Source organism: Streptomyces sp. NRRL S-646, from assembly GCF_000720765.1.
In the GTDB taxonomy this organism is placed as follows: domain Bacteria; phylum Actinomycetota; class Actinomycetes; order Streptomycetales; family Streptomycetaceae; genus Streptomyces.
Genome location: NZ_JODC01000003.1, coordinates 1 through 57671, shown reverse-complemented (window position 1 = coordinate 57671; position 57671 = coordinate 1). Strand labels below are relative to the sequence as shown.

Sequence of the window (57671 nt, the reverse complement as noted above, 5' to 3'; positions counted from 1 at the left end):
CGAGGCCGCCGTCATGGACTTCGAGCGTGCCCGCGACCTCTACCAGTCGCTGAATTATGGGAGCCGGGAGGCCAGGACGCTGGTCTGGCTCGCGGAAGCGCTCTGTGGTGCCGGTCGGCCTCGGGAGGCTGAGGAGGCGATCGAGCGGGCTCAGGTCCTGCTGGGAGAACTGGGTGAGAGCGACCTCGACACGGCTGTCGAGCAGTTGAGGTGCCTGCCGTGACAGCGAGTCCCCAAGGGAGGATCACGGTCCGGACAAGCCGAGCCGGTATGGGGCCGTTGGGTCGGGTCGCGTGGCCTTCGGGGACGCGAGGGAGTCAGACTTGGGCAGCATTGGCCGTAGATAGCCCAACACCTCGGCCACGCCGCTCGGCCGCTCGTGCGGATCGACGGAGACCATGGCGAGCGCGAGACTCCGGAGTGCTTCCGGCATCTCGGCACGGAAGTCGTTTGGGAAGGCGGGGGTCGTGCCGTCGGGCGGACTGTCCCGGCCGCTGTACGGCAACTCTGACACGGTCATCGCGAACAACATGGCGCCGAGGGAGAAGACGTCGGCCTGCGGGGTGAGCACCGAGGTTGGGTCGTACTGCTCCGGGGCGGCGTATCCGGGAGTGCCGCGAGGATCGGCGTTCTCCTCTCCGATCGGGACAGAGATGCCCACATCCAGCAGCCGGACCCGGCCGTCGGGTTGCATCATGACGTTGTTCGGTGTGACGTCCCGATGGACATATCTCTCGGCGTGCACGCCATTCAGAATCTCGCAGAGCTGTGCGACAACCGACATGGCTGCAGCGGCAGGAACGGGATGGTGCTCGTTGATCCACGACGCGACCGTGATGCCCTCGATGAGTTCCATCACGATGTACCGGCGTTCGCTCCATCCATAGCGACCGTCCCCCAACACCTCCGGGATCCCCCGCACGTTCGACATGAATCGAAGTCGTTCGAGCTCCCTTTCTAGATGTTGGCCGAAATAGGAATAGTCGGCTGTCGACTCGAAGGTCCGGTGAAACTGCGATTTGACCGCCACGTCCTTGCGGAGGTGCTCGTCCCGGGCAACGAAGATCTCGCCTTCGCCGCCGTGACCGAGCGGTCGCAAAACTCGGTAACGGCCGTTCAGAAGAGTTCCAGGAAGCAAGGCGCACGCTCCGTACCCGAAAGAAAATTTCCCGGCCGGCTCGATCGCATGCCCCGGGGTGCAGAGAAGTGAGGACATTATGACAGCGAGTTGGCCACCCGACGGCCTGGTTGGGGATTCCGGCGTCATTGAGGTACGCCTGGGCATGTTCGGTCCAGAGCGGTACCGATGCCCGGCGTCCGATGCGCTGAAGGCTCGCGGACTGCGGCCGCGCGAGCGGGCCGCTTGGAAGCCCGAGGTGCTGAACCCGTTTCCGAACGGCCCCTTCATGGACGAGGCTGACAAACTCGAATGGCCGGTGGACGAGCTTCCGCCGAGCGTGTCTCGCGGCGGTCGGCGGCGTCCGCTGCATGACGGCGTTCGGCAGTGGACCGAGCATGCGCTCCGGATGTACCAGGAGGCGTTCTCTGCGGATCTGGACCTCCGACTCACCCGTCGGCCTTGGGTATACAGGCACCACCGCCCAAGCAGCGAAGGGCGGGACACTGTGGAGTATCGGATCACAGCGTGGGGACTGTGCTTCGAGTCCGACGACGGCCGCTTGCGTGAGCTACGCCTACCGGTCAACCGGCTTCGTAAGCGCAGCGCGGCGGAGCGCGCCGTGGCCGCCCTGGTTGTGGCGGAGGGGAATCTCGATCCCCGGCTCGAATGGGTCAGGGTTGTCCAGTTCGCGCTGTCCGACGGTCGAACGGACACGATCTTCGATGGCAATCGGGACGAGGCATTGGCCTTGTACCGGGCCGACGGGGCGCCCGCTGTCCGCGCACTGCTCGACAGCCAGGAGTACCGGCCCGGTACTGCCTGTACTTCGTGTGCTGTTGCGCCGGTCTGTCCGGCGCTTCCGCGGGCTGAGGGGCTTCTCGGGATAGCCGATCGGAGTCGGCCGCGGCGCAGTTGGTCCTCGACCACCGGGCGGGGGCACCGGAGCTGTCCGGCCCGCGGCTATCTGCGCGGCCTTCGGCTCCCAGCCGATGACACCGTGGAGCGGGGGGCAGCCGTCGAGCGTGGTCGGGCGGTCCACGCGTTCCTCGCTGAGCGGCATGGCCAGTGGTCGGGTACGCCGTGTACCCCCGAGATCCCAGCGAACTGGGTGCCTGAGGACTACCGGCTCCCCGACGAGGAGCGGCAGCTCGGGGCCGAGTTATTGCGTCATCACGCCGAGGTGTGCCCACTCCGTACGGCTGAACCGCGATCGGAGATCCAGACTGAGCCCCGGCTGGTGTTCGACGACACCGCGGCCGACTTGCTGGTCTTGGCAGAGCCCGACCTGCTGTACCGGGAAGCGGGTTCCTGGATCTGGCGGGAGACCAAGACCTCCGCCAGTGACCGTCCGCGTCGCAACATACTGGCCACCTATCCTCAACTGGCCTTGGGCGTACGTGTCATTGCTGGTGGCGTGCTGCCCAGACCGCAGGCCGGAGGACGGGTCGAACTGGAACTGCTGCACCCCGGAGGCGTCGATCTGCGGATCCTCGACCCGTTTGCTCCGGAGACCCAGGCTGCCGCTGAGGCGGTACTGCGCGAGCAAGTTTCGGGCTGGCACGCGGAGACGCTCTTCGAGGCCGTCCCTGGCGCCGAGTGTGCCACCTGCGAGGTGGCCAGATGGTGCTCTGCCCGGCGGCCGCAGGGGCACGGAGCGGGGACAAGCCGGTGAGTGGGGATGAACGAACGGATGTTGACCTCCTCACGGAGGTGGCCCGGGGCGTGATTGAACTGATTTCAGTGGACCGATCGTCGACATTCCGGCTGCCTTATCCGTCGAGCCTCCAGTTGGCGCTGGACCGCGTGGTGCTGTTAGGGCTGATGCACGGTCAACCGGTGCCCGTCGGAGTGCCAGAGTTGCTGCTTTGGTGCAGGGAGCGCGGGCCTTCGGGATGGCCACTGGCGTTGCCAAGCGGTTTCCTGACCGACGATGCCCGCTTGATCGATCCCGCGGCGGGCGAACCGACCCGGACCTGCGCCGAACTGGCCTCCCTTGGCCCGCGTGGCGCGCTGGAGCAGGAGGCCGAGACCCGGCTCGCTGAACTTGCTGACGCCTGCGGCACCGTGGAGCGCTTCGCACTTTGCCGCGATTTCCTCATCCGGCGGCCCATCATCCTCCGGTTCGACCCGATGGAGATGCTCCAGCCGACTGTGGCTCAGACCTGGAAGCTGGTCAAAGACCTCTATGCCCCCGTGCCGGACCGCTTCACTGTCGACGGGCTGGTACACCGCTGCAAAAGCTGTCTGCTGCTTGCCAAACCCGTGACGACGGCCGGTCCCTGGTGCGAGGGCGGTTGTTTACCGGGGGACCGCGAATTCGAATCGTCGCACCAACTCGGGCACGCCCTGGCTCTGCCGTTCGGGCTCAGGCTCTTCCTCGCGCTCCCAGGCCGCACCGAATATACCGTCCGTTCTCGCCTCACGTCGCAGGCCCAGTTGCTCCCGCTGGGCCTGGGTGTCCACCGCGTCGTCGGCCACGACGGGACACTCCACACCTTTCAGGTCCACAACCGGGAACAGCCTGTTCCAGCCGCCCTGCGGGCAGCGGATGTCGCTGCCCGGCTCGGCGGACCTCTGGACGTCGTAGTCCCGGACGAGCTCGTGGCGTACGCCGGGTACCGGCAGGACTTCGACCGTGCGCTGCCCGCCGGCGCACGGGTGCGTCTGCTGTCCGCGAGCGAGTTCACCACACCGGAGCCAACCGTCCGAGCGAGGAGGAATCATGCGTAGCACCGCCCAGTCGCTGGGTGACGTGGTCAGCTGTCTGTTGAAAGCCGCACCGCAGATAAAGAGGGCCCGGTTGGTCTCCCTTTGTGAGATCGAGGTTGGTCTCGTCCTTCAGGAGCGATTTGCTGCCGGCGCGCCGGCAGCGGATGCCTGGACGCTTTTCAGTGGATACCCGTTCGCGTGGGCCTGGGAAGCCGTAGACGCGGCCGGGCAACGAACCCTCCGCACGGCCCGGCACACACTATGGACCTGGGGCCGTCGTCTGGCCTGGACCGAGGCGCTTGAGGAGTACCAGCGGCTTGACCGCCAGCTCCGTGCCTATGAGGTCGCCGATCCGGGTCTTCCGGCCGTCCGGCGCTCCTCGTTGTCGGTGGCACCGGACCGTTGGGAGACGTACGAGCTGCTGCTGCGCGAGGCGCCGATGTTCGCCGGACGCCCCTTGACGTTAGCGAAGGCCGGCCGGCATGCCTTCCCGATCGGTCGGCATCTGACCACCGTCCAGCTCCCTGAGCACACCCTGCCGCCACCGGTCGGCCACGACCTTGCGGCACCCCCGGCGAACGGGGGTGAGCCGCTGACCTTCCGATGGGACGACCTGGTGAAGACTGCGGAGTTCATGGACTCGGTCAAATCTGAGAATTGGACCGGACGGCTGGTTGCGATCCACCTTTTCACCCGCCAGGCCGGGAAGTTCAAATGTGCGGACACCTTCGAGGTAGGCGGGATCCAGCATCTGCTGGGCATCGTCGGCGCCGGCAAGAGCACTCTGCGGGACGTGCTGGCGGTACACCTGGCCAGGCGGGGCCTTCGGGCGACCGTTGTGGTTGGGGACGTCGCCGAGCAGCTCAAACTGGTTCAGTTGTACAACACGTACGTCCCCGGTTCGGCCGCACCGGTGCTCGGCGCGACGGGCCGTCAGCAGCACGCCGAACGGCTGCACCGGCGGCTGGTCGGCCGTGGCGCGCGCAATCTGCTTACCCACGACGATGCTGGATTCGCTTACCTGAGCACGTCCTGTGCCCTGAACGCGCTGCGGCACGCGGAGGGTCAACTCGCCGACGACCTGCTCGGTTTCGGCGAGGCACCGTGCACCAGGCTGCAACCGCCCGGCAGTCGCGGCGACTACGCGGACGACCTGTGGATACGGCGCCGGGTGGCCTGCCCGTTCTGGTCGGGCTGCCCCCGCCATCACGGTGCCCGCGAACTGGTCGATGCGGCTGTCTGGGTCGCCACACCGCCCAGCCTGATCGACTCGGCGGTGCCGCACCCGCAGAATCATGAGCGCATCCGCTACCTCGAACTCGCCTGTCGGCGCAGCGACCTGGTGATCGTCGACGAAGCAGACCGGGTCCAGATGCAACTCGACCGGATGTTCGCGCCCGGCATCCCACTGATCGGCGGCGGTCCCGACACTCGGTCTTTTCTTGACGATGTCAACCAGCATCGCATCCGTGAGTTGGCCGGTGCTGGGCGGATCCAGCTGTCGGACCGGGACGTCGAGAACTGGTCGGCTGCTGTCAACACCACGCAGACCGCAGCGGACCGTCTGGTCGCCATGTTGGTGAGTGACGTCGGCCTGCGCGATTGGGTCAGGACTGGTTATTTCAGCGCCTGGACGCTCCAGCTCCGCCTGTTGGAGGAGCGGTACCCGCTGCCGGAAGATCACGACGGCACTCAGGCTGAGGCGGCGGAGCCCGACGCCGAGCGTTCTCTTCGGGCGCCGCGGCGCCGACTGACCGAAATCCTTGACGGCTTCCGAGAGAATCCGTTCGGCGACCGGCGCCCGATCCCCGAGGACGGCGTTGCACTCACCGGCCTGCTGAGCGAACTACTACACACCAACTACCGCGAGAACACCCGCAGCCGGCTGGAGAAGGTGCTCCGCAACCTCTTCGACCTCGATCCCCTCCTGGACCCGAATAACGAGGGCCGGGAGCGTTACCAGGAGCTGCGTGCCCGCGCCAATGGTGAGTGGGGGCGGAAACCTGCGCAGCGTGCGGAGAGCCGCAGGAGGGCCAAGCGCCGGAGGAAGGACTGTCTGCCGGAGAATCCGGAACAGTGGCTGAGCCTACTGATGACCCGCTTTGAGTTCACCTTGCTGCTCAGCGCGCTGGAGCCCAAACTCGCCCTGATCAACGCCATGTGGCCGCGCGTCGCGGCGGCACTCAACCTGGGCTTCAACGAGATGTACCGCAGGCCGCTCGACTACGGCCCGATGGTGCCCGAGGCGCCAATGGGCAATGTGATCGGCTTTCAGTTCCTGATGGAAGGCCCGGACCTCGGCGGAGCGCGTACCGGAGAGTTGCGCTTCTTCCGCTGTAGCGGGCTCGGCCGGGAACTGCTCCGTGCGATGCCTGACCTGCCGACGGTGGACGGTCGACCCGGCACCAATGTCCTGCTGATGTCGGGCAGCAGTTGGGCCGGGAGCTCTAGCCGCTACCACATCCCGGTGCCTATCGGCGTGATCATTGAGCCGAATCCGAAGGAACTGAAACGGATCGTTGAACAGAGCGAGTTCCGCTTCGAGTTCGTCCGCGACGGCTGTCTGTGCCGTGTGGCTTGCGAGTGCCAGGTGCCTAATGAGGCAGAGCGGCTCTCGGGTGAGCCGCTCGACCAGCGAGCCGCCATCCTGCGCCGAATGGCCATCGCCCTTGGTAAGGACGACACCGGAATCAGCCGTCTCCAGGAGGAGCTGAGGCTCCTCCCGGAGAGCCGCCGCCACATCCTCCTGCTTGTCGGCAGTTATGAGGAAGCCAAGCTTGTGGCGGACACCTTGCACACCCTTAACAAGCGCTGGAGGGGCAGAGTCCGTCGGCTGGTGTCCGACGACGACCCCAACGCTGGCACATGGTCGGATGACGACGAACACCACGCCCCCGTTCTGCGCCGCGGCGACGTGGAGACGCTAGCCAACACCAATGCCGACATCTTGGTGGCGCCTCTGCTAGCAGTGGAACGCGGACACAACATCCTCGACCTCGACCGCCGGCACGCCGCAATCGGGTCGATCTACTTCCTCGCTCGGCCCAACCCACGTCCCGACGACCTCGGCCTGGCGGTGCATGCGATCAACGACTGGATCGTGCGGGCCATCGACGGTGGGGAGTTCACCGACTGGGTCAGGGGCGAGCTCACCTTGGGCCTGGGCGCCCGCAAGGTCAGGGACCTGGCCCGTTCTCAGTGGTACCGGGTATTGGCCAGGAGCATGGCCTGGAGCCGTCTGAGCGATGACGACCGGAAGCAGGTCACCTGGGATCTACTCGTGCTGATCTGGCAGGTGATCGGCCGCTCCGTGCGCGGCGCGGTACCCACCCGGGTCGCCTTCGTTGACGCCGCGTTCGCGCCCAACCTGGCCACCGGCCAGTCGCCAGGTCAGCCGGACACCCCGAAGACCAGTCTCCTGCACAGCATCCATGCCGTGCTCAGGCCCTACTTCACCCCGGACACTCCTGTGCCCGCGGCCGACCGGCACATCGTCCAGGCGCTCTACCGGCCGATGTGGACTGCCCTCGACCGCTGCCTCATCCAGTTCACCGACGAAGGGAACACCGCATGCACCGCCTGATCAGCACCACCGCCTATGAACCGGACCCGCAGGCCGGAGCCTGGACCGAGCAATATCGCGTGATCAGTTTTCCAGAGGAATGGCGGACCGAGTTCATGGACCTCTACCGGCGACGGTGGCGTCGCCGGGAACAACCGGTGGGCCTGCCGATCAGCAAGCTCAACGACCTACTTCGGGCCACAGCCCCGGGCCTGGTGGCCACTGGGCGGGGAGCCGGAAACAGTGCCGAGTCACCCTGGTTCTACGCGTCCGAGGAGATGCCGGCCGAACTGGTCGCCCCGTTGTTGGTCTCGTGGGTGATGACCCTGCCGCCCAGCACCGATTCCGATGCCGAGCGTGCGGCCGACCACCAAGCGGCCCTGGATCGGGCACTGGCTTTGATCGACCGGCACACCCCACAGTGGCGGCACGAGTCCTTGGACCTCACCGCAGCGGAGCCCTCCCCGGGAGGCACGGCCCAACCCGACCGGAGGCTCTACCACCTGCTGCCCGAGTGGATCGGCGCCAGGCTCGCTGCTCGCCCTCTCCACCTCAACGGCGTCGACCTCTCCTTCCGGCTGGTCATCCGCGACCAGGGCGTCGAGCTGGTCAGCTGGCCGCCACGGACATACACCCGAGGGAAAAGCACCTGGTACTACTCGGGTCTGGTGACCATCACCGTCCAGACAGTGCCGTTCGCCGCGAGATTCAGGGTGCACGTCTCCTACGGGATCCGCCGCTGGGCCACCGGATCGCCCGTCCGGCTGCCGGAGGGCCGAGGTGCGACTGCCCTGCTCGACGCACCTCTGCCCTGGTCTGGGGCCGACGGTTCGCGCCGACGGCTGACTGCCAACTCCCTGGCCTTCGACCGTGGCCTGGGCATGCTGTCCTGGAGCCGGCATAGCCTGGTCGACCTGCTGCCCGAACTCGACGTGCTTCGGGCCTACCCCAAGCCGACCGAGTTGATCACCGAACCGGTGGACTGGATCGAGGGCCGCGACGGAGTTGCCGCAGGCATCCTGCACAGCACGGCGATGGGCCGGCACGGCGTCGGCACCGGACTTATGCCACTCGAACGTTCGCTCCTCGATCAGTGGTTTGAGGAGAGTCTCCACCCAGTCCTGCGTCGAGTGCCCGACCTGGAACGCGCGCATCGGAAGGCCAAGCCCGCCCTGCTGCCCACCTCTGCGACGAAGGATCTGGAGAAGCAGGAGGTGCGCTCCCGACGGCGCGTGCAAGCCCGGCGCGACGCGGTGCGCGCGGCACTCGGCGGGCAGCCGCTGCTGATAGACGTGCTCTGGCAGACCGAGGAAACCCGCGACGAGTTGATCGCGATGCTTCGCGAGTGGTTGGGACTTCCGACCGGCTCTGGCGGAGTGGAAGGCGACTATGAGTGGCAGGACGGAGACCTGCACGTTGTGCTCCGTGCCCGGCCACTTGGTGCCCTGGGCGCCCCGTTGTTGGTCGTCCGGAAATCCGGCCGGTCGCGAGCCCAGGCACTGGCCGAGGCCGTGCGGGAGCGGGCCGCGCTGACAGCTGCCCAGCTTGGCCCTCGAACCAGTCCGGTGGGGCTGGCGATCGTAGAGACGCTGGGCCCCGATCGGTTCTCAGTACAGGACTCCGACCCCAAGTCGGCACTGCGGCACGGCTGCGCCGCAGCCCGGCGGGTCAGCCAGTTTATCGTCGTACCGGAGGACTCCGACGGAGCTGTGGCTCTGCGTGCCCGGTCCGCCCTGGCTGACGGGATGCGCCAGCTCGGGGCCGTGGTCCCGCCGGATCAGCGGCTGGACGAGGCAGTGGCAGACGACCTCCAATACCTTGCGCTCTGGCAGGTCCGGCGAAAGGCCAACGGACCGACGCGGCAGGCCGGACAGCGCCTGGTCGCTCTCCGGATCCGCCCACACGATCCGGTGCACCCCGTACGAGGGTGGGACGACGCCCGTAAGAAATGGGTACCTTACGCCCAACTGCTGCTCACCCTTGCCACCGATGGCGCCGTGGCGGATGCCACCGCAACGCGCACCCGATCAGGCCGATTTGCCTCGACTACCGAGGAGCGGCGCGACGAGGTCGAGCGCCAGATCAGGTCGCTGCTCTACCAGGTGCGCGACCGGCCGACCCTACTGCTGGCGAACAGCGGCAACCTGCGTGAGGCTTGGCCCGGCCTCAACAACGGCCAGTTGCGCAGAGACATGGTCACGTTCCATGGCGAGCCGCCCGCCCGGCTCGCGCTCTTCGGAAGGGACCTGCGGATGGTGCTGCTTCGGGACGCCAACAGCCGTGGCGAGACACCCCAGTGGTACGCACCTGCCGAGACCGATGAGGAGACGCCAGGGTTCTCCGCCGGTCTGTGGGCGGCACAGGGCGCGGGCCCGGACGATCGGGTGTTCATCAGTACCGTCGGCAAGCCGCCCACTGCGGGCACGGTGCGGAATGACCTGCGCAAGCTGGTGCCCCACAAGGATTGGCCACACGGCCCCGCAGCCACCGCCTGGAACCCGCAGGCTCTGGAACTCACCGTGCTCGGCTGCCTGTCCGAGTCGGCTCTGGCGGCCGCAGGGCGCGCCGGTATAGCCCCGGACCGGCCCGCCGTGGTTGCAGCGGCCGCCCATCAGCTGCGCTTCCATGATGAGTACCACCCGCTCTCCCGGCCCCTCCCGCTACACCTCGCGAAGCTGGCCGAGGAGTACTTCCTACCTCTTGCCGTGGCCCCGGCTCCGGTAGCCGAGCAGGACTCTCAATAGTCGTCTGCGACGCGATATAGGCAGTTCCGCGGTTGTCTCCAGCATGAGGCGGGAAAGCCTCTGGCCAGCAGGAGCTTTCCGCTGGTGCCGAGGAGCGCGGCGCTCCACTAGATCTGAAGCCCGTGAGGTACCCCGGTTTCAGCAGGCTCTGACCCCTCGGCTCAGGAAAGTGGAACGGCCTGCTCAGACGTCTGCCTTGTTCGCTTCCCTGGCCGCAAACATGCAGCTCACAAGCGGGTCGTGGCTCCAGGAACCCCGATTTAGACGCCTCCGTCCCGCGCATACCCCGCAGGGAGCGATGTCACGGGATCGGACAATTGGGATTTCGGTCGACCGGTGCGCCAAAATCCCAGGTCGGAATGCGTGGGCTCGTGAGTGCACATGGCTTACTTGGCCGTTGCTGTTTTGGCATGCACAAGAAAGGCCCTGACCGGCGTTTCCGCTGGTCAGGGCCTTGATTTCCGGTGCCCCCGGCAGGATTCGAACCTGCGCACACGGCTCCGGAGGCCGTTGCTCTATCCCCTGAGCTACGGGGGCGTGTCCGCTGCGCTGCGTGCGCGGCGACGGGTAGAACCCTACCAGCTGATCCAGGGTGTTCATGAACGGGTTTAGCGGCCCCCTCCCGGAGTACCGTCCCGCGCCGCACCGCCCAGTGGCGCCCGCTGTTGCCCTGCCGTCAACCCCGCCCCTGCCGCCGAAAGCCGCATCCGTCTGCATGGCCGGAAGTCCGTCCCCCCGCAAAGACCAGAGGTGCGGAGTCTCGTCCCCCGCAAGGGCCAGAAGCGTGGAGTCCCGCCCCCCGCAAGGGCCAGAAGCGTGGAGTCCCGTCCCCCGCAAGGACCAGAAGTGCGGAGCCCCGTCCCCCGCAAGGGCCAGAAGTAGGGAAAACCCGGACGCGGTGGCCGGTCCGGACCTACTCTCGAGTTGTGCCAGGCGCGTCGGGCCGGGTGCTTGTTGTGGACGACAACAAGGTCATCCGGCAGCTGATCAGGGTCAATCTCGAGCTGGAGGGTTTCGAGGTGGTGACCGCGGCTGACGGTGCCGAGTGTCTGGATGTCGTTCATCGGGTGCGGCCCGACGTCGTGACCCTTGATGTGGTCATGCCTCGACTCGACGGGCTGCGGACCGCCTCCCGGCTTCGTTCCGATCCGCTGACCCGTGACCTTCCCCTTGCCATCGTCAGCGCATGCACCTCGTACGAGGTCGAGACCGGGCTGGACGTGGGGGTCGACGCCTTTCTTGCCAAGCCCTTCGAGCCTGCCGAACTCGTGTGTCTCGTAAAGCAGTTGATCGAGCGAAGGAGGAGCGGGAGAGGCAGGGGAGAGGGCGGTGAGGCCGGGCTCGGGAGTGTTCTCGGGTTCGGTGAGGCCGAGCGGGCCGGGCGGGCCGGCGGCTGATCCGGGCGCACGCCCTCCCGTCCAAGCGCCCTGTCCACATCCCGGACCCCCGCCCAAACCGACTCGCCTACCCACCCCCCTCCTCCCATACGCTTGTGCCGTGACCCCCGTCGAGCTCTCCCGTACCGTGCTGCGCGCGGTGCGTCGTGCTGTCGACGAGGGGGAGCTGAGCGTGGCCGTGCCGCAACGGGCCGTTGTGGTGCCGCCCGGGCCGGGTGGCTGTGGCGACTACGCCACCAACATCGCCCTGCAGCTCGCACGGCCCGCCGGGCAGCCGCCCCGGCGTGTTGCCGAGATCCTGCAGCAGCACCTCGCCCGGACGGACGGCGTCGCGGACGTCGTCGTCACCGGGCCGGGGTTCATCAACATCAGCCTGCAGGGGGCAGGGGCGACCGCTGCGGCCCTGACGCGCGAGATTCTCCGGGACGGCACGGCGTACGGTCACAGTGACGCCCTCGCCGGGCAGGTCGTCGAGCTGCGTATCCCGTACGAGGTCCGGGCGGAAGTCGTCGCGGACGCCCTCGTGCGCATCGTCGCTTCCCAGGGCGGCCGCGTCGAGGTCGACCACGGCGAGCCGGTGAACCTCCGGCCCGTCCCGGCCCCCGACGACCCCGCCCTCCTCGGCCCCGATGCCGCTCGCTGGGCGCTTCTGCATCCCGCCGCCCACCACCGGCCCCGTATCACCGCCGATCATCTGGTCCAGCGCGAGAGCAACCCTCTCTTCCGTGTCCGTTACGCCCACGCCCGCACCCGGGCCCTCAGCCGTAACGCCGCCGACCTGGGCTTCACCCCCGAGCCCGGAGACGTAGAGCACGTACAAGAGGACGTGGGCGCCCTGCTCGCCGTCCTCGCCGATCACCCCCGCGTTCTCGCCCGCGCGGCTGCACAGCGCACGCCCGACAGCCTCGCCCGGCACCTCGTCACCCTCGCCGACGCCGTTCTCGCCGTCCTTCCCGTGGTGCTGCCGCGCGGCGACGAGAAACCCTCGGCCGCCCACCGTGCCCGGCTCGCGCTCGCCGAAGCCGCCGGGGCGGTGCTGGCCGGCGGCCTGTCCCTGCTCGGCATCGACGCACCCCAACACCTCTAGAGAGCCAGCAAAGAAGATGAGCCGTTCTGCACACCCCGCCGGGCCCCGTCACGCCGACGTCCTCCCCGAGGGCCACTACTCCGCCCCGCCCACCGACCTCAACGTCCTCGACCCCAAGGTCTGGGCCCAGACGGTCACCCGCGACGAGGACGGCGTGACCACTGTCGGCGGTATCGATGTGAAGACCATCGCCGAGCAGTACGGCACCCCCGCCTACATCCTCGACGAGGCCGACTTCCGGGCCCGGGCGCGGGCCTGGCGCAGTGCCTTCGGGGCCGACGCCGACGTCTTCTACGCCGGGAAGGCGTTCCTTTCGCGTGCCGTCGTTCGGTGGCTGCACGAGGAAGGGCTCAATCTGGACGTGTGCTCCGGCGGTGAGCTCGCCACCGCCCTGTCCGCCGGCATGCCTGCCGACCGCATTGCCTTCCACGGCAACAACAAGTCGGTCGACGAAATCACAAGGGCCATCGAGGCCGGTGTCGGGCGGATCGTCCTCGACTCCTTCCAGGAGATCGTCCGCGTCGCCCACATCGCGCGGGAACTCGGCAAGCGGCAGCGCGTGCAGATTCGTATCACCGTCGGCGTCGAGGCCCACACCCACGAGTTCATCGCCACCGCCCACGAGGACCAGAAGTTCGGGATTCCGCTGGCCGGAGGGCAGGCGGCGGAAGCGGTCCGCCGTGCGCTCCAGCTCGACTCGCTCGAACTCATCGGGATCCACAGCCACATCGGCTCGCAGATCTTCGACATGTCCGGTTTCGAGGTCGCCGCGCACCGGGTCGTCGGCCTGCTCAAGGACATCCGTGACGAGCACGGCGTCGAGCTGCCCGAGATCGACCTCGGGGGCGGGCTCGGGATCGCGTACACGAGCGACGACGACCCCCGTGAGCCGCACGAGATCGCCAAGGCGCTCACCGAGATCGTGACCCGGGAGTGCGAGTCGGCCAGGCTGCGCACCCCGCGCATCTCCGTCGAGCCCGGGCGAGCCATCGTCGGTCCGACGGCCTTCACGCTCTACGAGGTCGGCACCATCAAGCCCCTCGACAACCTCCGTACCTACGTCTCCGTCGACGGCGGTATGTCGGACAACATCCGCACCGCGCTCTATGACGCCGAGTACAGCGTCGCGCTCGTGTCGCGCACCTCCGACGCCGAGCCCATGCTCGCCCGTGTCGTCGGCAAGCACTGCGAGAGCGGCGACATCGTGGTGAAGGACGCGTTCCTGCCCTCCGACCTGGCACCGGGTGACCTCGTCGCCGTGCCCGCCACGGGTGCGTACTGCCGTTCCATGGCCAGCAACTACAACCACGTGCTCCGTCCGCCCGTCGTCGCCGTGAACGACGGCGAGGCCCGTGTCATCGTCCGCCGCGAGACGGAGGAGGACCTCCTGCGTCTCGACGTCGGCTAGCCCGGAGCCCCGCGGGGCGGAAGATCTCCTGTTTTCCGCCCCTGCACAAATGAAATAGATGTCTCACGATCCGGACATGGGGCAGAAACTCCCGTCCGGTGAGTGAGACTGGTCCAACCGTAGACGGTATGAGGAAACGAGGTCGGATGATGCGTACGCGTCCGCTGAAGGTGGCGCTGCTGGGCTGTGGGGTTGTCGGCTCAGAGGTGGCGCGCATCATGACGACGCACGCCGACGACCTCGCCGCCAGGATCGGGGCGCCCGTCGAACTGGCGGGCGTGGCCGTGCGCCGGCCCGACCGGGTCCGTGAGGGCATCGACCCGAGCCTCGTCACCACCGACGCCACCGCGCTCGTCAAACGTGGCGACATCGACGTCGTGGTCGAGGTCATCGGCGGCATCGAGCCCGCCCGCTCCCTCATCACCACCGCCTTCGAGCACGGCGCGTCCGTCGTCTCCGCCAACAAGGCGCTGCTCGCCCAGGACGGCGCCGCTCTGCACGCCGCCGCCGAGGAGCACGCCAAGGACCTCTACTACGAGGCCGCCGTCGCCGGCGCCATCCCGCTGATCCGCCCGCTGCGCGAGTCCCTCGCCGGCGACAAGGTCAACCGGGTGCTGGGGATCGTCAACGGGACGACCAACTTCATCCTCGACAAGATGGACTCCACGGGCGCCGGGTACCAGGAGGCGCTCGACGAGGCCACCGCGCTCGGGTACGCCGAGGCCGACCCCACCGCCGACGTCGAGGGCTTCGACGCCGCCGCCAAGGCCGCCATCCTCGCCGGCATCGCCTTCCACTCGCGGGTGCGTCTCGACGACGTCTACCGCGAGGGGATGACCGAGGTCACCGCGGCCGACTTCGCCTCGGCGAAGAACATGGGCTGCACCATCAAGCTGCTCGCCATCTGCGAGCGGGCCCAGGACGGCGGCTCGGTCACCGCGCGCGTGCACCCCGCCATGATTCCGCTGAGCCATCCCCTCGCCTCCGTGCGCGGCGCGTACAACGCCGTGTTCGTCGAGTCCGACGCGAGCGGGCAGCTCATGTTCTACGGGCCCGGTGCCGGCGGTGCGCCCACCGCGTCCGCCGTGCTCGGCGACCTCGTCGCCGTCTGCCGCAACCGGCTCAGCGGGGCAACGGGGCCCGGCGAGTCGGCGTATGCCGCGCTGCCCGTGTCGGGCATGGGTGACGTCGTCACCCGCTACCACATCAGCCTCGACGTGGCGGACAAACCGGGTGTTCTCGCCCAGGTGGCGACCGTCTTCGCGGAGCACGGTGTGTCCATCGATACGGTTCGTCAGCAAGGCCGGCCAGAAGGCGACGGCGACGCATCGCTCGTCGTCGTCACCCACCGCGCGTCCGACGCCTCCCTGACCGGGACCGTCGAGGCGCTGCGCAAGCTCGACACCGTGCGGGGTGTCGCCAGCATCATGCGGGTTGAAGGAGAGTAACCAGCAATGACCCACCAGTGGCGCGGAATCATCGAGGAGTACCGGGACAGGCTGCCGGTATCCGACACCACGCCGGTCGTGACGCTCCGCGAGGGCGGCACGCCCCTCGTGCCCGCGCAGGTGCTCTCCGAGCGCACGGGCTGCGAGGTCCACCTCAAGGTGGAGGGTGCGAACCCCACCGGGTCCTTCAAGGACCGCGGCATGACCATGGCCATCACCAGGGCCAAGGAGGAGGGCGCGAAGGCCGTCATCTGCGCCTCCACCGGCAACACGTCCGCCTCCGCCGCCGCGTACGCCGTGCGGGCCGGCATGGTTTCGGCCGTTCTCGTCCCGCAGGGCAAGATCGCGCTCGGCAAGATGGGCCAGGCGCTCGTGCACGGCGCCAAGATCCTCCAGGTCGACGGAAACTTCGACGACTGCCTCACCCTGGCCCGCGCGCTGAGCGACAACTACCCCGTGGCGCTGGTGAATTCGGTCAACCCGGTGCGCATCGAGGGCCAGAAGACGGCCTCCTTCGAGATCGTCGACATGCTCGGCGACGCCCCGGACATCCACGTCCTCCCGGTCGGCAACGCGGGCAACATCACCGCGTACTGGAAGGGCTACAAGGAGTACGCCGCCGACGGCGTCGCCACGCACACCCCGCGCATGTGGGGCTTCCAGGCCTCCGGCTCCGCGCCCATCGTGCGCGGCGAGATCGTCAAGGACCCGTCGACCATCGCCACCGCGATCCGCATCGGCAACCCGGCGTCGTGGCAGTACGCGCTCGCCGCGCGGGACGAGTCCGGCGGTTTCATCGACGAGGTGACGGACCGTGAGATCCTGCGCGCCTACCGGCTGTTGGCCGCGCAGGAGGGCGTTTTCGTCGAGCCGGCGTCCGCCGCGTCCGTCGCCGGTCTGCTGAAGGCCGCCGAGCAGGGCAAGGTCGACCCGGGCCAGAAGATCGTGTGCACGGTCACCGGAAACGGCCTGAAGGACCCCGACTGGGCCGTCGCCGGCGCCCCGCAGCCCGTCACCGTCCCGGTCGACGCGGTGACGGCGGCCGAGCGCCTCGGTCTGGCCTGACGTCCGGCCTGACAGGGAACTCCCTCCGAGGGGTGCACAGGGGGCTTACGGCACGCATCGTGCGCCTCCTGTGCGCCCTATGTCGCCACAGAAGCATCCTTCGATAGGCTGTACCGAACCCGCCCGCCGCATATGCCTCCGCCCATGGAGCGTCTGGACGGTGCCGCGCCGTCTCCGCGGCCTGAGGGTCTCCCCGTACGTAGCCGATGTCGTATCGAATGTTTTCGACCATCACGCAGCTCAAGGAGAGTCATCGAGAGATGGCCGGTCCCGCCTTCCGCGCCGCCGCCGTAAGGGTGCGCGTCCCCGCCACCAGCGCCAACCTCGGCCCGGGCTTCGACGCCCTGGGTCTGTCGCTGGGGCTCTACGACGACGTCGTCGTCAGGGTGGCCGACTCCGGGCTGCACATCGACATCGCGGGCGAGGGCAGCGAAACGCTGCCGCGTGACGAGAAACACCTCCTCGTACGCTCCCTGCGCACCGCCTTCGACCTCCTCGGCGGACAGCCGCGCGGCCTCGAGATCGTCTGTGCCAACCGCATCCCGCACGGCCGCGGTCTCGGCTCCTCCTCGGCCGCCATCTGCGCCGGCATCGTCGCCGCGCGCGCCGTGACCATAGGCGGGGAGTCGAAGCTCGACGACACGGCCCTGCTCGAGCTCGCGACCGAGATCGAGGGCCACCCCGACAACGTGGCGGCCTGTCTGCTCGGCGGTTTCACGCTGTCCTGGATGGAGGCGGGCGCCGCCCGCGCGATCAGGATGGATGCCGCCGATTCCATCGTTCCGGTGGTTTTCGTGCCCGGAAAGCCGGTCCTCACCGAGACCGCGCGCGGCCTGCTCCCGCGCACCGTGCCGCACGTCGACGCCGCCACCAACGCGGGCCGTGCCGCTCTGCTCGTCGAGGCCCTGACCAGGCGCCCCGAGCTGCTGCTGCCCGCCACCGAGGACCGTCTCCACCAGGAGTACCGCGCGCCCGCCATGCCGGAGAGCGCCGCGCTGGTGGAGCGGCTGCGGGCCGACGGAGTCCCGGCAGTCATCTCGGGTGCAGGACCCACTGTGCTGGCGCTGGCCGACGCCGACAGCGCCGACAAGGTCGCCCATCTGGCAGGCGAAGGGTGGGCCGCGAACCGGCTCGACCTCGACGCCCAGGGAGCGAGCGTGCTGCCGCTTGCGACCTGACACACGGTTGCCGGATTTCGAGAGGGGGAATGTTTGTTGGATCCGGTAGTGTTAATCTCAAGTCTGCACCCGACCCCACCATGGCGAGGTGCTTCGTGTCCCCGTCCGGGACAGACATTCTTCCGGGAGCCTCCCAAGCCGCACTGTGTTCCGTACGACGTACGCGGGCAGTACCTCGTACGCGGGCACTGAGCGACTTGCCGGGCACGCTCCGGAATCGGTGCGACCAAGCCACGTGACACCGACACTCGGTGCCACGGCCACGGCTTTGGGAAGCGCCATCCCAGATATCGCCTCCGCCACCTTTGGCGGACCACCGCCCCGGCACGGTCCACACAGCAAGGACCGAAGCCGGAAGCACAACCGGTCGCCGAGCCAGACAGGCCGACGTCCGCTCCAGGGAAGGACCCTTCGTGAGCGACACCACCGATCTGATGGGCGCACGTGTCGAGGAGACCGCTGCCGCGCCCGCCACGGACGCCTCCGCGCCTGCCACCGGTGCAGGCTCCCGGCGGCGCCGCGGTACCGGCCTTGAGGGCATGGTGCTGGCCGAGCTGCAGCAGGTCGCATCCGGCCTCGGTATCAGGGGCACGGCGCGCATGCGCAAGAGCCAGCTGATCGAGGTCATCAAGGAGGCGCAGGCTGGGGGTGCCCCCTCTGGGGGAGGCGGTGCTGCCCCGGCGAAGGCCGAGGCCGCCGCCGAGACCAAGCCCAAGCGCCGCGCCACCTCCAAGGCTCGTACGGGCGAGGACGCCGCTCCCGCCGCCGAGAAGAAGGCGGCCGCCTCGGCCGAGAAGGCCGTGGCCCAGCAGCAGATCGAGATCCCCGGCCAGCCGGCCAGCGAGGACGCCGCTCCCGCGGAGCGTCGCCGTCGTCGTGCCACCGCCGAGGCGGGCAGCCCCGAGACGGTTGCCGCCGAGGCGAAGAGCGAGCCGAAGGCCGAGACGCCCGCCCCGCAGGCGCAGGGCGAGGCCGCTGACGGTGACGGCCGTCAGGGCCGCCGTGACCGCCGTGACCGGGGTGACCGCGACCGCGGAGGCCGTGACCGCGACCGCCGCGGCAACAAGGGCGACGAGCAGCAGGGCGGCCAGGGCGGTGGCCAGCAGCGCCAGGACCGTCAGGACCGCCAGCAGGGCGGCGCCCGCCAGGACCGTCAGGACCGCCAGCAGCGTGACAACGGCCCGCAGGACGACGACGACTTCGAGGGCGGCCGCCGCGGCCGTCGGGGCCGTTACCGGGACCGCCGTGGCCGCCGTGGCCGTGACGAGATGGGCGGCGCCGAGCCGCAGCTCAACGAGGACGACGTCCTGATCCCCGTCGCGGGCATCCTGGACATCCTCGACAACTACGCCTTCATCCGTACGTCGGGCTACCTGCCGGGTCCCAACGACGTCTACGTCTCCCTCGCCCAGGTCCGCAAGAACGGCCTGCGCAAGGGCGACCACGTCACCGGCGCGGTCCGTCAGCCCAAGGAAGGCGAGCGGCGCGAGAAGTTCAACGCGCTGGTCCGTCTCGACTCCGTCAACGGCATGGCGCCCGAACACGGCCGTGGCCGCCCGGAGTTCAACAAGCTGACGCCTCTCTACCCGCAGGACCGGCTCCGCCTGGAGACCGACCCGGGTGTGCTGACGACCCGCATCATCGACCTCGTCGCGCCCATCGGTAAGGGCCAGCGCGGTCTGATCGTGGCTCCGCCGAAGACCGGCAAGACCATGATCATGCAGGCGATCGCCAACGCGATCACGCACAACAACCCCGAGTGCCACCTGATGGTCGTCCTGGTCGACGAGCGTCCGGAAGAGGTCACCGACATGCAGCGGTCGGTCAAGGGCGAGGTCATCTCCTCGACCTTCGACCGCCCCGCCGAGGACCACACCACGGTCGCCGAACTCGCCATCGAGCGCGCCAAGCGGCTGGTGGAGCTGGGCCACGACGTCGTCGTGCTGCTCGACTCCATCACGCGTCTGGGCCGTGCGTACAACCTCGCCGCGCCCGCCTCCGGCCGCATCCTGTCCGGTGGTGTCGACTCGACGGCGCTGTACCCGCCGAAGCGCTTCTTCGGTGCGGCGCGGAACATCGAGGACGGTGGCTCGCTCACCATCCTCGCCACCGCCCTGGTGGACACCGGGTCCCGCATGGACGAGGTGATCTTCGAGGAGTTCAAGGGCACCGGTAACGCCGAGCTCAAGCTCGACCGGAAGCTTGCGGACAAGCGGATCTTCCCGGCGGTGGACGTCGATGCGTCCGGTACGCGTAAGGAAGAGATTCTGCTCGGCAGCGACGAACTTGCCATCGTCTGGAAGCTGCGGCGGGTGCTGCACGCGCTGGATCAGCAGCAGGCGATCGAGCTGCTGCTGGACAAGATGAAGCAGACGAAGTCGAATGCGGAGTTCTTGCTGCAGATTCAGAAGACGACGCCGATGCCCGGCAACGGCGACTGAGGCACAGCCTTCACTCAGGCCGCCCCCCGTTACTCCGGTAACGGGGGGCGGCCTTTTGACGCAGAGAGGGAGGGGCGCAGCGTGCGCCCCTCCCAAACTCATGTCTCTGTGGGGGGGACTTCCTTGACCACACCCATGTCCGGCAGCGGTCGTCACAGACGCCGGATACGCATCGCCCTGCCCGTCGTCGCGACGGGCGTCGCCGCGGCGGTGGCCGCCGCGCTGTTCATGTCTTCCGCGAACGCCGCGACCGCGTCGGCGGATCCGACCGTCAAGCCCAGCACCAGCGCCGCCCCGCTGTCCGAGCTGACGGCCCGTGTCACGGGCGCGCTCGCCACCGACAAGGACTTCAGGAAGGGGTCGAAGACCAAGGACGCCAAGACGGACAAGTCGAGCACGTCGTCCACCTCCTCGTCCGGGTCCTCGTCCACCTCCACGGTCAGCCCGATGATCATCGGCGGCACCTCGACGAGCATCACCTCGGCGCCGTGGATGGCACAGCTCTGGTACTACGACGACAAGGGCACCAGCGACACCGGTGACGACCTCGGCTTCTTCTGCGGCGGTACCGTCGTGGCGCCGACGAAGATCCTCACCGCCTCGCACTGCGTCAAGGGCTTCAACTGGCACGCGTACGGGGCGATCGTCACCGGCACCGACCAGCTGCCCACCACCGACAGCTCCGGCAACACCGACCTGCACGGTGGCACCGTCTCCGGCATCTGGCAGCAGTGGAACCACCCGTCGTACAACTCGACGACCGTCGACAACGACGTCGCCGTCCTGACGCTGCCGAACCCGATCACCGCCACCCCGATCCGCATGACGACCTCCAGTGACACGGCGTCGTACGCGGCCGGGACCAGCGCCAAGGTCTACGGCTGGGGTCGTACCAGCTCCACCAGCGACGACATCTCGCAGACCCTGCAGTCGGCGCCGCTGCCCGTGCAGTCCGACAGCACCTGCTCCGGCTACTACGGCAGCGACTTCATCGCGGGCCACATGGTCTGCGCCGGCACCCCGGCGACCGGCAGCGACTCCGGCACCACCACGGCCTGCAACGGCGACTCCGGCGGTCCGCTGATCGTCAACAACCGGATCGTCGGCATCGTGTCGTGGGGCGTGCAGGACTGCGTGGCCAAGGGCGCGTACAGCGTGTTCACCAAGGTGAAGGCGTACGTCGGGGCGGCCTACCCCCGCATCGACGACACCAACCTGAGCGGTGACCTCAAGGCCGACATGTTCGTGCGCGAGCACTCCACGAGCACCGGCTACGAGAAGGACTCCAAGGGCACCTCGTTCGCGTCCCGCATCTCCTGGGGCAGCTTCAGCGGCTACAACACGATCCTGCAGACGGACCTCAACCGGGACGGCTACCAGGACTTCGTCCTGCGCCGCAGCAGCGACGGGGCGGTCTTCTGGCTGCACTACATCCCGTCCACCCAGAGCTGGAGCAGGACCCAGATCTTCAGCAACTGGTCCACCCGCAAGTTCACCGTCGCCCCCGGTGACGTCACCGGCGACTATCTGCCCGACCTGCTCTCGGTCGACTCCTCGGGCAACCTGTGGATCTACCCGGGCAAGGGCAACGGAACCTTCGCCGGCGCGGTGAAGGTCGGCTCCGGCTGGGGCCAGTACAACTCGCTGCGCGCCCACGGTGACCTCACCGGCGACGGCAGGGCCGACCTGATCGCCCGTCAGAGCAGCACCGGCGACGTGTACCTGTACAAGGGCAACGGCACCTCCGGCTCCGGCGCCTTCGCCGGCCGTATCAAGGTCCGCAGCGCCTGGACCGGCTACAACGCCTTCGACGCGGTCGGCGACATCACCGGCGACGGCAAGGCCGACTTCCTGGCCCGGACGTCCGGAGGCACGCTCTACCTGTACCCGGGCACCGGTAAGGCGACGAGCGAGATCTTTGCCACAAGGATCTCTGTCGGTACCGGCTTCCAGGCGTACGACATCTGGGGCTGACGCCGCAGGTGAGAGGGGTACGACCCGAATAACCCGTTACGCACTGTGCCCGACTTTCCACAAGTCGGGCACAGTGCGTTGTGCAACCCTTTCCCGAGTTCTCCCGTCTGACCAGCCGGGGTGAACATGGTGCGGTACGGGCGAATCGACGAAGCCTGTTCCCGACAGCAGGGGGTAACCGACCGGACGAGAACGAGGAGCACATGTCCGCCGAGAGCACGCCGGAACCCGGCATACCGGGAGAGCCCGGCACCAACGGCACGCGCGGCCGCGCCAAGGGCCGCCGTCGCAAGCCCCGCAGCACGCGCCGCAAAGGCCTGCTGATCACGGCGTGGACCGCCGCGGGCATCGTCGTGCTGGGCGGCACCGGAGCCGGATACCTGTACTTCAAGCTCAACGGCAACATCAAGAGCGTCGACATCGACTCGGCCCTGGGCACGGACCGGCCGACGAAGGTCGACAACGGCTCCGAGAACATCCTGGTCCTCGGTTCGGACAGCCGCTCGGGCAGCAACAAGAAGCTCGGCGGCGGCACGGACGACGGCAGCGCCCGATCCGACACGGCGATGATCGTGCACGTCTACAAGGGCCACAAGAAGGCCAGCGTGGTCTCCATGCCGCGTGACACCCTCATCGACCGCCCCGAGTGCACCGACACCCACGGCAAGACGCATCCCGCCGCGTCCGGCGTCATGTTCAACACCGCGTACTCCACCGGCGGCGCCGCCTGCGCCGTGAAGACCGTGGAGTCGATCAGCGGGCTGCGCATGGACCACTACCTCGAGGTCGACTTCAGCGGCTTCGAGAAGCTCATCGACGAGCTCGGAGGCGTCCCGGTCACCACGACCAAGGACATCAAGGACTCCCAGAGCCATCTGAACCTCAAGGCCGGCACACACAAGCTCGACGGTGAGCAGGCCCTCGGCCTGGTCCGCACCCGGCACGGCGTCGGCGACGGCTCCGACCTCGGCCGCATCCAGCTCCAGCAGGCCTTCATCAAGGCCCTGGTCGAGCAGGTCAAGCACGTCGGCATCTTCACCAGCCCGAAGAAGCTCTACGACCTCGCCGACACCGCCACCAAGGCCGTGACGACCGACTCCGACCTCGGCTCGGTCAACTCCCTGATGTCCTTCGCCAACGGCCTCAAGAGCATCAGCTCCAGCAACATGCACATGATCACGATGCCGGTCCAGTACGACCCGTCCAATCCCAACCGCGTGATCGTGGAGAAGACGAAGGCCCAGCAGGTCTGGACGGCCCTGAAGAACGACCAGGCGATCCCGGCGAGCGCCACGAAGGGCACGGCGACGGGCGAAGCCAAGGGCGTGGTCACCGCCAGTCACTAGGGGCGCGGGGCTGTGTCGATCTGCGGCTCCGCCGCGGGGCGCGACAAGCCCCCACCGGCCTGCAGGGAACAATCTGCAGTCGCCCCCGGTTTTGGGGGATGGCCCCAGTCCTGGCAGACTGGTACGTCGGCCCCGGTTCACGCCCCTGCACCCCGCGGGAGCGACCCGGCGCCCTCCCGAAACTAGGAGACACCTTGAAGCGCGACATCCACCCCGAGTACGTCGAGACGCAGGTCAGCTGCACCTGTGGCGCGTCGTTCACCACCCGCAGCACGATCTCCAGCGGCACCATCCGCGCCGAGGTCTGCTCCGAGTGCCACCCGTTCTACACGGGCAAGCAGAAGATCCTCGACACCGGTGGCCGTGTGGCCCGCTTCGAGGCCCGCTTCGGCAAGGCTGCTGCCGGCTCCAAGAAGTAGCTGGCTCCAATCCGCCGGTCCACGGCCGCGCCCTGAAACAGGCGTGCCGGGACCGGCGTTTTTGGTCGCCCGCCTTCCGCCCTTTTCCACGCAGTACAGGAGCCCAAGATGTTCGAGGCCGTCGAGGAACTCGTCGGTGAGCACGCCGACCTGGAGACGAAGCTCGCCGACCCGTCGGTCCACGCCGACCAGGCCAACGCGCGCAAGCTGAACAAGCGCTACGCCGAGCTCACCCCGATCGTCGCCACGTACCGCTCCTGGAAGCAGACCGGCGACGACATCGAGACGGCGAAGGAATTCGCCGCCGACGACCCGGACTTCGTCGCCGAGGTCAAGGAGCTGGAGAAGCAGCGCGAGGAACTCACCGAGAAGCTGCGCCTGCTGCTCGTGCCCCGGGACCCGTCCGACGACAAGGACGTGATCCTCGAGATCAAGGCCGGCGCCGGCGGCGACGAGTCCGCGCTCTTCGCCGGTGACCTCCTGCGCATGTACCTCCGGTACGCGGAGCGCGTCGGCTGGAAGACCGAGATCATCGACGCCACCGAGTCGGAGCTCGGCGGCTACAAGGACGTCCAGGTCGCCGTGAAGACCAAGGGCGGCCAGGGCGCCACGGAGCCCGGGCAGGGCGTCTGGGCGCGGATGAAGTACGAGGGCGGTGTGCACCGCGTGCAGCGCGTGCCGGCCACCGAGTCCCAGGGCCGTATCCACACGTCCGCCGCCGGTGTGCTCGTCACGCCCGAGGCGGAGGAGGTCGACGTCGAGATCAACCCGAACGACCTCCGCATCGACGTCTACCGCTCCTCCGGACCCGGCGGCCAGTCCGTCAACACCACCGACTCCGCGGTGCGCATCACGCACATCCCGACCGGAGTCGTCGCCTCCTGCCAGAACGAGAAGAGCCAGCTGCAGAACAAGGAGCAGGCGATGCGTATCCTGCGCTCCAGGCTGCTCGCAGCGGCGCAGGAGGAGGCGGAGAAGGAAGCCGCCGACGCCCGCCGCAGCCAGGTCCGCACCGTCGACCGCTCCGAGAAGATCCGCACGTACAACTTCCCGGAGAATCGCATCTCGGACCACCGCGTCGGCTTCAAGGCCTACAACCTGGACCAGGTCCTGGACGGCGACCTCGACGCGGTGATCCAGGCCTGCGTCGACGCGGACTCGGCAGCGAAGCTGGCGGCTGCATAAAGGCATCTGCGCACGACCCAGTACGACACGGAGGAATGCGTGAACCTGCTGCTCGCAGAGGTGGCACAGGCCACCCAGCGGCTGGCCGACGCCGGCGTGCCCTCGCCGCGCACCGACGCGGAGGAGCTCGCCGCGTTCGTGCACGGCGTGAAGCGCAGCCAACTGCACTCCGTGAAGGACTCGGACTTCGACGCCCGGTACTGGGAGGTCATCGCCCGGCGCGAACAGCGCGAGCCGCTGCAGCACATCACCGGGCGGGCCTACTTCCGCTACCTCGAACTCCAGGTGGGGCCGGGCGTGTTCGTGCCGCGGCCCGAGACCGAGTCCGTGGTCGGCTGGGCCATAGACGCCGTACGCGCCATGGACGTCGTCGAGCCGTGCATCGTGGACCTGTGCACCGGCTCCGGCGCCATCGCGCTCGCGCTCGCCCAGGAGGTCCCGCGCTCGCGCGTGCACGCCGTGGAGCTGTCGGAGGAGGCGCTCCAGTGGACCCGCAAGAACGTGGAGGGTTCGCGCGTCGACCTGCGCCAGGGCAACGCCCTTGACGCCTTCCCGGACCTCGACGGCCAGGTCGACCTGGTCATCTCCAACCCGCCGTACATCCCGCTGACGGAATGGGAGTACGTCGCTCCCGAGGCGCGGGACTACGATCCCGAACTCGCCCTGTTCTCGGGGGAGGACGGCCTCGATCTCATCCGCGGTCTGGAACGGACCGCACACCGGCTCCTGCGCCCCGGCGGCGTCGTCGTCATCGAGCATGCCGACACCCAGGGCGGCCAGGTGCCGTGGATCTTCACCGAGGAGCGGGGCTGGGCCGACGCGGCCGACCACCCGGACCTCAACAACCGCCCCCGGTTCGCGACGGCCCGCAAGGCACTGCCGTGAGCACCCCGACGACCCACTTCCCGATGTACGTGTACGAGGAGGCCCGCTAGACATGGCTCGGCGATACGACACCAACGACGCGACGGACCGCACGACCGGTCTGCGCGAAGCCGCGTCCGCCGTCCGCCGTGGCGAGCTCGTGGTCCTCCCGACCGACACGGTGTACGGCATCGGCGCCGACGCGTTCTCCTCGGAGGCGGTCGCCGACCTGCTGGAGGCCAAGGGCCGGGGCCGCAACATGCCCACCCCCGTGCTGATCGGGTCGCCGAACACGCTCCACGGTCTCGTCACCGACTTCTCCGAGCTGGCCTGGGAGCTCGTCGACGCCTTCTGGCCGGGTGCGCTCACGCTCGTCGCCAAGCACCAGCCGTCCCTGCAGTGGGACCTCGGGGACACCCGGGGCACGGTCGCCATCCGTATGCCCCTGCACCCGGTCGCCATCGAGCTGCTGACCGAGGTCGGCCCCATGGCCGTGTCCTCGGCGAACCTGACCGGCCACCCCGCCCCCGAGGACTGCGACGCCGCGCAGGAGATGCTCGGCGACTCGGTCTCCGTCTACCTCGACGGCGGCCCGACCCCCGGCAACGTCCCGTCCTCCATCGTCGACGTCACCGGCCCGGTGCCGGTGCTGCTGCGCGAGGGCGCGATCTCGCCGGACGAGCTGCGGAAGGTCGTACCCGACCTCGAGGTGGCGAATTGACGGCCCCTGACGCGGGGCGTGGCATAGGCAACGGGGAAGAGACGGGAACCTTCGGGGTTCCCATGACCAGCTTCCGCATCCTCCACGTCAGCACCGGCAACGTGTGCCGCTCGCCGATCACCGAGCGGCTGACCCGCCATGCCCTGGCGGCCCGGCTCGGCGACCCGCTGTGGGGCGGGCTGATCGTGGAGAGCGCGGGCACCTGGGGCCACGAGGGTGCGCCCATGGAGGCCAACGCGGAGGCGGTCCTCGCGGACTTCGGCGCGGACGCCTCCGGCTTCATGGGCCGCGAACTCCTCGACGAGCACGTCATCATGGCCGACCTCGTCCTGACGGCGACCCGCGACCACCGCGCCCAGGTCATCTCCATGGGCCACTCGGCGGGCCTGCGCACCTTCACGCTGAAGGAGTTCACCCGCCTGGTGCGGGCGATAGACCCCGCGACCCTGCCGCCCCTGGAGGACGGTGTGGTGGCACGCGCGCGTGCGCTGGTCCGGGCTGCGGCGGCTCTACGCGGGTGGCTCCTGGCCCCGACCGCCGAGGCGGACGAGGTGTACGACCCGTACGGCGCCCCGCTGACCTTCTTCCGGTCCATCGGGGAGGAGATACACCAGGCGCTGGATCCGGTGGTGACGGCGCTGACGGGGGTTCCTGCGCGCGCCTGACGCGGGACGTGCCGGAGACCGGGCTCCGGTCGTCACAGCGCTCACCGGTGTACCTGCGAAGGCGTAACAACCGAGCACCTCACCGGTACCGGGCCTACATTGGTCGTACGTCACCGTCGACGCCCCCGGAGCCCATCATGCCGGTCACTCATACCCTCGAGGCCGATGTCCTGCGCCGGCAGGACCCCGAGCTGGCCGAGATCCTGCTCGGTGAGCTCGACCGGCAGTCGACGACGCTGCAGCTCATCGCCGCCGAGAACTTCTCCTCGCCCGCGGTGCTGGCCGCGCTCGGCTCGCCGCTGGCCAACAAGTACGCCGAGGGGTATCCGGGCGCCCGCCACCACGGCGGCTGCGAGATCGTCGACGTCGCCGAGCGTCTCGCCGTGGACCGTGCGAAGGCCCTGTTCGGCGCCGAGCACGCCAACGTGCAGTCGCACTCCGGGTCTTCGGCCGTCCTCGCCGCCTACGCGGCACTCCTGCGGCCCGGCGACACCGTCCTCGCCCTCGGCCTCCCGTACGGCGGGCATCTCACGCACGGCTCGCCCGCCAACTTCTCCGGCCGCTGGTTCGACTTCGTAGGCTACGGCGTCGACGCCGAGACCGGGCTCATCGACTACGACCAGGTGCGCACCCTCGCCCGTACGCACCGCCCCAAGGCGATCGTGTGCGGTTCCATCGCCTACCCCCGGCACATCGACTACGCCGTCTTCCGCGAGGTCGCCGACGAGGTCGGGGCGTATCTCATCGCCGACGCCGCCCATCCCATGGGGCTCGTCGCCGGGGGAGCGGCGCCAAGCCCGGTGCCGTACGCCGACGTGGTCTGCGCGACCACGCACAAGGTGCTGCGCGGGCCGCGCGGCGGGATGATCCTGTGCGGCGCCGAGCTCGCCGAGCGGGTCGACCGGGCCGTGTTCCCCTTCACCCAGGGCGGCGCGCAGATGCACAGCATCGCCGCCAAGGCCGTCGCGTTCGGTGAGGCGGCAACACCGGAGTTCCGGTTGTACGCCCATCAGGTGGTCGCCAATGCCCGGGCGCTGGCGGCTCTGCTGGCCGCCGAGGGCCTGGTCGTCACCACCGGCGGCACGGACACCCATCTGATCACCGCCGACCCGGCGCCCCTCGGCGTCGACGGACGCACCGCGCGCGGCCGCCTCGCGGCGGCCGGAATGGTGCTGGACTGCTGTGCGCTGCCGCACGGGGACGCCCGCGGCCTGCGGCTGGGCACGGCGGCCGTGACCACACAGGGGATGGGAGAGGAGGAAATGGCATCGATCGCCGCGCTGCTGGCGGGTGTGCTGCGGGGCGAGACCGAGAGTCTGAAGGCGCGTGATCAGGTGCGCGAGCTCACCGGTAGATTTCAGCCGTACACCGGCTGAGCGGGGGTAGACGCACCTGCGTACCACTGGGTGCAGCCTGCGTGCACAGGCACGCGTGCAACCATCGTCGCTACCCGGCAGTCCCCATTCGTATGCGTGCGTCGCTAGGGTGTGGGGCTGAGATGGCCAGCGAGACCTGTGGGGAAGCCTGTGCGTGAATACCTGCTGACGCTCTGCATCACGGCCGCGGTGACGTATCTGCTGACAGGGCCGGTACGTAAGTTCGCGATCGTGGCCGGAGCCATGCCGGAGATCAGGGCCCGTGACGTGCACCGGGAGCCCACTCCGCGCCTCGGCGGGATCGCCATGTTCTTCGGGCTGTGCGCGGGCCTGCTGGTCGCGGACCATCTCACCAACCTCAACGAGGTCTTCGAGAAGTCCAACGAACCGCGGGCGCTGCTCTCCGGAGCGGCGCTCATCTGGCTCATCGGCGTCCTGGACGACAAGTTCGAGATCGACGCCCTGATCAAGCTGGGCGGCCAGATGATCGCCGCCGGCGTCATGGTCATGCAGGGTCTGACGATCCTGTGGCTGCCGATCCCCAGTGTCGGCACCGTCGCGCTGACCCAGTGGCAGGGCACCCTGCTGACGGTGGCGCTGGTCGTCATCACCATCAACGCGGTCAACTTCGTGGACGGCCTCGACGGCCTCGCCTCCGGCATGGTGTGCATCGCCGCCGCCGCGTTCTTCATGTACGCCTACCGCATCTGGTACTCGTACGGCATCGAGGCCGCGGCCCCCGCGACGCTCTTCGCGGCCATCCTGATGGGCATGTGCCTGGGCTTCCTGCCGCACAACATGCACCCCGCCCGCATCTTCATGGGCGACTCGGGCTCGATGCTGATCGGGCTGGTACTGGCTGCGGGCGCGATCTCCATCACGGGGCAGGTCGACCCGGACAGCCTGTTCGGCGGGTCCCAGCGCCAGGCGGTGCACCAGATGGTCCCGGTCTACATCCCGCTGCTGCTGCCGCTGACGATCATCGCGATCCCCGCCGCCGACCTGGTGCTGGCCATCGTGCGCCGCACCTGGCGCGGCCAGTCGCCGTTCGCCGCGGACCGCGGGCATCTGCACCACCGGCTCCTGGAGATCGGGCACTCGCACAGCCGGGCCGTCCTGATCATGTACTTCTGGTCGGCCCTGATCGCCTTCGGTGCCCTGGCGTACTCGGTCAACTCGGCGTCCATGTGGATCGTCCTGGGCATCGTGATCCTCAGCGCCATCGGCCTGCTCCTCCTCCTGCTGCCGCGCTTCACGCCCCGCGCCCCGCGCTGGGCCGAGCATTTCGTGCCGCCGCGCTACCGCCGTGCCCGCGCCGTCGCCGAATCCGCGTCCACCCCCGCGCACCCGGCCGCGGTCGAAGAGGAGCAGCGCCCTCCGGTCGTGGCCGGTGTGGCAGGGGTGAACGGTGCGACCGCTGTGGGCGCTCGTCCGCGCTTCCTGGACCGGCGCAAGGCCGGTACCTCGCGCTGATACCTTGCGCTGACTCGGCAAGGTAAGAATCTGACTAGAGCATTGCCAACTCGTGGGGGAACAAAGCCCCCCAATACCAGACAAGCCGGTTCTGTTTCTGCACAGACGCGCACTGTCACTCTCATGTGTGACAGCAAGCACACCGACTAGGTAAAGACCGCATCAAATAGTTTGTGATACGGTTCACGAGAACCCCGGAGAGAGCTGAAGGGCCGCAGTGCGACGGTCCATTGGCCGTGAGTTCCCCTCTCGATCCGGGACTACGCTCGTCCATGACGACACCCTGCCCCCTGTGAAAGCGGAGTTGCCGCCATGCCGTCCAATGACGCCCGGAACCTCTTGCAGACCGCTGTGCCCACAGCGGCTGTCGGCGCGATCGTCGTCGCCGTCAGCGCTGGGGTCGCCGGCGGCAAGGGTGCGCTCGGTGCGGCGGTCGGCACACTGCTCGCGATCCTGTTCATGGGAATCGGTCTGTACGTCCTGCAGTGGACGGCAAAAACGCTCCCGCAGTTGTTCCAGGCCATGGGGCTGATGCTGTACGTCGCTCAGCTCCTGCTGCTCCTGATCTTCGTGGCCGTCTTCAAGGACACCACTCTCTTCAACGCGAAGACGTTCGCCGTCTCGCTCGTCGTCGCGACTGTCGTGTGGATGGCTGCGCAGGCTCGTGCGCATATGAAGGCCAAGCTTTTCTACGTCGACCCCGACTCCGAGAAGAGTGGAAAGTCCGAGAAGACAGGGTCGTCGTCGTGAGGGATAGGGGCGGGATAAAGGCTTGTGAGATCTCCTGCTATCGTCCGGTGCCAACTGCGGCATCGCGGGCGCGGGCATCTGAGCTGACGCCTGCTCAATCGCGAGGCTTGATGCCCCCCCAGCCGCCCTCACATCCGTAACACCAGTCCAGTGCCGACCCGCGGCTGCGCGCCGCGCCGACACAACGAGGTTGCCGTACCCATGCGTCACGCCGAAGGAGCCCGCGGTGAGTGCTGACCAGACCCAGCTCGCCTTTGACTGGAGTTGCCGGATCATGTCCGACAACGGGTGTGGCTTCCCGGCTCCGGGCCTGCACTCCTTCCTGTTCAAGCCCCTGTTCACCGTGGGCGGCTACGACTTCAACAAGGTGATGCTGCTCGCGCTCATCACCACGCTGCTCGTCGTCACCTTCTTCACGCTTGCCTTCAGCAAGGCCAAGGTGGTCCCGGGCAAGCTCCAGATGGTGGCCGAGGCCGGCTACGACTTCGTCCGCCGCGGCATCGTCTACGAGACGCTCGGCAAGCGCGAGGGCGAGAAGTACGTCCCGCTCATGGTCTCGCTGTTCTTCTTCATCTGGATCATGAACATCTGGTCCGTGATCCCGCTGGCGCAGTTCCCGGTGTCCTCGGTCATCGCCTTCCCGATGGTCCTGGCCGCGGTCGTCTGGCTCCTGTGGGTCTCGCTGACCTTCAAGCGGCACGGCTTCGTCGGTTTCTTCAAGAACATCACCGGCTACGACAAGTCGCTCGGCGCGGTGCTGCCGCTCGTCATGGTCATCGAGTTCTTCTCGAACCTGTTCGTCCGCCCGTTCACGCACGCGGTGCGACTCTTCGCCAACATGTTCGCCGGTCACCTGATGCTGGTGATGTTCACCGTCGCCTCCTGGTACCTGCTGAACAGCTACATGATCCCGGCCGCGGGCGTCTCGTTCGTGATGACCATGATCATGATTCTCTTCGAGCTTTTCGTGCAGGCCGTCCAGGCGTACGTCTTCGTACTGCTGGCCTGCTCGTACATTCAGGGTGCTCTCGCCGAGCACCACTGAGCACCACCAAACCCCCGGTCGTCCGGTGGCCAACCCCCACCGGTTCGTAAAAGAGAAGGAAGTAACGGCATGTCCGCGACCCTCGAACTCGCCGCTGGCGTCTCCGGTTCCCTCGGTTCCATCGGTTACGGTCTCGCTGCCATCGGTCCCGGCGTCGGCGTCGGCATCATCTTCGGTAACGGCACCCAGGCTCTTGCCCGTCAGCCCGAGGCTGCCGGTCTGATCCGTGCCAACCAGATCCTCGGCTTCGCCTTCTGTGAGGCGCTCGCCCTCATCGGCATCGTTATGCCGTTCGTGTTCGGTCAGTAATTCACTCCTGACCCACACGTAGCGACGAAAGGCACTGATGTGATCGCCAACCACTTGGTACAGCTCGCGGCCGAGGAGAAGCAGAACCCCCTCGTCCCGGCTGGTCCCGAGCTGCTCGTCGGCGCCATCGCCTTCGCCATCGTGTTCTTCTTCTTCTGGAAGAAGCTGCTCCCGAACATCAACAAGGTTCTGGAGGAGCGCCGCGAGGCGATCGAAGGTGGCATCGAGAAGGCCGAGGCCGCTCAGGTCGAGGCGCAGAGCGTTCTTGAGCAGTACAAGGCCCAGCTCGCCGAGGCCCGGCACGAGGCCGCGCGTCTGCGCCAGGAGGCGCAGGAGCAGGGTGCCACGCTCATCGCCGAGATGCGCGCCGAGGGCCAGCGGCAGCGCGAGGAGATCGTCGCCGCCGGTCACGCGCAGATCGAGGCCGACCGCAAGTCCGCCGCGCAGGCGCTGCGGCAGGACGTCGGTCACCTCGCGACCGAGCTGGCCGGCAAGCTCGTCGGTGAGTCCCTCGAGGACCACGCCCGGCAGAGCCGCGTCATCGACCGCTTCCTCGACGACCTCGAGGAGAAGGCCGAGGCCGCGCGATGAACGGAGCGAGCCGCGAGGCACTGGCCGCCGCACGCGAGCGTCTCGACGCGCTGACGGACTCCACGTCCGCCGACGTGACGAAGCTCGCCGACGAGCTGGCCGCCGTCACCGCGCTGCTCCACCGCGAGGTGTCGCTGCGTCGGGTCCTGACCGACCCGGCGCAGGCCGGTGAGGCGAAGGCCGAGCTGGCCCAGCGCCTGCTCGGCTCCCAGGTCGGCGGGGCGACTGCCGACCTGGTGTCCGGCATGGTGCGCTCCCGCTGGTCGCAGTCCCGTGACCTGGTGGACGCGCTGGAGGAGCTGGCGGACACCGCCGAGCTCACCGCCGCGCAGAAGACCGGCAGGCTCGACGACGTGGAGGACGAGCTGTTCCGCTTCGGGCGGATCGTCTCCTCGAACACCGAGCTGCGTGCCGCGCTGACCGACCGCGCCGCGACCACCGCGGCCAAGATCGAGCTGCTGCACCGGCTGCTCGGCGGCCGGGCCGCTGCGTCGACCGAGCGTCTTGTGACGCGCCTTGTTACCGCGCCGCGGGGACGTAGCCTGGAGTCGGGACTGGAGTCCCTGTCCAAGCTCGCCGCCGAGCGCAGGGACCGGCTGGTCGCCGTCGTCACCTCGGCGGTGCCGCTGAGCGACTCGCAGAAGCAGCGCCTGGGCGCAGCTCTCGCGAAGCTCTACGGCCACAAGATGCACCTCAACATCGACGTGGACCCCGAGGTCCTCGGCGGGATCCGGGTGCAGGTCGGCGACGAGGTCATCAACGGCTCGATCGCGGACCGCATCGAGGACGCCGGCCGCCGCCTGGCGGGCTGAGCAGCAACTTCATAAGCAGAACAGCAGTACAGCAGTACGTACCTACGGCCCGGTTGGGTCGTGCAGAGGATTCCTGGGGGTCGCCCCCAGACCCCCAAGTTGAAACTTCGGGCCCAACAAGGAGAGCAGGGAACCCAGATGGCGGAGCTCACGATCCGGCCGGAGGAGATCCGGGACGCGCTGGAGAACTTCGTCCAGTCGTACAAGCCGGACGCGGCCTCGCGCGAGGAGGTCGGTACGGTCACCCTTGCCGGCGACGGCATCGCGAAGGTCGAGGGCCTGCCCTCGGCCATGGCCAACGAACTGCTGAAGTTCGAGGACGGCACCCTCGGCCTCGCCCTCAACCTCGAGGAGCGCGAGATCGGTGCCATCGTCCTCGGTGAGTTCAGCGGCATCGAGGAGGGTCAGCCGGTGCAGCGCACCGGTGAGGTGCTCTCCGTGGCTGTCGGCGAGGGCTACCTCGGCCGCGTCGTCGACCCGCTCGGCAACCCGATCGACGGCCTCGGCGAGATCGAGACCAGCGGTCGTCGCGCCCTCGAGCTGCAGGCTCCGGGCGTCATGGCCCGTAAGTCGGTGCACGAGCCGATGGAGACCGGCTACAAGGCCGTCGACGCGATGACCCCGATCGGCCGTGGCCAGCGTCAGCTGATCATCGGTGACCGTCAGACCGGCAAGACCGCCCTGGCCGTCGACACGATCATCAACCAGCGCGACAACTGGCGCTCGGGCGACCCGAAGAAGCAGGTCCGCTGCGTCTACGTCGCCATCGGCCAGAAGGGCTCGACGATCGCCTCCGTGCGTGGCGCCCTCGACGAGGCCGGCGCGCTGGAGTACACGACCATCGTCGCCGCCCCGGCGTCCGACCCGGCCGGCTTCAAGTACCTGGCGCCGTACACCGGTTCGGCCATCGGCCAGCAGTGGATGTACGAGGGCAAGCACGTCCTGATCATCTTCGACGACCTGTCGAAGCAGGCCGACGCCTACCGCGCCGTGTCGCTGCTGCTGCGGCGCCCGCCGGGCCGTGAGGCCTACCCGGGTGACGTCTTCTACCTGCACTCCCGTCTGCTGGAGCGCTGCGCGAAGCTCTCCGACGAGATGGGCGCCGGCTCGATGACCGGTCTGCCGATCGTCGAGACCAAGGCCAACGACGTCTCGGCGTTCATCCCGACCAACGTCATCTCCATCACCGACGGCCAGTGCTTCCTGGAGTCGGACCTGTTCAACGCCGGTCAGCGTCCCGCGCTGAACGTCGGTATCTCCGTCTCCCGAGTCGGTGGTTCCGCGCAGCACAAGGCGATGAAGCAGGTCTCCGGTCGTCTCCGCGTGGACCTCGCCCAGTTCCGTGAGCTGGAGGCGTTCGCCGCCTTCGGTTCCGACCTGGACGCCGCGTCGAAGGCGCAGCTGGAGCGCGGTCAGCGCATGGTCGAGCTGCTGAAGCAGGCGCAGTACCAGCCGATGTCGACCGAGGACCAGGTCGTCTCCGTCTGGGCCGGTACCACCGGCAAGATGGACGACGTTCCGGTCGTCGACATCCGCCGCTTCGAGAAGGAGCTGCTCGAGTACCTGCACCGCAAGGAGCAGGGCCTCATGACCTCCATCAAGGAGGGCGGCAAGCTCTCGGACGACACGCTGACCGCCATCGCCGACGCCATCGCGGACTTCAAGAAGCAGTTCGAGACGTCCGACGGCAAGCTGCTCGGCGAGGACGCCCCGGCCGTCAACGTCTCCAAGTGACGTAAGGAAGGGACCTGACTCATGGGAGCCCAGCTCCGGGTCTACAAGCGTCGCATCCGATCCGTCACCGCGACCAAGAAGATCACCAAGGCGATGGAGATGATCGCCGCCTCGCGCGTCGTCAAGGCGCAGCGCAAGGTGGCGGCGTCCACGCCGTACGCGACCGAGCTCACGCGGGCGGTCACGGCGGTCGGTACCGGTTCGAACACCAAGCACCCGCTGACCACCCAGGCCGAGACGGTCACGCGGTCCGCGGTGCTGCTCCTGACGAGCGACCGTGGTCTCGCCGGTGCCTACAACTCCAACGCCATCAAGGCGGCGGAGCAGCTGACCGAGCGCCTGGAGCGCGAGGGCAAGCAGGTCACCACGTACATCGTCGGCCGCCGTGGTCTGGCCCACTACAACTTCCGCGAGCGCAAGGTCGCGGAGTCGTGGACCGGCTTCACCGACGAGCCCACGTACGCGGACGCCAAGAAGGTCGCGGCGCCGCTGATCGAGGCCATCGAGACGGAGACGGCCGAAGGCGGCGTGGACGAACTCCACATCGTCTTCACCGAGTTCGTGTCGATGATGACGCAGACGGCCCTCGACGACCGTCTGCTCCCGCTCAGCCTCGAAGAGGTGGCGAAGGAAGCAGCCCCCAAGGGCGAGATCCTTCCGCTGTACGACTTCGAGCCCTCGGCGGAGGACGTCCTCGACGCCCTGCTGCCGCGCTATGTGGAGAGCCGTATCTACAACGCGCTGCTCCAGTCGGCCGCCTCCAAGCACGCCGCCACGCGCCGCGCGATGAAGTCGGCCACCGACAACGCGGGAGAGCTCATCACCACGCTCTCCCGACTTGCCAACGCGGCCCGCCAGGCCGAAATCACCCAGGAAATCAGCGAGATCGTCGGTGGCTCAGCAGCCCTGGCCGACGCGACCGCGGGGAGTGACAGGTAATGACGACGACAGTTGAGACGGCCGTTGCCACGGGCCGCGTCGCCCGGGTCATCGGCCCGGTCGTCGACGTGGAGTTCCCCGTCGACGCGATGCCGGAGATCTACAACGCTCTGCACGTCGAGGTGGCCGACCCGGCCCAGGACGGTGCGAAGAAGACGCTGACCCTGGAGGTCGCCCAGCACCTGGGTGACGGCCTGGTCCGCACCATCTCGATGCAGCCCACGGACGGTCTGGTCCGCCAGGCCCCGGTCACCGACACCGGCGACGGCATCACCGTCCCGGTCGGCGACTTCACCAAGGGCAAGGTGTTCAACACCCTCGGTGAGGTGCTGAACACCGACGACAAGTATGACGGCGAGCGCTGGTCCATCCACCGCAAGGCCCCGAACTTCGACGAGCTCGAGTCGAAGACCGAGATGTTCGAGACCGGCGTCAAGGTCATCGACCTTCTCACCCCGTACGTCAAGGGTGGAAAGATCGGTCTGTTCGGTGGTGCCGGCGTCGGCAAGACGGTGCTCATCCAGGAGATGATCTACCGCGTCGCCAACAACCACGACGGTGTGTCCGTGTTCGCCGGTGTCGGTGAGCGCACCCGTGAGGGCAACGACCTCATCGAGGAGATGTCGGACTCCGGCGTCATCGACAAGACCGCGCTGGTCTTCGGTCAGATGGACGAGCCCCCGGGCACCCGTCTGCGCGTGGCCCTCGCGGGTCTGACCATGGCGGAGTACTTCCGCGATGTGCAGAAGCAGGACGTGCTGTTCTTCATCGACAACATCTTCCGCTTCACGCAGGCCGGTTCCGAGGTGTCGACCCTGCTCGGCCGTATGCCCTCCGCGGTGGGCTACCAGCCGAACCTGGCCGACGAGATGGGTCTCCTCCAGGAGCGCATCACCTCGACCCGCGGTCACTCGATCACCTCGATGCAGGCGATCTACGTCCCCGCGGACGACCTGACCGACCCGGCCCCGGCCACCACCTTCGCCCACCTCGACGCGACGACGGTTCTGTCCCGTCCGATCTCCGAGAAGGGCATCTACCCGGCCGTGGACCCGCTGGACTCCACGTCCCGCATCCTGGACCCGCGCTACATCGCGCAGGACCACTACGACGCCGCCATGCGCGTCAAGACGATCCTGCAGAAGTACAAGGACCTCCAGGACATCATCGCGATCCTCGGTATCGACGAGCTCGGCGAGGAGGACAAGCTCGTCGTCCACCGTGCCCGTCGCGTGGAGCGCTTCCTGTCCCAGAACACCCACGTCGCCAAGCAGTTCACCGGCGTCGACGGGTCGGACGTCCCGCTGGACGAGTCGATCGCGGCCTTCAACTCGATCTGCGACGGCGAGTACGACCACTTCCCGGAGCAGGCGTTCTTCATGTGCGGTGGCATCGAGGACCTCAAGGCCAACGCCAAGGAGCTGGGCGTCTCCTGAACTCCCTGAGTTCGAAGTGAGCCCTGTGGTTCACACCTGAGGGGGCGGGGTACGTCCCGCCCCCTCTGTCACGCCCACTAGACTTGTAACCAACACCCGGCCGAACCGCCGGGTGGTGACCCGAGGAGCCACCTTGGCTGCTGAGCTGCACGTCGCGCTGGTCGCGGCCGACCGAGAGGTCTGGTCCGGCGAGGCCACCCTGGTCGTCGCGCGCACCACGTCCGGCGACATCGGCGTCATGCCCGGTCACCAGCCGCTGCTCGGTGTGCTGGAGTCGGGCCCGGTGACCATCCGTACGAGTGATGGTGGAACGGTCGTCGCCGCGGTGCACGGCGGTTTCATCTCGTTCGCGGACAACAAGCTGTCGCTGCTGGCCGAGATCGCCGAGCTGTCGGACGAGATCGATGTCCAGCGCGCGGAGCGCGAGCTGGAGCGCGCGAAGGCGGAGGGCGATGCCTCTGCCGAGCGTCGCGCGGACGTACGACTGCGTGCGGCGACGGCGACCAGCTGAAGCCTCACACCGTGTGAAGACGTCACTCAGCCGCGGCCGGCACCGGAGCAATCCGGAGCCGACCGCGGCTGAGGCAGATATAAGGGTTTTTTCCGTTCCGTTACCTATTTTCGGTACCTAGGAGACGAGGAGGTCGGTGTCGATGGTCCTCGCTCTGACTGTGTGCGGAGTCGTGGTCGCCCTAGTGGTGCTGGGGTTGTTCGTCTTCGGCCTGCGCCGCAGACTGATCCAGCGCTCGGGCGGCACGTTCGACTGCAGCCTGCGCTGGGACGTCCCGGAGAAACCCGACACCAGCGGAAAAGGCTGGAGCTACGGAGTCGCCCGCTACAACGGCGACCGCATCGAGTGGTACCGCGTCTTCTCCTACGCCTACCGCCCGCGCCGCATCCTGGAGCGCGCCGCGATCGAGGTCGCCGGCCGCCGCCTCCCCGAGGGCGAGGAGGAGCTGGCGCTGCTCTCCGACGCGGTGATCCTGACCTGTCTGCACCGGGGCACGCGGCTCGAACTCGCGATGAGCGAAGACGCGCTGACCGGTTTCCTCGCGTGGCTGGAGGCAGCCCCGCCCGGACAGCGGGTGAATGTGGCGTAGCCACATTCACCCGCTGGGTGGGGGTCCCCCCGGACGAAGTCTGGGGGAGAGTCAATGTCGCCTAGGTATTGCGGGTAATTCGCTTACGACAGGCCGCTGTTGATGGCGCTCACCAGTTCACCGTTGCTGGTGTCACCGCTGAACTCCCAGAAGAACGCGCCGCCGAGACCCTGGGACTTGGCCCAGTTCATCTTTCCGGCGATGGTCGACGGGGTGTCGTACGACCACCAGTTGCTGCCGCAGTGCGCGTACGCCGTGCCGGCGACGGTGCCGGTGGCCGGGCAGGACGTCTTGAGCACCTTGTAGTCCTCGATGCCCTGCTCGTACGTGCCTGCGGCGGGCCCCGTCGCGGTGCCGCCGGGGGCGTCCTGGGTCACACCCGTCCAGCCGCGCCCATAGAAGCCGATGCCGATCAGCAGCTTGCTCGCGGGGACGCCGATCGCCTTGTACTTGGCCATCGCGTCGGCCGTGGTGAACCCGGCCTTCGGGATGCCGCTGTACGAGGTGAGCGGGGAGTGCGGGGCGGTCGGGCCCTGGGCGTCCCAGGCGCCGAAGAAGTCGTACGTCATCACGTTGTACCAGTTGACGTACTGGGCGGCGCCCGCGTAGTCGGCGGCCTCGATCTTGCCGCCGGACGAGCCGTCCGCGGTGACCGCGGCCGTGACCAGCGCACTGGAGCCGAACTTCGCACGCAGCGCCGACATCACGTTCTTGAAGGCCGCCGCGCCGCTGGTGTCGCAGGACAGGCCGCAGGCGTTCGGGTACTCCCAGTCGATGTCGATGCCGTCGAACACGTCCGCCCAGCGCGGGTCCTTGACCAGGTTGTAGCAGGAGTTCGCGAAGGCGGTCGGGTTGGCCGCCGCCTGCCCGAAGCCTCCGGACCAGGTCCAGCCGCCGAAGGACCACAGGACCTTGATGTTCGGGTACTTGGCCTTCAGCTCGCGCAGCTGGTTGAAGTTGCCGCGCAGCGGCTGGTCCCAGGTGTCGGCGACCCCGCTGACGGACTGGTCGGCCGTGAAGGCCTTGTCGTAGTCGGCGTAGGAGTCACCGATCGCGCACTGGCCGTTCGTCACGTTGCCGAAGGCGTAGTTGATGTGCGTGATCTTGGAGGCCGAGCCGGACGTCACCAGGTTCTTGACGTTGTAGTTGCGGCCGTAGATGCCCCACTCGGTGAAGTAGCCGAGCTTGACCGTGGAGCCGGAGGTCGGGGGAGTGGTCGTGCCGCCCGTGGTGTGCACGGCGACCGAGCCGCTCGCCGGGCCGGTCTGGTCGGCGGTGTCACGGGCCCGGACGGTGTACGAGTAGTCGGTGCCGGCGGTCAGGCCGGTGTCCGTGTACGACGTGGTGGTGACCGTCGAGACGACCTTGCCGTCGCGCAGGACGTCGTAGTTCTTGATGCCCTTGTCGTCGGTGGCCGCCGACCAGGACAGCTTCACCGAGGTGTCGGTGACGGAGGAGGCGGTGGGGGTGCCCGGTGCGGAGGGTGCCGCGTCGCCGGGGACCGTCGTGCCGTCGCAACTGTCGCCGTTGAGCTTGCAGTTGCTCGGTGATCCCGATCCGGCGCCGTTGAAGCCGAAGGAGACGGAGGCGCCCGGGGCTATGGAGCCGTTGTAGGACTTGTTCTTGGCGGTCCAGTGGGTGCCGGAGGACGTGACGTCCGCGTCCCAGGCCGAGGTGACGGACGTACCCGAGGGGAAGTCCCACTCGACCGTCCAGGAACTGATGGCCGTGGTGCCGGTGTTCTTCACCGTCCACTTGCCCTCGAAGCCGGTGCCCCAGTCCTGGGTCTTGGCGTAGGTCGCCGTCGCGGTGGTCGCGGCCTGGGCGGGGCTTGCGAGGCCGACCAGACCGGCCAGCGGCAGCAATAGGGTCGCGAAGCCTGCCGCGGCTCTGTGTCTGAAGCGCATGCTGCGCCTCCTAGGGGAGTTGGGGGGCATGACTGAGCCTTCACGCCCACAGTGCCGCGAGAATAGAAAGGTCTGGACCATCGGTCAATAGGTCTGGACCACTCTGGGGCAAGCGTGCTAGATCCCCAATTCCTGGGCCAGTACGGCCGCTTGGACCCGGCTGCGCAGCTCCAGCTTCCCGAGGAGGCGGCTGACGTGCGTCTTCACCGTCGCCTCCGCCATGTCGAGGCGGGCTGCGACGGCGGCGTTGGACAGGCCCTCGCCGAGGCAGGACAGCACCTCGCGTTCGCGGCGGGTGAGGCTGTCGAGCACGGCGGGGTCGGCCGTCGGTTCGCGTGCGGACGTGATGGCGAACTCGGCGATCAGACGGCGGGTGACGGCCGGGGCGATCAGGCCCTCCCCGCGCGCCACGGTCCGTACCGCCTCCAACAGGTCCTTCGCCTCGGTGTTCTTGAGCAGGAAGCCCGCGGCGCCCGCGCGCAGCGCCCCGAAGACGTACTCGTCGAGGTCGAAGGTGGTGAGAACGAGGACGTCGGCGAGCCCCTCCCCGACGACCTGCCGGGTCGCCGACACCCCGTCCAGCCGGGGCATCTGTACGTCCATCAGCACGAGATCGGGCCTCAACTCCCGTGCCAGCGCCACGGCCTGTTCCCCATCAGCAGCCTCCCCGACCACCTCGATGTCTGCTGCGCTGCCCAGGATGAGGACGAGACCGGCGCGGACGGCGGACTGGTCCTCGGCGACGAGGACCCGGACGGCGGGGCTCATGCGGAATCTCCTTCGGTCAGGGGAAGCGTGGCGTGTACGGTCCACAGCGCGTCGTCGGGTCCGGCCTCGAACGTGCCGCCCAGCAGGGCCGCCCGCTCCCGCATACCGGTCAGGCCCGCGCCGGAGCCAGGGGCGCGCGGGCCGTCCCGGTGGCCGTACGGGCTGGTCACGCGCACGCGGAGGACGCCGTCCCGTTGGGCGAGGGCAACGGTGACCTTCCCCGGGCAGGCGTGCTTGAGGGCGTTGGTCAGGGACTCCTGGACGATGCGGTAGGCGGCGAGTTCGACCGGCGCGGGGACCGTGCCGTGCTCGGCGTCGAGGCGGACGTCGAGGCCGTTGGCGCGGGCGCCGTCGACGAGGGCGGTGAGGCCGTCGAGGGTGGGGGTGGCAGCGGGCGCGTGGTCGTTGCCCCTGTCGCGCAGGATGCCGATGAGCCGGCGCATCTCGGCGAGCCCTTCGACGCTGTTCTCCCGGATGACGGAGAGGGCCTCTTTGGAGGTCTTCGGATCGTCGAGGGACAGCGCGGCCGTGGAGTGGATGGCGATGGCGGACAGGTGGTTGGCCACCATGTCGTGCAACTCCCTTGCCACCCTTGAGCGTTCGGCGGTGACCGCCTGCGAACGGTCGAGCTCGGCGAGCAGCGCGGTCTGTTCGGCACGCAGCCGGGCGGCCTCGGCGGCGTCGCGGTGGTTGCGCACGATCCAGCCGGTGGCGGCGGGCCCGTACGCCACGACACCGACGACCACGCCGATCAACAGTGCCTGCGGCACCCGCCACACCGCAAACGGCACCAGTGTGCCGGCCACCGTGAGCAGCCCGGTGATCCACTGGATACGGCGGGCCGAGGCGAGCGGGCCGTACAGCACGGCCGCGTAGACGATGTCGGTGAACATCAGGATCGTGGCCAGGCTGCCCTGGGTCACGAGGTCCGCGCAGATCGCGGGCGTGCCGATCAGCAGGGCTGCGCGGGGGGCCGTCCGACGCAGCAGCTCGCAGCCGGCCATCACGACGAGCGGCACCAGGATCGGCCAGGGGCCGTCGAAGAGCGTGATCGGATCCTTGGCGGGCCGTGTGGCCAGGCCGATGCCCGCCAGCAGCAGGCCGCCGAGCAGCCCGCCGATGGCGATGTACACGTCGAAGCGGTGCGGGCGGGGCAGTCGTACGGCCATGTCCCCATCCAACACGGGGCGGGTGCTCACCGCGTGATCCCCGCGAACGGTCCTGGACTGCATCTTTCGATGTACCGCGAGTTCGTCACCGCCGACGACGAAAGCGCCCGGACCCGCCGGGAGCCTGGAAGGACGAGGGAAGGGGTGTGTCGTGGTCGTCGGGCTGATCATCGCGTGCGAGGTCGGGTTCTGGGTGCTGCTGGCGGCTGGGCTGGCCGTCCGCTACCTGCTGAAACGGCGTCGCACGAGCGTGGCGCTGCTGCTGTGCGAGCCGCTGCTGGAGCTGGTCCTGTTCGTGGTGACGGCGGTGGACCTGAAGAACGGTGCCGAACCGAGCTGGGAACACGGTCTGGCCGCCCTCTACATCGGCTACACGGTTGCCTACGGCCACTACACGATCACCTGGCTCGACGGCCACGCGGCCCACCGCCTGGCCGGCGGCCCCCGCCCGCCGAAGCCGCCCCGCTACGGTCTGGCCCGCGCCCGCCACGAGGGCGGCCTGTGGCTACGCACTCTCCTCGCGGCGGTCGTCGCCTGCGCCCTGCTCCAGGCGGCGATCTGGTACGTCGGCGACGGCGACACCTCGTCGCTGCGTGCCTTCCAGGAGACGGCGCTGCGGACCCTGGGCGTCCATGGGGTGATCGCGCTGACGTATCTGATCCGGCCCAAGAAGGCCCCGGCAGACGCTGCCGCGCCCTCGGAGGAGAGCCGTACCCTGACCGGACGGTGAGGGGAGGGGTGGATGAGAGAGACGGGCAGCCCCGGCGCGGTGCTGGTCGTGGACGACGACCCGGCCATCCGGCGTTCTCTGGAGCGGGGGCTGCGGCTGAGCGGCTTCCGGGTGCGGACGGCGGACGGCGGTCGTGAGGCGCTCGCGGCGATCGACGAGACGCCACCGGACGTCCTCGTCCTCGATGTGTCGATGCCCGGCATGAGCGGCATCGAGGTCTGCGAGCGGCTCCGCGACGACGGCCAGGACCTCCCCGTGCTCATGCTGTCGGCGCTCGACGAGACCGCCGACCGTATCGCCGGGCTCCAGGCGGGCGGCGACGACTACCTGGTCAAGCCGTTCGCGCTGCAGGAACTCGTGCTGCGGCTGCGCGCGTTGCTGCGCCGCCGCCCGCCCACGGGGGAGGCGCTGCGGGTCGCGGGCCTGGTGATCGACCCGGCAGCCCGCACCGTCGAACGCGACGGCAGACCGCTGGAGCTGACCCGGCGCGAGTTCGAACTGCTTGAGGTGCTCGCCCGCAACGCCGGACTCGTCCTCACCCGCGACCAGCTCCTGGAACGGGTGTGGGGCTACGACTTCGACGTGCGGACGGACGCCGTCGACACCTTCGTCAGCTATCTGCGGCGCAAGCTGGAGGCGGACGGACGGCCAAGGCTCGTACACACCGTGCGCGGGGTGGGGTTCGTGCTGCGGGACGAGTCGTCGTGAGGCTCTCCACCCGTATCGGGCTCGCCGTCGGGGTCACCGTGCCGCTCCTCGTGCTCGCCTCCGGCTGGCTGCTGCTCCAGCTGGTCAACCGCGATCTGCACAGCGCCGAGGACAGTCATCTGCGGGCGCGCGCCACAGCGGTGGTCCCGGACGCCCGCGCCCTCTTGAGGGCCAGTGCCAACGGACGGCCCAAGGCGGCCGACAACAAGGAGCGGCTCCTCTACAGCGCGGCCCTCGACGTCGGCGTACGCGTCATGGGACCGGACGCCACCTTCAGCGGGGGGCCGCAGCCGGACGCCTCGGTGCCGCTGCCGGCGCGCACGAACAGGCCGGTCACCGTCCGGGACGGCGGCGCGAGCTGGCGCGCGCTGTCCGTGCCGATCACCACGGCCCGCGGTGCCGGGACCCTGTGGGTCTTCTCGCCCAACGCCGCCGACCAGGCCCAACTGCGGCTCGTACGGCGCCGGGTGGCCATCACCTCACTCCTGGCGGCACCCCTGTCCGGCCTGCTGGCCTGGGGCATCGCCACCGGTGCCACCGGCCCGCTGCGGCGCCTCGGCCGCCGTACCGCCGGACTCGACCCGCGCACCAGCACCGCCCGGCCGCCCGACGAGCCGACCGGAGTGACCGAGGTCGACGAACTGGCCGCCACCCTGCGCACGGTCCTCGCCCGCTACGACGAACAGGCCGCCCGCACCGCCGAGGCACTGGACACCGCCCGCTCCTTCTCCGCGGCCGCCTCCCACGAACTGCGCACCCCGCTGATGAGCATGGGCACCAACCTCGACATCCTCGCCGACCACCCCGACCTGCCGGAGCCGGACCGCTCGGAGGTCCTGGCCGACCTGCGCAGCGAACACGCCCGTCTGCTGAACCTGCTGGTGATGCTGCGCGAACTGGGCCGCGGCGACCTCGTCGAGGCGGAGGCCTTCCGGACGGTGGACGTGACGGAGACCGCGGACGCCGCGGTGGCCGAGGCCCGGCGCCGTGCCCCCGACGCCCGCATCACGCTGGAGGCGGCGCCCGGACCGACGGTCCACGGCTGGGAACCCGGCATCCGCCTGCTCCTCGACAACCTGCTGGCCAATGCGCTGGCCCACGGCCGGGACGAGGACGGGCCGGCGAGTGTGGCGGTGGGGGTGCGGGGCGTCGGCGAGCAGGTCGTGATCAGCGTGGACGACCGCGGACCTGGGGTGCCGACCGGGGAACGGGGCCGGATCTTCGAGCGGTTCACCCGCGGACCGGGCAGTTCGGGCTCCGGTCTCGGCCTGACGCTGGTCGCCCAGCAGACGGCGCTCCACCAGGGCACCGTCACGGTCACGGACGGCCCGGGCGGTGTCGGCACCCGCTTCGAGGTGCGGCTGCCGAGAGCGGTCGGCACCCTGCCCGCCCACCGGGACTGGCTGATCGGCACAGCCGGGACAAACCGGTCACAGAGTTTCCCCAAAGACCCTTCCTAGCCTCCACGGCAGGCGGACGGACAAAGGGGGCCGTCCGCGGAACGGAGGCTGAAGATGTACGTACGACGCAGGCGGCGAACCCTCGTCATGGGGCTGGCCACGGCGGCACTCCTCGCGACCGGAACCGGCCTCGCGGCGGCCGACAGCACACCCGCTCCGGCGGCGACGCCGACCGGCGACGGGGCGCAGGCCCTGTGCAAGCGGGCACCGAAGATCGACCACCGCATCGACCGCGCCCTGAAGCGGCTGAACGCCGGGGCCGACAAGCGCGGTTCGATCGCCCGGCTGCAGCGGCGAGTGGACAACGCGAAGGCGGCGGGCCACACCGAGATCGCCACCTATCTCCAGGACCGGCTGACCTTCCGCAAGTCCCTGGTGACGACGCTGCAGCAGCGGCAGAAGGACCTGAACGAGGTCCGGAGCTGGTGCCAGAACAACAACCAGGGCGCGAGCTGATGCGCCTGAAGGTCGCGGCAGTCGCGGTGGCCCTCCTCGCGGGGCTCACCGCGGGCTGCGCGCCGCACGGCGGTACGGCGGACAAGGCGCCCGCCACACCCGCCACCCGCTCCGGCTACCCGGAGATGCAGAAGAAGGTGGCCGCCGCCGAGTCCGCGGTGGCCCGGGCGGACCAGGACGCGACCCAGGACGACACGGACCGCTGAGAAGAGGGGGAGGGCGGGGAGTGCTGTGCCTCAGCGCTCCCCGCCGGGCACCCACAGGACGTCGCCGATGTCCTTGTTGGCCGTGCGCGCCAGGATGCTGCATTTTTCGGGGGGCGACCCCCGGGGCCCCCGGTCGGGGCGGCGGGTTGGTCAGCGTTCGCCGCCTGGCACCCACAGCACGTCGCCGATGTCCTTGTTGGCCGTCCGCGCCAGGATGCTGCATTTTCCGGGGGGCGACCCCCGGGGCCCCCGGTCGGGGCGGCGGGTTGGTCAGCGTTCGCCGCCGGGCACCCACAGGACGTCGCCGATGTCCTTGTTGGCCGTCCGCGCCAGGATGAACAGCAGGTCGGAGAGCCGGTTGAGGTAGGTCGCGGTCAGCGGGTTCATCACCTCACCGTGCACCTCCAGCGCCGCCCACGTCGACCGCTCCGCCCGCCGTACGACCGTGCAGGCCTGGTGCAGCAGGGCCGCCCCCGGCGTGCCGCCCGGCAGGATGAAGGAGCGCAGCTTCTCCAGCCGCTCGTTGAAGCGGTCGCAGTCCGCCTCCAGCTTGTCGACGTAGAACTGTTCGACACGGAGGGGCGGGAATTCGGGGTTCTCGACGACCGGCGTGGACAGGTCCGCACCGACGTCGAACAGGTCGTTCTGGACGCGGGTGAGGACCTTGACGATCTCCTCCTCCAGCCCGCCCAGCGCGATCGCGGTGCCGATCACCGCGTTCGCCTCGTTGGCGTCCGCGTACGCGGAGATCCGCAGATCGGTCTTGGCGACCCGGCTCATGTCGCCGAGGGCGGTCGTGCCCCGGTCGCCGGTCCTGGTGTAGATGCGCGTCAGATTGACCATGTGACCAGCGTAGTTACGCTCCGGCCGTCCGGAACACGCGTGTGCCCACTGTCACGGCCAGAGCTGCGAAGGCGAGGGCCACCAGCACCCCGTACAGCATGTGATCCGTCGCGTACGACCCGACGTATCCGTCCCGCACCGCGTCCACCAGATAGCGGAACGGCATGAAGTGCGAGAGCACGTCCAGCCAGCCCGGGGCCAGGGACATGGGCAGCATCAGCCCGGACAGCAGCATCGACGGCATGGTCATGGCGTTGATCAGCGGCCCGAACTCCTGCGGGGTGTGGACCTTCATCGCCAGCGCGTACGACAGCGAGCCGAGCGAGACGGTGAGCAGGGCGACGAACCCGAAGCCGATCAGGACCCCGGCGAGCGGCGCCCGCAGGCCCATCGCCACGGCGGCGACCACCAGCAGCACCGCCTGGAAGACGAACACCGTGGCGTCGCGCAGCACACGGCCGAGCAGGAGTGCGAGACGGCTGACGGGTGTCACCCGCATTCGCTCGACCACCCCCTGCCCCTTCTCGATGATGATCGAGAATCCCGCGAACGACGCCCCGAACAGCCCGAGTTGAAGCAGCAGCCCCGGCACCAGCAGCTGCCAGGAGCTGCCCCGCCCGCCGAGCGGCAGGCCCGTCAGCAGCGGTCCGAAGAAGAGGAGATAGAGGAGCGGCATCAGCACGCCGAAGAGCAGCGCGAAGCGGGAGCGGAGGGACTGGCGGAGGTAGCGGCCGTAGATCAGGGCCGTGTCCTGGAGCAGCATCTGAGGGTTCCTATACGGCTACGGGGGCGGCGTCGGCCGGAGCGGGGCCCCGGCCGGTGATGGCGAGGAACGTGTCCTGGAGGCTCGCGTCGATCGAGCCGCCGTACCGGAGCTTGAGCGCGGTGGGCGTGCCCTCCGCCACGACCACTCCCTTGTCGACGATCACCAGGCGGTCGGAGAGGGCGTCGGCCTCGTCCAGGTAATGGGTGGTCAGGAAGACCGTGGTGCCGTGCTCGTCGCGCAGGCGGCGGATCAGGTCCCAGAGGTCGGCGCGGCTGCCGGGGTCCAGCCCGGTCGTCGGCTCGTCGAGGAACAGGACCTTCGGGCGGTGGGTGAGGGCCATCGCGATGTCGAGACGGCGCCGCTGACCTCCGGAGAGCGCGGAGGTCTTGCGGTCGAGGAGGCCGGTGAGGCCCAGGTCGTGAGCCAACTCCTCCGTGCGCGCGATCGCCTGCGGCTTTGTCAGGTGGTAGAGGCGGCCCTGGGTGACCAGTTCCTCCCGGACGCTGATCTGCCCGTCGACCCCGCCCGACTGGGCGACGTAGCCGCAGGACTTCCGTACGCCCGCGGGGTCGGTGGCGAGATCGTGGCCGGCGACGGTGGCCGCGCCTCCGGTCGGGGCGAGCAGCGTCGTGAGCATGCGCAGGGTGGTGGTCTTGCCGGCGCCGTTCGGTCCGAGGAAGCCGAGGATCTCGCCCTCGCGGACGGTGAGGTCGATGCCGCGGACGGCCTCCACGGGGCCGCGTTTGGTCTGGAAGGTGCGGGCCAGTCCGGCCGCGCTGATTACTGCCATGTCTCCCAGAAAAACAGAGACTCACCAATTTTGCAATGACTCCAAGTTTTCAGCGGACCCAGCGAAAGCTAGGATTCGGACATGGCAGAGGGGCTCAGGGAGCGGAAGAAGCGGCAGACCCGGCAGTACATCTCGGACGTCGCCACGGGCCTGTTCGTCGAGCGCGGGTTTGATTCGGTGACCGTCGCGGAGATCGCCGAGGCCGCCGACGTCTCCGTCAACACCGTCTACAACTACTTCCCGGCGAAGGAGGACCTCTTCTTCGACCGCTCCGCCGGCCTCGTGGACCGGATGGGCCGATGGGTCCGGGCGCGCAGCAAAGGGGAGTCCGCCGCAGCCGCCGTTCTGCGGGAGCTGCGCGAGGAGGTCGAGGCGGTCTCGCCGAGGGTCGGACTGATTCCGGGGTACGCCGCCTTCATGCGCGTCATCGAGAACGCGCCCGGGCTGCGCTCCCGGCTCTGGGCGATCGGGCAGGAAGTTCAGGCCAATCTCGAACAGGCCCTGCGCGAGGACACGGGCGCGGCCGACGACGACCCGATGCCGCATCTGATCGCGGGTCAGCTCGGCTGGGTGCACAGCTGTGTGATGGGCGTCATCGGCCGCGAGATGGTCAAGGGGCGCAATCCGCGCGAAGTGTCACGAGAGGTACTGGTCCTCCTCGACGACATCGAGGAGCTGTTGGGCGAGAAGGTGCTCAACTACGCCGTCCGAGGCACGGAATGACCTGCCCCGGTGTGATGTCCGTCAGATGAGACGTGACGCGCATTACTTACCGGTCACACAGCACCTCACGAGCGCTAAGGTCCGCCGAAGAGGCATACATAAACGGTGTGTAAGGCGTTTCAAAGGGGAGTCGTAAACGTGGCACGGAAGCTTGCCGTCATCGGCGCCGGCTTGATGGGTTCCGGCATCGCCCAGGTCTCCGCGCAGGCGGGCTGGGACGTCGTTCTGCGTGACGTCACCGACGAAGCCCTCAAGCGTGGCACCGACGGCATCAAGGCCTCGTACGACAAGTTCGTGAGCAAGGGCAAGCTGGAGGCGCACGACGCCGACGCCGCCCTCGGCCGCATCACCGCGACCACCGACCTGGACGCCGCCGCCGACGCGGACGTCGTCGTCGAGGCCGTCTTCGAGAAGCTGGAAGTGAAGCACGAGATCTTCCGGGCGCTCGACAAGATCGTCCGCCCGGACACCGTGCTCGCCTCCAACACCTCCGCGATCCCGATCACCAAGATCGCGGCGGCCACCGAGCACCCGGAGCGGGTCGTCGGCGTCCACTTCTTCTCGCCGGTGCCGATGATGCAGCTCGTCGAACTCGTCCGCGGATACAAGACGAGCGACGAAGCCCTCGCCACCGCGCGGGAGTTCGCCGAGTCCGTCGGCAAGACCTGCATCGTCGTCAACCGGGACGTCGCCGGCTTCGTGACGACCCGTCTGATCTCGGCGCTCGTCGTCGAGGCGACCAAGCTCTACGAGTCGGGCGTGGCGAGCGCCGAGGACATCGACCTCGCCTGCAAGCTGGGCTTCGGACACGCGATGGGTCCGCTGGCCACGGCGGACCTGACGGGCGTCGACATCCTGCTGCACGCCACCAGCAACATCTACACCGAGTCGCAGGACGAGAAGTTCGCACCGCCGGAGCTGATGCGCCGGATGGTTGACGCCGGTGACATCGGGCGCAAGAGCGGGCAGGGCTTCTACACGTACTGACACATCAGTACGTACAGCCACTGAAACCGCACAGGCCCCGCGGGTATCACCCGCGGGGGTGAATTCGGTATCGGTTCGCTTACAGACGGCAACCTCTTCGCCGCTGAAGCAGTCAGACGTTGCACAGCCACCGTCACGGAGTACGTCACCGCACTCTCGGGGAGCGCATATGTACATCAGGGGCGACCACGCCGAGCTGGTCGTCGGGGGCCGCCTCGACGTCCGCAGCGCGGCGGACGCCCGTACGGTCCTGCACTCGGCCGTCGACGACGGAGTCGGCGACCTGGTGCTGGACCTGTCCGAACTGGACTCCTGGGACGCCACCGGACTCGGGGTGATCATGGGCGTCCACCGGCGGGCCGGCCGCTGCGGCCGGCGCCTGGTGCTGCGCGACGTTCCGCCGCAGATGCAGCGACTGCTGGTGGCCACCCGGCTGCACCGGATCCTGGCGATCGAGGGCGGCATCGGGGTGGAGTCACTGCCCCGCGTGTGACCCATCAGTGTGATCCTCACGAGACTGTGACGTCTCGCACGGCGCGGTACTCCGGACTGTCGTAGATACTGAGCGAAGGTTTAGGGTTCGGTCGCCCGCTGCCTGACATCCCTGCAAGCGGGTCCGGACCAGAAGCGACAGCGCGGTGTGCAGCAAGGCCGGGAGGGGCTCGAGGCACACACGACGCTTTTGGGGGGCTTGAACCTATGGACCCGAACAGCCGGGGACCCGAGGAGTACGGCCGTGACGGCGACGGCAGCACGCCGCGCCAGCGCCCGCCCAGGGACCCCCTCACACCCGACTTCGGCCAGCACTCGCCCGCGCTCGCGCGCACGGTACAGCTCGTCACGGGCGACTACCTGCTCACCGTCAATCCCGTCGACGGCAGCGAGATAGAGGCCTGCCCGCCCGGCGAGCGCCCGGGGCGGCCCGAGAAGTTCACGGTGGCCGAGCGTGCCGAGGTGAACCGCGCGGCCAAGCCGCCCCTTCCGCCGGGCCCGGCCCAGCCCTCGCTGCATCTCCTGGAACGCCAGGACGAGCGCGAGCGCCTGGTCCGGCTGCTGGCCCGCGGTCGTTCCGTGCGTCTCACCGGCCCCGCGGGCTCCGGCCGCACCGCCCTCCTCGACCTCGTCGCCGAGGACTGCGCGGACCTCGCCCCCGACGGTGTCGTCCGCCTCAGCGGCTTCCACCGCACGGCGAGCGACCTGCTGTACGACCTCTTCTACGCCGTCTACAACGCGCCCCTGCACCGCCCGGAACAGGACGAACTGCTCGAACTGGTCCGGGAGATCGGTGCGGTCGTCGTTCTTGACGACGTCGAGTTCGGCGGCGCCGGGCTCGACGAACTGCTGGACGCGACGCCCGAGTGCGCCTTCGTGATCGGCGCGACGCCCGAGGTGCCCGCGCCCTCCGCCGACTCCAGCCTCGAAGAGGTCTTTCTCGGCGGGCTCGACCGCGCCGGCGGCGTGGAGCTCATCGAGCGCGCCGTCGGCCGGGTGCTGACGGAGGAGGAGGCCAACTGGGCCGGCGACCTCTGGTTCGAGTCCGAGGGCCTGCCTCTGCGCTTCGTCCAGGCCGGCGCCCTGCTGCGCCAGCGCGACCAGCGGCGCGCCGGGACCGGCGCCGTCGAGGCGTTCGGCGTCTTCGAGGACGCGATCCCCGTGGACGCGCCCTTCGACGTTTCTCTCGACGCCGAGGACGGCGACGACGTACCCCTGCCGTCGCTCGGCGAGGCCGCCGCGCCCGCGCCGCTGCTGGCCTCCCGGCTCAGCACCTCGGCGCGCGCCACACTGCGGTTCGCCGTCGCGCTCGGCGGCGAGGTGCCGCACCAGGCGCATCTGCCCGCGCTGGTCGGCGACACCCACGCGGACGCCGCCCTCGGCGAACTGGTCTCCTGCGGACTGGTCTCCGCCGTCGGCTCCCGCTACCGGCTCGCCGCCGGGGTCCTCACCCAGCTCGAGGCCGCCGGATACGGCGACGACATCGAGGCGCAGGCCCTGACCGCCGCCCAGCACTACGCCTGGTGGGCGGGGCACCCCTCGGTCACCCCGGAGCGGGTGTGCGCCGAGGCGGACGCCCTGCTCGCCGCGCTCGGCATCCTGGTGCCGGGCACGACCGCCCCGGCCGAGGGCGAGGAGAGCGTCACCGTCCAGCTGGCCCGCACGGCGGCGCCCGCGTTCGCGGCCGGCCTGCACTGGAGCGCCTGGGAGCGGGCGCTGCGGTCCGGTGCCGAGGCCTCCCGGCTCGCCGGTGAGGTGTCGGAACAAGCCTACTTCCACCATGAGTTGGGCATCCTCGCGCTCTGCGGCGGACAGCTCGACCGGGCCCGCGCCGAGCTGGAGTCCTCCATCGGGCTGCGCGGCGCGCTCGCCGACAAGCGCGGTACGGTCGCGGGCCGCCGCGCCCTCGCCCTGGTCTCCGACCGCTCCGGCACCACACCGGGCCTCGGCTCGACGGCGGGCGAGGAGGTCCCGGACGCGCGCTACGAGGAGTCCCAGTCGCCGCCCGGCGGCGTGCCGGCCGCGTTCCCGGCGAGCCCGCCGCCCTCGTCCGGCGACACCTCGACCATCGTCGTCAACCGGGCCGTGTCCGGCTCGCCGCCCAAGACCCACCGGGGCGGCATCCGCGGCCTCGCCCGGCGCAACCTCGTCGCGGCCGGTGCGGGCGCACTGCTCGCCGCCGTGCTCGGCACGGTCGTGACGCTCGGCGCCACGTCGAACAACGACGCCAACAACCCGTCCGACAACGTCGGCGTCAACCCGTCCGCGAGCCAGGGCGCCGACGACGGCAGCCTGGGCGCGGACACACCGAAGAAAGACTCGGGCAACGGCGACACGGGCACCGCGACCAGCCGTCCGACGGACCCGGGCCCCGACGGTACGTACGGCACCTCGGACGATCCGACGCCGCCGTCGAGCTCGGGGCAGCCGTCCGCTTCGCCGAGCGGTACGAAGGGGTCGGGGGGCGGTTCGTCCAGCTCGCCCACCAAACCGCCGTCGTCGCCCACGTCGAAGCCGTCGACGTCGCCCACCAAGCCGAGTACGTCGCCCACGGCGCCGTCGACTCCGCCCACTGGGAGCCCGACGCCGACGACCTCACCGACACCGACGCAGTCCCCGACCACGTCCACCTCGGCCAGCGGCCCGGCGTCCAGCGCCCCCGCGAGCTCCAGCGCCCCGGCGTCGACGAGCAGTTCGGCGACTGCGCCGGAGAGCGGCAGCTCCAGCCCGGTCATGTGAGGCCCCGTACACACAGGAGGGCCGGGTCCGTCTCGACGGACCCGGCCCTCCTGCGCGTGGCAACGGAGCTCAGAACAACCGCAACTTGTCGTCCTCGATGCCCCTGAGAGCGTTGTAGTCCAGCACCGCGCACCCGATCCCGCGGTCCGTCGCGAGGACCCGGGCCTGCGGCTTGATCTCCTGGGCCGCGAAGATGCCGCGGACCGGGGCGAGATGGGGATCGCGGTTCAGCAGCTCGAGGTAGCGGGTGAGCTGTTCCACGCCGTCGATCTCGCCGCGCCGCTTGATCTCGACCGCGACGGTCTGCCCCTCGGCGTCCCGGCACAGGATGTCGACCGGGCCGATGGCCGTCATGTACTCGCGGCGGATGAGCGTGTAGCCGTCGCCGAGCGTTTCGATGCGGTCGGCGAGCAGCTCCTGAAGGTGTGCTTCCACGCCGTCCTTGATCAGGCCGGGATCCACGCCCAGTTCGTGCGAGGAGTCGTGGAGGATCTCCTCCATCGTGATGATGAGCTTCTCGCCCGCCTTGTTGATGACGGTCCAGACGCCCTCGTCGTCGCCCGCGCCTTCCTTCAGGGTGCAGGGCGGGGACATCCAGTTCAGCGGCTTGTAGGCGCGGTCGTCCGCGTGGATGGAGACGCTGCCGTCGGCCTTCACCAGGATCAGGCGGGGTGCCGAAGGGAGATGGGCGGTGAGCCGGCCCGCGTAGTCCACGGAGCATCGGGCAATGACGAGACGCATGGTCGGCAACGCTACTCGACGGGCCGGGGTGGACGCGATTCGCCCCGGAAGACCGAAAGCAACCCATGTTCATTTGTGGCTGATTGTGTGCCCAAAGAGGGCTCTCCATGTACGCATTTTCCTGGTGCCGTCACCGTCCGTTGCTTACCGTAGTAAACGGGAGGTCGCGAGACGAGTACTCAGCGTGTTCGGTATCGCGAACTCCCTTATCTGTCCGGCAACCCCTGTCGACCACGGGGGTGCGAGAGGAGAACCCATGTCGCTCGACGTCTCACCGGCCCTACTCGAGAAGGCCGAGCGAGGCGAGGTCGACGAAGCGGAATTCGTCGACTGCGTCCGGACCTCCCTGCCTTACGCATGGGAGATGATCAGCTCCCTGGTGGCCCAGCTGAAGGTCGACGGCGGCAACTTCGCCGACAACCAGACGCCCCCGCCGGACGAGCAGGCACGCGGACAGCTGCTGCGTGCGCTCGCGAGTGACGCGATACGCGGCGCGCTGCAAAGGCACTTCGGTGTCCGGCTGGCCTTCCAGAACTGCCACCGGGTGGCGGTGTTCCCGTTGGACGCCTCGGTCGACGAGACGCTGGCCCGCTTCACCTCGGTCCGCAGTCAGGTACTCAACCAGTCCCCGGAGTTCCGGGACTGCTGAGGAGCAAGCCGCTTGCTTGCCGCTCCGTACGCGGGAGGTGCATTCAGTACTGGGGCGGCAAGCTCCGCGCAGCCGGGCAGGTCCGTTCAACCGAGGTGCGGGAGCACCTCGGCGCCCAACCGCCGTACGTTCTCCTCGGTGGCCGCCAGGTCTCCCGAGCCCTCCACGAGCAGGGCGAAGCGGGAGATGCCGGTCCGCTCGCTGGTCGCGGCGAGCCGGTCGGCGCACAGGCGCGGGGTGCCCACCGGGTGCAGTCCGCAGAGCAGTTCGGTGTAGGCCAGCGGGTCGCGCATCTGCCGGGTCCGGCCGTCCACCGTGACATGGGCCTCCAGTCCCTGCTTCAGCCAGCCCGGCATCGCTTTCGTCAGCGCCTCCACGGCGTCCGTACGCCGGTCGGCGATCTGGCAGACGCCGGCCGAGACATGGGCCGCGCCCAGGACCGTCTCCGCGGAGTGTCCGGCGGCGCGCGCGAGCTGCCGCCACAGGGAGACCATCTCGGCCTTCTCCTCGTCACCCACATGCATGCCCAGCAGCATCGGCAGTCCGCGCTCGGCGGCCTGCCGCACACTCGACGGCGAGGTACACGCGACGACGACCTCGGGGCCCGGTACCTCCGACAGGGACTCCGACGGCCTTGGTACGACGGGCACTTCACGGAAACCGAAGTGCTCCCCCGTGGCCCCGACCGACGGCTCGCGCAGCCAGCGCAGCAGCAGATCGAGTGATTCGGGGAACCCCTCCTCGTACGCCTTGATGCCGGAGCCGAACACCTCCAGGTCGACCCACGGTCCGCCGCGCCCCACGCCCAGCGAGAAGCGCCCGCCGGAGGTGATGTGCAGCAGGGCGGCCTGCTCGCCGACCGCCACCGGGTGGGCGGTGGGCAGTACGGTGACCGCCGTGCCCACCCGGAGCCTGCGGGTCCGGCCGAGGAGTAACGCCGCCAGGGTGATCGCCGACGGGCAGGTCCCGTACGGCACGAAGTGGTGCTCGGCCAGCCAGACCGAGTCGAGACCCGCTTCCTCGGCGACCTCGGCCGAGCGGACCGCGCGGTGCAGCGCCTCCCCCTGGCCCTGCCCCGGGAACTGGGCCGCCAACACGAAACTTCCTACGCGCATTGCTTTTCCTGCTTCCTTGGCTCCGACGCGGAGCTCCCCCATCCGCATAACCGTCTGACACGTGCCGAGGACACGGCCTGGCGAAGAGATTTGCGGATTGTCTGCAGAATGGGTGGTCGCGGCGGGGCGGGGGGCGGCCGGTGCTCTACGCCTACCCCCGTCCGCGCCCCGTAGGCTGGACACGGCCCGTGCTCCCTGTATAGCCCCGTGAGGTGTCCCTTGTCCCCGCGTCGCAACCGACCCAAGGGTGCCGACCCGTCGGGCTCGTCCGGCCGGAGCGCCGAGGACGACCGGTCCGGCCGTTACGGCGGCTGGCAGTCCACCGAGAGCTGGCAGGGGGAGGAGTGGAGTGTGCGGCACGTGGCGGGCGCGAGCGCGCAGGGCAAGACGTACCGCTGCCCCGGCTGCGACCAGATGATCCCCTCCGGTGTCCCGCACGTGGTGGCCTGGCCCGAGCACTCGGGCGTCGAAGAGCGCCGCCACTGGCACAAGGCGTGCTGGAACGCGAAGGACCGCCGCACCACGCGGGTGCAGCGGTCCCGTAACGCGCCGAAGTTCTGAAGCCGGTTACACGTCGCGCTTCTGCAGCAGCGCGACCGCGCCGGCGAACGCGACAGCCGTCACGCCGAGGGCGATCCACACCGGGTCCCAGCCGGTCGGGCCGGTGTCGCTCAGGGTGTTGGTGTAGAAGGCGCTGAGCTGGTTCGGGATCGAGTAGTCGAACAGGGCCTGGCGCACCTTCTCCAGGGCCGACGAGAACATGAACAGCGCGATCACCAGCGGCGCGAGCACCAGGGCGATCATGATGGTGATGGCGCCCGCCGAGTGCCGGATGATCGAGCCGACGACGAGCGAGAGCAGCCCGAGCAGCGCGATGTAGAGCGAGATGCCGAACGTGCCCCTCAGCCACTCGCCGGCGGACGGGTCCTCCGCACCCTTCAGCATGGCGACGTCCGCGACGGCGACGAGGAGCACCGAGGCGAAGGTGACGGTGAACGCCACCGCGAAGAACACGATCGCCTTCGCCGTCAGCACGCGCGCGCGTGACGGGCACGCGGTCATCGTGGTCCGGATCATGCCGGTGCCGTACTCCGAGGCGGTGGTCAGCACGCCGAGCGTGATGATGCACATGCTGCCGAGGAGCAGCCCGAACACGCCGAAGGACAACGGGTTCTGGCCCTTCAGGCTTTCCTCGCCCTGGTTGGCGGCGACCAGCACGGCGACCAGCAGCCCGATGCCGACTACCAGCAGCAGGAACACGCCGAGCGTCCACATCGTGGAGCGCACCGATCTGATCTTCGTCCACTCCGAGGAGATCGCGTGCCCGAGGTGGGTGCGCACGACGGGGATCGGCGAGGTGTAGGTGGGATACGGCGAACCGGGCGCCGCCGCCTGCCAGTCGGGTGCGGCGGCCTGCGGCATCGGGGGCTGCGGGGTGCTCATCGGGCGTCCTCGGGCTTGGTCAGGTCGGCGGGGGCGGCGGGGGCGGCGGGGGCGGGGGGCCGGGGCGCCGGGGGCGGCGGC

Annotated in this window: 52 protein-coding genes, 1 tRNA gene and 1 pseudogene (1 of these 54 running past the window's edge); 42 read left to right on the top strand and 12 right to left on the bottom strand. The window is 69.1% G+C overall.

Features of this window, described 5'->3' with window-relative positions; all coding sequences use genetic code 11:
- Positions 1-223, top strand: partial view of an AfsR/SARP family transcriptional regulator gene (locus IH68_RS0104625; RefSeq protein ID WP_030928715.1) — the 3' end only. It extends 2492 nt beyond the left edge of the window; only the last 223 of its 2715 coding nucleotides appear in the window; the start codon falls outside the window, past its left edge; it ends in the stop codon at positions 221-223.
- Between the two features lie 21 nt (positions 224-244).
- On the opposite strand, the gene IH68_RS0104620 is transcribed toward IH68_RS0104625, so the two are convergent.
- On the bottom strand, positions 245-1216 hold the full coding sequence (locus IH68_RS0104620; protein ID WP_159403641.1) for a serine/threonine protein kinase: 972 nt from the start codon (positions 1214-1216) through the stop codon (positions 245-247).
- A gap of 67 nt (positions 1217-1283) precedes the next feature.
- On the opposite strand from IH68_RS0104620, the gene IH68_RS0104615 reads away from it, so the two are divergent.
- From IH68_RS0104615 to IH68_RS0104600, 4 genes are read left to right on the top strand one after another with little or no spacing between them, the layout of a single operon-like run.
- Positions 1284-2792, top strand: a complete 1509-nt coding sequence (locus IH68_RS0104615; protein ID WP_199931841.1) for a PD-(D/E)XK nuclease family protein — start codon at positions 1284-1286, stop codon at positions 2790-2792.
- Complete coding sequence (locus IH68_RS0104610; RefSeq protein WP_030928706.1) at positions 2741-3850, top strand: HU-CCDC81 and SPOR domain-containing protein; 1110 nt, start codon at positions 2741-2743, stop codon at positions 3848-3850. Before IH68_RS0104615 ends, IH68_RS0104610 begins: the two co-directional genes overlap by 52 nt.
- On the top strand, positions 3843-7412 hold the full coding sequence (locus IH68_RS0104605) for a hypothetical protein (protein ID WP_051833202.1): 3570 nt from the start codon (positions 3843-3845) through the stop codon (positions 7410-7412). The genes IH68_RS0104610 and IH68_RS0104605 overlap by 8 nt, the downstream gene beginning before the upstream one ends.
- Complete coding sequence (locus tag IH68_RS0104600) at positions 7400-10135, top strand: pPIWI_RE module domain-containing protein (protein ID WP_051833201.1); 2736 nt, start codon at positions 7400-7402, stop codon at positions 10133-10135. The genes IH68_RS0104605 and IH68_RS0104600 overlap by 13 nt, the downstream gene beginning before the upstream one ends.
- 465 nt (positions 10136-10600) lie before the next feature.
- Here the strand turns inward: IH68_RS0104600 and IH68_RS0104595 are convergent.
- Positions 10601-10672, bottom strand: a tRNA-Arg gene (locus IH68_RS0104595).
- Positions 10673-11061: 389 nt separating this feature from the next.
- On the opposite strand from IH68_RS0104595, the gene IH68_RS0104590 reads away from it, so the two are divergent.
- The 26 genes from IH68_RS0104590 to IH68_RS0104465 all read left to right on the top strand — a co-directional run bounded on the left by IH68_RS0104590 (position 11062) and on the right by IH68_RS0104465 (position 38898).
- On the top strand, positions 11062-11532 hold the full coding sequence (locus tag IH68_RS0104590; protein ID WP_078912315.1) for a response regulator: 471 nt from the start codon (positions 11062-11064) through the stop codon (positions 11530-11532).
- Between the two features lie 100 nt (positions 11533-11632).
- A complete protein-coding gene (nrtL, locus tag IH68_RS0104585) occupies positions 11633-12619 on the top strand; it encodes an ArgS-related anticodon-binding protein NrtL (protein WP_030928696.1) in 987 nt (328 codons plus the stop codon).
- A gap of 16 nt (positions 12620-12635) precedes the next feature.
- Positions 12636-14027, top strand: a complete 1392-nt coding sequence (gene lysA, locus IH68_RS0104580) for a diaminopimelate decarboxylase (protein WP_030928693.1) — start codon at positions 12636-12638, stop codon at positions 14025-14027.
- Between the two features lie 146 nt (positions 14028-14173).
- Positions 14174-15475 (top strand): homoserine dehydrogenase, encoded by a 1302-nt coding sequence (locus IH68_RS55035; RefSeq protein WP_030928690.1) that lies wholly within the window; start codon positions 14174-14176, stop codon positions 15473-15475.
- Positions 15476-15481: 6 nt separating this feature from the next.
- Positions 15482-16540 carry a threonine synthase gene (thrC, locus tag IH68_RS55030; protein ID WP_030928687.1) on the top strand — a complete coding sequence of 353 codons (1059 nt, stop codon included), beginning with the start codon at positions 15482-15484 and terminating at the stop codon, positions 16538-16540.
- Between the two features lie 260 nt (positions 16541-16800).
- The gene (thrB, locus tag IH68_RS0104565) at positions 16801-17718 is read left to right on the top strand and encodes a homoserine kinase (RefSeq protein WP_030928684.1); all 918 of its coding nucleotides are present in this window, start codon (positions 16801-16803) and stop codon (positions 17716-17718) included.
- Positions 17719-18131: 413 nt separating this feature from the next.
- The gene (rho, locus tag IH68_RS0104560; protein ID WP_030928681.1) at positions 18132-20159 is read left to right on the top strand and encodes a transcription termination factor Rho; all 2028 of its coding nucleotides are present in this window, start codon (positions 18132-18134) and stop codon (positions 20157-20159) included.
- Between the two features lie 135 nt (positions 20160-20294).
- Complete coding sequence (locus IH68_RS0104555) at positions 20295-22133, top strand: trypsin-like serine protease (protein WP_030928678.1); 1839 nt, start codon at positions 20295-20297, stop codon at positions 22131-22133.
- A 203-nt stretch (positions 22134-22336) separates the two neighbouring features.
- On the top strand, positions 22337-23479 hold the full coding sequence (locus tag IH68_RS0104550) for an LCP family protein (RefSeq protein WP_030928675.1): 1143 nt from the start codon (positions 22337-22339) through the stop codon (positions 23477-23479).
- Between the two features lie 194 nt (positions 23480-23673).
- Positions 23674-23898: a 50S ribosomal protein L31 gene (gene rpmE / locus IH68_RS0104545; protein ID WP_019753312.1), complete on the top strand. Its 225-nt coding sequence runs from the start codon at positions 23674-23676 to the stop codon at positions 23896-23898.
- A gap of 108 nt (positions 23899-24006) precedes the next feature.
- Positions 24007-25083, top strand: coding sequence for a peptide chain release factor 1 (gene prfA, locus IH68_RS0104540; RefSeq protein WP_030928670.1), 1077 nt, complete (start codon positions 24007-24009; stop codon positions 25081-25083).
- Between the two features lie 39 nt (positions 25084-25122).
- Entirely contained in the window at positions 25123-25968 is an 846-nt protein-coding gene (gene prmC / locus IH68_RS0104535; protein ID WP_030928668.1) for a peptide chain release factor N(5)-glutamine methyltransferase, read from the top strand.
- A 52-nt stretch (positions 25969-26020) separates the two neighbouring features.
- Entirely contained in the window at positions 26021-26668 is a 648-nt protein-coding gene (locus IH68_RS0104530) for an L-threonylcarbamoyladenylate synthase (RefSeq protein ID WP_030928666.1), read from the top strand.
- Complete coding sequence (locus IH68_RS0104525; RefSeq protein WP_030928664.1) at positions 26665-27333, top strand: low molecular weight phosphatase family protein; 669 nt, start codon at positions 26665-26667, stop codon at positions 27331-27333. The genes IH68_RS0104530 and IH68_RS0104525 overlap by 4 nt, the downstream gene beginning before the upstream one ends.
- A gap of 137 nt (positions 27334-27470) precedes the next feature.
- Positions 27471-28709: a serine hydroxymethyltransferase gene (gene glyA, locus IH68_RS0104520; RefSeq protein WP_030928662.1), complete on the top strand. Its 1239-nt coding sequence runs from the start codon at positions 27471-27473 to the stop codon at positions 28707-28709.
- A 150-nt stretch (positions 28710-28859) separates the two neighbouring features.
- A complete protein-coding gene (locus IH68_RS0104515) occupies positions 28860-30182 on the top strand; it encodes an MraY family glycosyltransferase (RefSeq protein ID WP_030928660.1) in 1323 nt (440 codons plus the stop codon).
- Positions 30183-30494: 312 nt separating this feature from the next.
- The gene (locus IH68_RS0104510) at positions 30495-30932 is read left to right on the top strand and encodes a hypothetical protein (RefSeq protein WP_030928657.1); all 438 of its coding nucleotides are present in this window, start codon (positions 30495-30497) and stop codon (positions 30930-30932) included.
- Between the two features lie 274 nt (positions 30933-31206).
- Positions 31207-31977 (top strand): F0F1 ATP synthase subunit A, encoded by a 771-nt coding sequence (gene atpB / locus IH68_RS0104505; RefSeq protein ID WP_030928655.1) that lies wholly within the window; start codon positions 31207-31209, stop codon positions 31975-31977.
- Positions 31978-32046: 69 nt separating this feature from the next.
- Positions 32047-32286: an ATP synthase subunit C gene (locus IH68_RS0104500; RefSeq protein ID WP_030928653.1), complete on the top strand. Its 240-nt coding sequence runs from the start codon at positions 32047-32049 to the stop codon at positions 32284-32286.
- Positions 32287-32325: 39 nt separating this feature from the next.
- The gene (locus IH68_RS0104495) at positions 32326-32877 is read left to right on the top strand and encodes a F0F1 ATP synthase subunit B (RefSeq protein WP_030928651.1); all 552 of its coding nucleotides are present in this window, start codon (positions 32326-32328) and stop codon (positions 32875-32877) included.
- Positions 32874-33689, top strand: a complete 816-nt coding sequence (locus tag IH68_RS0104490) for a F0F1 ATP synthase subunit delta (RefSeq protein ID WP_030928649.1) — start codon at positions 32874-32876, stop codon at positions 33687-33689. The genes IH68_RS0104495 and IH68_RS0104490 overlap by 4 nt, the downstream gene beginning before the upstream one ends.
- Before the next feature lie 138 nt (positions 33690-33827).
- Positions 33828-35423 carry a F0F1 ATP synthase subunit alpha gene (atpA, locus tag IH68_RS0104485; RefSeq protein ID WP_030928647.1) on the top strand — a complete coding sequence of 532 codons (1596 nt, stop codon included), beginning with the start codon at positions 33828-33830 and terminating at the stop codon, positions 35421-35423.
- A 21-nt stretch (positions 35424-35444) separates the two neighbouring features.
- Complete coding sequence (locus IH68_RS0104480; protein WP_030928645.1) at positions 35445-36362, top strand: F0F1 ATP synthase subunit gamma; 918 nt, start codon at positions 35445-35447, stop codon at positions 36360-36362.
- A complete protein-coding gene (gene atpD, locus IH68_RS0104475; RefSeq protein ID WP_030928643.1) occupies positions 36362-37798 on the top strand; it encodes a F0F1 ATP synthase subunit beta in 1437 nt (478 codons plus the stop codon). The genes IH68_RS0104480 and atpD overlap by 1 nt, the downstream gene beginning before the upstream one ends.
- 133 nt (positions 37799-37931) lie before the next feature.
- Positions 37932-38309 (top strand): F0F1 ATP synthase subunit epsilon, encoded by a 378-nt coding sequence (locus IH68_RS0104470; protein ID WP_030928641.1) that lies wholly within the window; start codon positions 37932-37934, stop codon positions 38307-38309.
- A 142-nt stretch (positions 38310-38451) separates the two neighbouring features.
- Positions 38452-38898: a DUF2550 domain-containing protein gene (locus IH68_RS0104465; RefSeq protein WP_030928639.1), complete on the top strand. Its 447-nt coding sequence runs from the start codon at positions 38452-38454 to the stop codon at positions 38896-38898.
- Positions 38899-38981: 83 nt separating this feature from the next.
- On the opposite strand, the gene IH68_RS0104460 is transcribed toward IH68_RS0104465, so the two are convergent.
- From IH68_RS0104460 to IH68_RS0104450, 3 genes are all read right to left on the bottom strand, one after another.
- Entirely contained in the window at positions 38982-40805 is a 1824-nt protein-coding gene (locus tag IH68_RS0104460; protein ID WP_030928637.1) for a glycoside hydrolase family 18 chitinase, read from the bottom strand.
- 117 nt (positions 40806-40922) lie between these two features.
- On the bottom strand, positions 40923-41573 hold the full coding sequence (locus IH68_RS0104455) for a response regulator (RefSeq protein ID WP_030928635.1): 651 nt from the start codon (positions 41571-41573) through the stop codon (positions 40923-40925).
- Positions 41570-42742 carry a sensor histidine kinase gene (locus IH68_RS0104450; protein ID WP_030928633.1) on the bottom strand — a complete coding sequence of 391 codons (1173 nt, stop codon included), beginning with the start codon at positions 42740-42742 and terminating at the stop codon, positions 41570-41572. Before IH68_RS0104450 ends, IH68_RS0104455 begins: the two co-directional genes overlap by 4 nt.
- A gap of 151 nt (positions 42743-42893) precedes the next feature.
- On the opposite strand from IH68_RS0104450, the gene IH68_RS0104445 reads away from it, so the two are divergent.
- The 5 genes from IH68_RS0104445 to IH68_RS0104425 are packed head-to-tail and all read left to right on the top strand — an operon-like array spanning position 42894 to position 46302.
- The gene (locus tag IH68_RS0104445) at positions 42894-43472 is read left to right on the top strand and encodes a hypothetical protein (protein ID WP_030928631.1); all 579 of its coding nucleotides are present in this window, start codon (positions 42894-42896) and stop codon (positions 43470-43472) included.
- Between the two features lie 12 nt (positions 43473-43484).
- Positions 43485-44180 (top strand): response regulator transcription factor, encoded by a 696-nt coding sequence (locus IH68_RS0104440; RefSeq protein ID WP_030928629.1) that lies wholly within the window; start codon positions 43485-43487, stop codon positions 44178-44180.
- Entirely contained in the window at positions 44177-45640 is a 1464-nt protein-coding gene (locus IH68_RS0104435; RefSeq protein ID WP_030928627.1) for a sensor histidine kinase, read from the top strand. Before IH68_RS0104440 ends, IH68_RS0104435 begins: the two co-directional genes overlap by 4 nt.
- 54 nt (positions 45641-45694) lie before the next feature.
- The gene (locus tag IH68_RS0104430; protein ID WP_030928625.1) at positions 45695-46096 is read left to right on the top strand and encodes a hypothetical protein; all 402 of its coding nucleotides are present in this window, start codon (positions 45695-45697) and stop codon (positions 46094-46096) included.
- Positions 46096-46302, top strand: a complete 207-nt coding sequence (locus IH68_RS0104425; RefSeq protein WP_030928622.1) for a hypothetical protein — start codon at positions 46096-46098, stop codon at positions 46300-46302. The genes IH68_RS0104430 and IH68_RS0104425 overlap by 1 nt, the downstream gene beginning before the upstream one ends.
- A gap of 30 nt (positions 46303-46332) precedes the next feature.
- Here IH68_RS0104425 and IH68_RS55025 read toward each other — a convergent pair.
- The 4 genes and pseudogenes from IH68_RS55025 to IH68_RS0104410 all read right to left on the bottom strand — a co-directional run.
- Positions 46333-46398, bottom strand: a pseudogene (locus IH68_RS55025) (cob(I)yrinic acid a c-diamide adenosyltransferase); the annotation flags it as partial.
- A 174-nt stretch (positions 46399-46572) separates the two neighbouring features.
- Positions 46573-47145, bottom strand: a complete 573-nt coding sequence (locus IH68_RS0104420; RefSeq protein ID WP_030928619.1) for a cob(I)yrinic acid a,c-diamide adenosyltransferase — start codon at positions 47143-47145, stop codon at positions 46573-46575.
- Between the two features lie 13 nt (positions 47146-47158).
- Positions 47159-47908: an ABC transporter permease gene (locus IH68_RS0104415; protein WP_030928616.1), complete on the bottom strand. Its 750-nt coding sequence runs from the start codon at positions 47906-47908 to the stop codon at positions 47159-47161.
- A 10-nt stretch (positions 47909-47918) separates the two neighbouring features.
- Positions 47919-48701 (bottom strand): ABC transporter ATP-binding protein, encoded by a 783-nt coding sequence (locus IH68_RS0104410; protein WP_030928613.1) that lies wholly within the window; start codon positions 48699-48701, stop codon positions 47919-47921.
- Between the two features lie 81 nt (positions 48702-48782).
- On the opposite strand from IH68_RS0104410, the gene IH68_RS0104405 reads away from it, so the two are divergent.
- The 4 genes from IH68_RS0104405 to IH68_RS0104390 all read left to right on the top strand — a co-directional run bounded on the left by IH68_RS0104405 (position 48783) and on the right by IH68_RS0104390 (position 53642).
- On the top strand, positions 48783-49424 hold the full coding sequence (locus IH68_RS0104405; RefSeq protein ID WP_030928610.1) for a TetR/AcrR family transcriptional regulator: 642 nt from the start codon (positions 48783-48785) through the stop codon (positions 49422-49424).
- A 138-nt stretch (positions 49425-49562) separates the two neighbouring features.
- Positions 49563-50411, top strand: coding sequence for a 3-hydroxyacyl-CoA dehydrogenase family protein (locus IH68_RS0104400; RefSeq protein ID WP_030928606.1), 849 nt, complete (start codon positions 49563-49565; stop codon positions 50409-50411).
- A gap of 169 nt (positions 50412-50580) precedes the next feature.
- The gene (locus IH68_RS0104395) at positions 50581-50904 is read left to right on the top strand and encodes an STAS domain-containing protein (protein ID WP_030928603.1); all 324 of its coding nucleotides are present in this window, start codon (positions 50581-50583) and stop codon (positions 50902-50904) included.
- A 206-nt stretch (positions 50905-51110) separates the two neighbouring features.
- Positions 51111-53642 (top strand): ATP-binding protein, encoded by a 2532-nt coding sequence (locus tag IH68_RS0104390; RefSeq protein WP_030928599.1) that lies wholly within the window; start codon positions 51111-51113, stop codon positions 53640-53642.
- A gap of 69 nt (positions 53643-53711) precedes the next feature.
- On the opposite strand, the gene nucS is transcribed toward IH68_RS0104390, so the two are convergent.
- Entirely contained in the window at positions 53712-54383 is a 672-nt protein-coding gene (gene nucS, locus IH68_RS0104385; RefSeq protein ID WP_030928596.1) for an endonuclease NucS, read from the bottom strand.
- Positions 54384-54639: 256 nt separating this feature from the next.
- On the opposite strand from nucS, the gene IH68_RS0104380 reads away from it, so the two are divergent.
- Positions 54640-55032, top strand: a complete 393-nt coding sequence (locus IH68_RS0104380; protein ID WP_030928593.1) for an SCO5389 family protein — start codon at positions 54640-54642, stop codon at positions 55030-55032.
- Positions 55033-55118: 86 nt separating this feature from the next.
- Here IH68_RS0104380 and IH68_RS0104375 read toward each other — a convergent pair whose 3' ends face one another.
- Positions 55119-56147 carry an LLM class flavin-dependent oxidoreductase gene (locus tag IH68_RS0104375; protein WP_030928590.1) on the bottom strand — a complete coding sequence of 343 codons (1029 nt, stop codon included), beginning with the start codon at positions 56145-56147 and terminating at the stop codon, positions 55119-55121.
- Between the two features lie 219 nt (positions 56148-56366).
- Here IH68_RS0104375 and IH68_RS0104370 point away from each other — a divergent pair, with 219 nt between their 5' ends.
- A complete protein-coding gene (locus tag IH68_RS0104370; protein ID WP_030928587.1) occupies positions 56367-56708 on the top strand; it encodes a hypothetical protein in 342 nt (113 codons plus the stop codon).
- A 6-nt stretch (positions 56709-56714) separates the two neighbouring features.
- On the opposite strand, the gene IH68_RS0104365 is transcribed toward IH68_RS0104370, so the two are convergent.
- Positions 56715-57590, bottom strand: coding sequence for an ABC transporter permease subunit (locus tag IH68_RS0104365; RefSeq protein ID WP_030928582.1), 876 nt, complete (start codon positions 57588-57590; stop codon positions 56715-56717).
- Between the last annotated feature and the right edge of the window lie 81 nt (positions 57591-57671).

Coding starts and splice junctions, on each gene's coding strand:
- IH68_RS0104380 (WP_030928593.1), top strand. CDS start 54,640: ATGTCGCTCGACGTCTCACCGGCCCTACTCGAGAAGGCCGAGCGAGGC.
- glyA (WP_030928662.1), top strand. CDS start 27,471: ATGCCGGTCACTCATACCCTCGAGGCCGATGTCCTGCGCCGGCAGGAC.
- nucS (WP_030928596.1), bottom strand. CDS start 54,383: ATGCGTCTCGTCATTGCCCGATGCTCCGTGGACTACGCGGGCCGGCTC.
- IH68_RS0104395 (WP_030928603.1), top strand. CDS start 50,581: ATGTACATCAGGGGCGACCACGCCGAGCTGGTCGTCGGGGGCCGCCTC.
- IH68_RS0104615 (WP_199931841.1), top strand. CDS start 1,284: ATGTTCGGTCCAGAGCGGTACCGATGCCCGGCGTCCGATGCGCTGAAG.
- IH68_RS0104620 (WP_159403641.1), bottom strand. CDS start 1,216: ATGTCCTCACTTCTCTGCACCCCGGGGCATGCGATCGAGCCGGCCGGG.
- IH68_RS0104430 (WP_030928625.1), top strand. CDS start 45,695: ATGTACGTACGACGCAGGCGGCGAACCCTCGTCATGGGGCTGGCCACG.
- IH68_RS0104510 (WP_030928657.1), top strand. CDS start 30,495: ATGCCGTCCAATGACGCCCGGAACCTCTTGCAGACCGCTGTGCCCACA.
- IH68_RS0104605 (WP_051833202.1), top strand. CDS start 3,843: ATGCGTAGCACCGCCCAGTCGCTGGGTGACGTGGTCAGCTGTCTGTTG.
- IH68_RS0104410 (WP_030928613.1), bottom strand. CDS start 48,701: ATGGCAGTAATCAGCGCGGCCGGACTGGCCCGCACCTTCCAGACCAAA.
- atpB (WP_030928655.1), top strand. CDS start 31,207: ATGTCCGACAACGGGTGTGGCTTCCCGGCTCCGGGCCTGCACTCCTTC.
- IH68_RS0104550 (WP_030928675.1), top strand. CDS start 22,337: ATGTCCGCCGAGAGCACGCCGGAACCCGGCATACCGGGAGAGCCCGGC.
- IH68_RS0104450 (WP_030928633.1), bottom strand. CDS start 42,742: ATGGCCGTACGACTGCCCCGCCCGCACCGCTTCGACGTGTACATCGCC.
- IH68_RS0104415 (WP_030928616.1), bottom strand. CDS start 47,908: ATGCTGCTCCAGGACACGGCCCTGATCTACGGCCGCTACCTCCGCCAG.
- IH68_RS0104390 (WP_030928599.1), top strand. CDS start 51,111: ATGGACCCGAACAGCCGGGGACCCGAGGAGTACGGCCGTGACGGCGAC.
- IH68_RS0104555 (WP_030928678.1), top strand. CDS start 20,295: ATGTCCGGCAGCGGTCGTCACAGACGCCGGATACGCATCGCCCTGCCC.
- IH68_RS0104405 (WP_030928610.1), top strand. CDS start 48,783: ATGGCAGAGGGGCTCAGGGAGCGGAAGAAGCGGCAGACCCGGCAGTAC.
- IH68_RS0104365 (WP_030928582.1), bottom strand. CDS start 57,590: ATGAGCACCCCGCAGCCCCCGATGCCGCAGGCCGCCGCACCCGACTGG.
- IH68_RS0104465 (WP_030928639.1), top strand. CDS start 38,452: ATGGTCCTCGCTCTGACTGTGTGCGGAGTCGTGGTCGCCCTAGTGGTG.
- thrC (WP_030928687.1), top strand. CDS start 15,482: ATGACCCACCAGTGGCGCGGAATCATCGAGGAGTACCGGGACAGGCTG.
- IH68_RS0104455 (WP_030928635.1), bottom strand. CDS start 41,573: ATGAGCCCCGCCGTCCGGGTCCTCGTCGCCGAGGACCAGTCCGCCGTC.
- IH68_RS55035 (WP_030928690.1), top strand. CDS start 14,174: ATGATGCGTACGCGTCCGCTGAAGGTGGCGCTGCTGGGCTGTGGGGTT.
- IH68_RS0104610 (WP_030928706.1), top strand. CDS start 2,741: ATGGTGCTCTGCCCGGCGGCCGCAGGGGCACGGAGCGGGGACAAGCCG.
- IH68_RS0104480 (WP_030928645.1), top strand. CDS start 35,445: ATGGGAGCCCAGCTCCGGGTCTACAAGCGTCGCATCCGATCCGTCACC.
- IH68_RS0104440 (WP_030928629.1), top strand. CDS start 43,485: ATGAGAGAGACGGGCAGCCCCGGCGCGGTGCTGGTCGTGGACGACGAC.
- prfA (WP_030928670.1), top strand. CDS start 24,007: ATGTTCGAGGCCGTCGAGGAACTCGTCGGTGAGCACGCCGACCTGGAG.
- IH68_RS0104600 (WP_051833201.1), top strand. CDS start 7,400: ATGCACCGCCTGATCAGCACCACCGCCTATGAACCGGACCCGCAGGCC.
- IH68_RS0104530 (WP_030928666.1), top strand. CDS start 26,021: ATGGCTCGGCGATACGACACCAACGACGCGACGGACCGCACGACCGGT.
- atpD (WP_030928643.1), top strand. CDS start 36,362: ATGACGACGACAGTTGAGACGGCCGTTGCCACGGGCCGCGTCGCCCGG.
- IH68_RS0104375 (WP_030928590.1), bottom strand. CDS start 56,147: ATGCGCGTAGGAAGTTTCGTGTTGGCGGCCCAGTTCCCGGGGCAGGGC.
- IH68_RS0104460 (WP_030928637.1), bottom strand. CDS start 40,805: ATGCGCTTCAGACACAGAGCCGCGGCAGGCTTCGCGACCCTATTGCTG.
- IH68_RS0104500 (WP_030928653.1), top strand. CDS start 32,047: ATGTCCGCGACCCTCGAACTCGCCGCTGGCGTCTCCGGTTCCCTCGGT.
- thrB (WP_030928684.1), top strand. CDS start 16,801: ATGGCCGGTCCCGCCTTCCGCGCCGCCGCCGTAAGGGTGCGCGTCCCC.
- lysA (WP_030928693.1), top strand. CDS start 12,636: ATGAGCCGTTCTGCACACCCCGCCGGGCCCCGTCACGCCGACGTCCTC.
- IH68_RS0104425 (WP_030928622.1), top strand. CDS start 46,096: ATGCGCCTGAAGGTCGCGGCAGTCGCGGTGGCCCTCCTCGCGGGGCTC.
- atpA (WP_030928647.1), top strand. CDS start 33,828: ATGGCGGAGCTCACGATCCGGCCGGAGGAGATCCGGGACGCGCTGGAG.
- IH68_RS0104420 (WP_030928619.1), bottom strand. CDS start 47,145: ATGGTCAATCTGACGCGCATCTACACCAGGACCGGCGACCGGGGCACG.
- IH68_RS0104490 (WP_030928649.1), top strand. CDS start 32,874: ATGAACGGAGCGAGCCGCGAGGCACTGGCCGCCGCACGCGAGCGTCTC.